Source organism: Pseudoduganella sp. LjRoot289 (genome assembly GCF_964252925.1).
GTDB lineage: Bacteria > Pseudomonadota > Gammaproteobacteria > Burkholderiales > Burkholderiaceae_D > Rugamonas.
Window position 1 is genome coordinate 3924583 of record NZ_CAXUPN020000001.1, and the last position, 57242, is coordinate 3981824.

44 protein-coding genes, 1 tRNA gene and 1 riboswitch (1 of these 46 running past the window's edge) are annotated in these 57242 nt (G+C 66.2%); of the genes, 12 read left to right on the forward strand and 33 right to left on the reverse strand.

The window, feature by feature from the left end:
• The 4 genes from ACSQ8Y_RS16745 to ACSQ8Y_RS16760 form a co-directional block, all read right to left on the reverse strand.
• On the reverse strand, window positions 1-776 hold the 5' portion of the coding sequence (locus tag ACSQ8Y_RS16745; protein WP_436267565.1) for an undecaprenyl-phosphate glucose phosphotransferase. Its footprint begins 607 nt before the window's first position; 776 of the gene's 1383 nt are visible here — the first part of the coding sequence; the start codon lies at window positions 774-776; its stop codon lies beyond the left edge, outside the window.
• An 8-nt stretch (window positions 777-784) separates the two neighbouring features.
• Window positions 785-1981, reverse strand: a complete 1197-nt coding sequence (gene epsL / locus ACSQ8Y_RS16750) for an XrtB/PEP-CTERM-associated polysaccharide biosynthesis outer membrane protein EpsL (RefSeq protein WP_436267566.1) — start codon at window positions 1979-1981, stop codon at window positions 785-787.
• 5 nt (window positions 1982-1986) lie between these two features.
• Window positions 1987-2682 (reverse strand): CAAX prenyl protease-related protein, encoded by a 696-nt coding sequence (locus tag ACSQ8Y_RS16755; RefSeq protein WP_436267567.1) that lies wholly within the window; start codon window positions 2680-2682, stop codon window positions 1987-1989.
• Between the two features lie 122 nt (window positions 2683-2804).
• Entirely contained in the window at window positions 2805-4709 is a 1905-nt protein-coding gene (locus tag ACSQ8Y_RS16760) for an ATP-binding cassette domain-containing protein (protein WP_436267568.1), read from the reverse strand.
• 142 nt (window positions 4710-4851) lie between these two features.
• On the opposite strand from ACSQ8Y_RS16760, the gene ACSQ8Y_RS16765 reads away from it, so the two are divergent.
• Window positions 4852-4926: transfer RNA gene (locus ACSQ8Y_RS16765), tRNA-Arg, on the forward strand.
• A gap of 357 nt (window positions 4927-5283) precedes the next feature.
• Window positions 5284-6753 (forward strand): aldehyde dehydrogenase family protein, encoded by a 1470-nt coding sequence (locus ACSQ8Y_RS16770; RefSeq protein WP_436267569.1) that lies wholly within the window; start codon window positions 5284-5286, stop codon window positions 6751-6753.
• 1 nt (window position 6754) lies between these two features.
• On the opposite strand, the gene ACSQ8Y_RS16775 is transcribed toward ACSQ8Y_RS16770, so the two are convergent.
• Window positions 6755-7162, reverse strand: a complete 408-nt coding sequence (locus ACSQ8Y_RS16775) for a hypothetical protein (RefSeq protein WP_436267570.1) — start codon at window positions 7160-7162, stop codon at window positions 6755-6757.
• 108 nt (window positions 7163-7270) lie between these two features.
• Window positions 7271-7972 (reverse strand): PEP_CTERM-anchored TLD domain-containing protein, encoded by a 702-nt coding sequence (locus ACSQ8Y_RS16780; protein WP_436267571.1) that lies wholly within the window; start codon window positions 7970-7972, stop codon window positions 7271-7273.
• Between the two features lie 106 nt (window positions 7973-8078).
• Between ACSQ8Y_RS16780 and ACSQ8Y_RS16785 the strand changes: the two genes are divergently transcribed.
• Window positions 8079-8954 (forward strand): heparin lyase I family protein, encoded by an 876-nt coding sequence (locus tag ACSQ8Y_RS16785; protein ID WP_436267572.1) that lies wholly within the window; start codon window positions 8079-8081, stop codon window positions 8952-8954.
• Between the two features lie 30 nt (window positions 8955-8984).
• Here ACSQ8Y_RS16785 and ACSQ8Y_RS16790 read toward each other — a convergent pair whose 3' ends face one another.
• The 15 genes from ACSQ8Y_RS16790 to ACSQ8Y_RS16860 all read right to left on the reverse strand — a co-directional run bounded on the left by ACSQ8Y_RS16790 (window position 8985) and on the right by ACSQ8Y_RS16860 (window position 28452).
• Complete coding sequence (locus ACSQ8Y_RS16790) at window positions 8985-9449, reverse strand: MarR family winged helix-turn-helix transcriptional regulator (protein WP_436267573.1); 465 nt, start codon at window positions 9447-9449, stop codon at window positions 8985-8987.
• Window positions 9450-9458: 9 nt separating this feature from the next.
• Window positions 9459-11117 (reverse strand): AMP-binding protein, encoded by a 1659-nt coding sequence (locus ACSQ8Y_RS16795; RefSeq protein WP_436267574.1) that lies wholly within the window; start codon window positions 11115-11117, stop codon window positions 9459-9461.
• Between the two features lie 92 nt (window positions 11118-11209).
• Window positions 11210-11929, reverse strand: a complete 720-nt coding sequence (locus tag ACSQ8Y_RS16800; RefSeq protein WP_436267575.1) for a response regulator — start codon at window positions 11927-11929, stop codon at window positions 11210-11212.
• 88 nt (window positions 11930-12017) lie between these two features.
• Complete coding sequence (locus tag ACSQ8Y_RS16805) at window positions 12018-17045, reverse strand: two-component regulator propeller domain-containing protein (protein ID WP_436267576.1); 5028 nt, start codon at window positions 17043-17045, stop codon at window positions 12018-12020.
• A gap of 84 nt (window positions 17046-17129) precedes the next feature.
• Complete coding sequence (locus tag ACSQ8Y_RS16810) at window positions 17130-18299, reverse strand: patatin-like phospholipase family protein (RefSeq protein WP_436267577.1); 1170 nt, start codon at window positions 18297-18299, stop codon at window positions 17130-17132.
• A 100-nt stretch (window positions 18300-18399) separates the two neighbouring features.
• Complete coding sequence (gene ggt, locus ACSQ8Y_RS16815) at window positions 18400-20187, reverse strand: gamma-glutamyltransferase (RefSeq protein WP_436267578.1); 1788 nt, start codon at window positions 20185-20187, stop codon at window positions 18400-18402.
• 80 nt (window positions 20188-20267) lie between these two features.
• Window positions 20268-21026, reverse strand: coding sequence for a 3-hydroxyacyl-CoA dehydrogenase (locus ACSQ8Y_RS16820; protein ID WP_436267579.1), 759 nt, complete (start codon window positions 21024-21026; stop codon window positions 20268-20270).
• Window positions 21027-21118: 92 nt separating this feature from the next.
• Window positions 21119-21598 (reverse strand): hypothetical protein, encoded by a 480-nt coding sequence (locus ACSQ8Y_RS16825; protein ID WP_436267580.1) that lies wholly within the window; start codon window positions 21596-21598, stop codon window positions 21119-21121.
• 266 nt (window positions 21599-21864) lie between these two features.
• Complete coding sequence (locus ACSQ8Y_RS16830) at window positions 21865-24054, reverse strand: sodium-translocating pyrophosphatase (RefSeq protein ID WP_436267581.1); 2190 nt, start codon at window positions 24052-24054, stop codon at window positions 21865-21867.
• A 302-nt stretch (window positions 24055-24356) separates the two neighbouring features.
• A complete protein-coding gene (gene adk, locus ACSQ8Y_RS16835; RefSeq protein ID WP_436267582.1) occupies window positions 24357-25013 on the reverse strand; it encodes an adenylate kinase in 657 nt (218 codons plus the stop codon).
• A 245-nt stretch (window positions 25014-25258) separates the two neighbouring features.
• Window positions 25259-26023 (reverse strand): 3-deoxy-manno-octulosonate cytidylyltransferase, encoded by a 765-nt coding sequence (kdsB, locus tag ACSQ8Y_RS16840; protein ID WP_436267583.1) that lies wholly within the window; start codon window positions 26021-26023, stop codon window positions 25259-25261.
• A gap of 10 nt (window positions 26024-26033) precedes the next feature.
• Window positions 26034-26210, reverse strand: coding sequence for a Trm112 family protein (locus tag ACSQ8Y_RS16845; RefSeq protein WP_436267584.1), 177 nt, complete (start codon window positions 26208-26210; stop codon window positions 26034-26036).
• Complete coding sequence (gene lpxK, locus ACSQ8Y_RS16850; RefSeq protein ID WP_436267585.1) at window positions 26191-27267, reverse strand: tetraacyldisaccharide 4'-kinase; 1077 nt, start codon at window positions 27265-27267, stop codon at window positions 26191-26193. The genes ACSQ8Y_RS16845 and lpxK overlap by 20 nt, the downstream gene beginning before the upstream one ends.
• Before the next feature lie 120 nt (window positions 27268-27387).
• Window positions 27388-27825, reverse strand: coding sequence for an ExbD/TolR family protein (locus tag ACSQ8Y_RS16855; RefSeq protein WP_436269849.1), 438 nt, complete (start codon window positions 27823-27825; stop codon window positions 27388-27390).
• 18 nt (window positions 27826-27843) lie between these two features.
• The gene (locus ACSQ8Y_RS16860) at window positions 27844-28452 is read right to left on the reverse strand and encodes a MotA/TolQ/ExbB proton channel family protein (protein ID WP_436267586.1); all 609 of its coding nucleotides are present in this window, start codon (window positions 28450-28452) and stop codon (window positions 27844-27846) included.
• Window positions 28453-29559: 1107 nt separating this feature from the next.
• On the opposite strand from ACSQ8Y_RS16860, the gene xseA reads away from it, so the two are divergent.
• Together xseA and ACSQ8Y_RS16870 are read left to right on the forward strand one after the other, a co-directional pair.
• Window positions 29560-30921, forward strand: a complete 1362-nt coding sequence (gene xseA / locus ACSQ8Y_RS16865; protein WP_436267587.1) for an exodeoxyribonuclease VII large subunit — start codon at window positions 29560-29562, stop codon at window positions 30919-30921.
• An 87-nt stretch (window positions 30922-31008) separates the two neighbouring features.
• A complete protein-coding gene (locus ACSQ8Y_RS16870; protein ID WP_436267588.1) occupies window positions 31009-32034 on the forward strand; it encodes an IS110 family transposase in 1026 nt (341 codons plus the stop codon).
• A 286-nt stretch (window positions 32035-32320) separates the two neighbouring features.
• Here the strand turns inward: ACSQ8Y_RS16870 and ACSQ8Y_RS16875 are convergent, their stop codons facing one another.
• The 3 genes from ACSQ8Y_RS16875 to ACSQ8Y_RS16885 form a co-directional block, all read right to left on the reverse strand.
• On the reverse strand, window positions 32321-33358 hold the full coding sequence (locus ACSQ8Y_RS16875) for a glucokinase (RefSeq protein ID WP_436267589.1): 1038 nt from the start codon (window positions 33356-33358) through the stop codon (window positions 32321-32323).
• A gap of 96 nt (window positions 33359-33454) precedes the next feature.
• Window positions 33455-35917: a TonB-dependent receptor gene (locus ACSQ8Y_RS16880; protein ID WP_436267590.1), complete on the reverse strand. Its 2463-nt coding sequence runs from the start codon at window positions 35915-35917 to the stop codon at window positions 33455-33457.
• Between the two features lie 171 nt (window positions 35918-36088).
• On the reverse strand, window positions 36089-37411 hold the full coding sequence (locus tag ACSQ8Y_RS16885) for a GH1 family beta-glucosidase (protein WP_436267591.1): 1323 nt from the start codon (window positions 37409-37411) through the stop codon (window positions 36089-36091).
• A 240-nt stretch (window positions 37412-37651) separates the two neighbouring features.
• Here ACSQ8Y_RS16885 and ACSQ8Y_RS16890 point away from each other — a divergent pair, with 240 nt between their 5' ends.
• Complete coding sequence (locus tag ACSQ8Y_RS16890) at window positions 37652-38665, forward strand: LacI family DNA-binding transcriptional regulator (protein ID WP_436267592.1); 1014 nt, start codon at window positions 37652-37654, stop codon at window positions 38663-38665.
• A gap of 114 nt (window positions 38666-38779) precedes the next feature.
• On the forward strand, window positions 38780-39358 hold the full coding sequence (gene sodB / locus ACSQ8Y_RS16895) for a superoxide dismutase [Fe] (protein WP_436267593.1): 579 nt from the start codon (window positions 38780-38782) through the stop codon (window positions 39356-39358).
• Between the two features lie 119 nt (window positions 39359-39477).
• Here the strand turns inward: sodB and ACSQ8Y_RS16900 are convergent, their stop codons facing one another.
• The 3 genes from ACSQ8Y_RS16900 to ACSQ8Y_RS16910 are packed head-to-tail and all read right to left on the reverse strand — an operon-like array spanning window position 39478 to window position 43497.
• Window positions 39478-40287 (reverse strand): hypothetical protein, encoded by an 810-nt coding sequence (locus tag ACSQ8Y_RS16900; protein ID WP_436267594.1) that lies wholly within the window; start codon window positions 40285-40287, stop codon window positions 39478-39480.
• Window positions 40278-40976, reverse strand: a complete 699-nt coding sequence (locus ACSQ8Y_RS16905) for an ABC transporter ATP-binding protein (protein ID WP_436267595.1) — start codon at window positions 40974-40976, stop codon at window positions 40278-40280. Before ACSQ8Y_RS16905 ends, ACSQ8Y_RS16900 begins: the two co-directional genes overlap by 10 nt.
• 40 nt (window positions 40977-41016) lie before the next feature.
• Complete coding sequence (locus ACSQ8Y_RS16910) at window positions 41017-43497, reverse strand: ABC transporter permease (RefSeq protein WP_436267596.1); 2481 nt, start codon at window positions 43495-43497, stop codon at window positions 41017-41019.
• Between the two features lie 158 nt (window positions 43498-43655).
• On the opposite strand from ACSQ8Y_RS16910, the gene mgrA reads away from it, so the two are divergent.
• On the forward strand, window positions 43656-44699 hold the full coding sequence (mgrA, locus tag ACSQ8Y_RS16915; RefSeq protein WP_436267597.1) for an L-glyceraldehyde 3-phosphate reductase: 1044 nt from the start codon (window positions 43656-43658) through the stop codon (window positions 44697-44699).
• Window positions 44700-44706: 7 nt separating this feature from the next.
• On the opposite strand, the gene ACSQ8Y_RS16920 is transcribed toward mgrA, so the two are convergent.
• Together ACSQ8Y_RS16920 and ACSQ8Y_RS16925 are read right to left on the reverse strand one after the other, a co-directional pair.
• Window positions 44707-47343, reverse strand: coding sequence for an ATP-binding protein (locus tag ACSQ8Y_RS16920; RefSeq protein ID WP_436267598.1), 2637 nt, complete (start codon window positions 47341-47343; stop codon window positions 44707-44709).
• 172 nt (window positions 47344-47515) lie between these two features.
• The gene (locus tag ACSQ8Y_RS16925; protein ID WP_436267599.1) at window positions 47516-47935 is read right to left on the reverse strand and encodes a hypothetical protein; all 420 of its coding nucleotides are present in this window, start codon (window positions 47933-47935) and stop codon (window positions 47516-47518) included.
• Between the two features lie 168 nt (window positions 47936-48103).
• Between ACSQ8Y_RS16925 and ACSQ8Y_RS16930 the strand changes: the two genes are divergently transcribed.
• Entirely contained in the window at window positions 48104-48601 is a 498-nt protein-coding gene (locus ACSQ8Y_RS16930; RefSeq protein ID WP_436267600.1) for a MarR family winged helix-turn-helix transcriptional regulator, read from the forward strand.
• Window positions 48602-48647: 46 nt separating this feature from the next.
• Here ACSQ8Y_RS16930 and ACSQ8Y_RS16935 read toward each other — a convergent pair whose 3' ends face one another.
• The 3 genes from ACSQ8Y_RS16935 to ACSQ8Y_RS16945 form a co-directional block, all read right to left on the reverse strand.
• Entirely contained in the window at window positions 48648-48953 is a 306-nt protein-coding gene (locus ACSQ8Y_RS16935; protein ID WP_436267601.1) for a hypothetical protein, read from the reverse strand.
• 9 nt (window positions 48954-48962) lie between these two features.
• Window positions 48963-49613 (reverse strand): thiol:disulfide interchange protein DsbA/DsbL, encoded by a 651-nt coding sequence (locus ACSQ8Y_RS16940; RefSeq protein WP_436267602.1) that lies wholly within the window; start codon window positions 49611-49613, stop codon window positions 48963-48965.
• Window positions 49614-49737: 124 nt separating this feature from the next.
• Entirely contained in the window at window positions 49738-51759 is a 2022-nt protein-coding gene (locus tag ACSQ8Y_RS16945; protein WP_436267603.1) for a TonB-dependent receptor, read from the reverse strand.
• Window positions 51760-51825: 66 nt separating this feature from the next.
• Window positions 51826-52092: riboswitch (cobalamin riboswitch) on the reverse strand.
• 52 nt (window positions 52093-52144) lie between these two features.
• On the opposite strand from ACSQ8Y_RS16945, the gene ACSQ8Y_RS16950 reads away from it, so the two are divergent.
• From ACSQ8Y_RS16950 to ACSQ8Y_RS16960, 3 genes are all read left to right on the forward strand, one after another.
• Entirely contained in the window at window positions 52145-54352 is a 2208-nt protein-coding gene (locus ACSQ8Y_RS16950; protein ID WP_436267604.1) for a M1 family metallopeptidase, read from the forward strand.
• Complete coding sequence (locus tag ACSQ8Y_RS16955; RefSeq protein ID WP_436267605.1) at window positions 54349-55221, forward strand: hypothetical protein; 873 nt, start codon at window positions 54349-54351, stop codon at window positions 55219-55221. Before ACSQ8Y_RS16950 ends, ACSQ8Y_RS16955 begins: the two co-directional genes overlap by 4 nt.
• Window positions 55222-55300: 79 nt before the next feature.
• The gene (locus tag ACSQ8Y_RS16960; RefSeq protein WP_436267606.1) at window positions 55301-56107 is read left to right on the forward strand and encodes a DODA-type extradiol aromatic ring-opening family dioxygenase; all 807 of its coding nucleotides are present in this window, start codon (window positions 55301-55303) and stop codon (window positions 56105-56107) included.
• Window positions 56108-56266: 159 nt separating this feature from the next.
• Here ACSQ8Y_RS16960 and ylqF read toward each other — a convergent pair whose 3' ends face one another.
• Complete coding sequence (ylqF, locus tag ACSQ8Y_RS16965; protein ID WP_436267607.1) at window positions 56267-57217, reverse strand: ribosome biogenesis GTPase YlqF; 951 nt, start codon at window positions 57215-57217, stop codon at window positions 56267-56269.
• Window positions 57218-57242 lie beyond the last annotated feature (25 nt).

The window sequence follows — 57242 nt, forward strand, 5'->3', positions numbered from 1 at the left end:
TCGCAGATGGCGATCACCGGCATGCCGCCGACGTTATCGAAGCGCGCCTGCATCAGGTCGAAGACGTAGATGTCGGGCAGGAAATACACGGACGCCGTGGTGTCCTGCAGCTCGTCGAGCAGGCGGCGGATGCGCGGCTGGGCCGAGATCGGCTGGCTGATGAAGATCATCTTGATCTGGTGCTGGCGCACATAGGCGGCGATGTCGTCCATCGTGCCCAGCACCGGGTGGCGCATGCCGCGCGGCTGGCGCTCGTCGGTGCGGTCGTCGAAGAAGCCGCACACCTTCATGTACAGGTTGGGGAAGCGGTCGATGGTGTTGGCGAACTTCACGCCCACGTCGTTGGCGCCGATGATGAGCACCGAGCGCACCTCGCTGTCCTTGGCCGGGTCCGAGCCCAGCTTGCGCGCCGCCAGGTGGCTCAGCAGCAGCACGAAGGGGGTGGCGGCGAACCACACCAGCACCACGTTCTCGTCGTAGTGGTAGGACAGGCCGCTGACCGAGCCCAGGAACACCAGGATCAGCGCGGTGACCACCCAGCCGAGCACGATGTCGCGCGCATAGGCCATCATGCGGCCGCTGCGCCAGGTGCGGTAGGGGTCGACGTACTGGTAGACCGAGGAGGAAATGAAGAACGCCAATATCATCAGCACCAGCGAATAGCCGGTGAACGGTTCGGCGAACAGCATCGAAAACAGGTACAGCGTACCCATGATGATGAGCGGGTCCAGCACGCGCTGGAAGAAGGAGATCAAGGGGATATCGTTTACCGTCATGGCCATTCTCAAAACTGTATGCTGGCACTGACGGCGGCGCCGTGAGTGCGGTAGTTGGTGGAAGCGTTGCCGCTGCGCGTTTCATGGAATACATTGGCGGACAGGCGCACCGACTGCAGCGGCGCGTAGTTCACGCCGAGCGAGGCATTGCGGCTCTTGTCGCGCAAGTCCGGGGCCGCGATCCTGCCCTCCAGCGTACTGAAATCGCGCTTGTCGCGCCGCACCGCAGCGTTGACGCTGACCTTGGCAGTGGCGTCCCAGGTGGTGGTGAAGCTGGCCCCCTTGTTCAGGCTGTTGCTCACGAGATTGCTTTCCACCGGCGCGAACTCGCGCCAGACCGAGGCCTGCATGCGCAGCTTGCGCAGCATGGACCAGTTCATCGAGGCGCGGCCGTTCAAGCCGCTGGTGTCGCGCTCGGCGAAGAAGCTGTGCTTGCGCTCGGCCCAGCCGGCCAGCATGGTGAATTGCGAGGTGGCGCTGAACAGCCAGTAGACATTGGCCTTCAGCTCGTTCTGGGTGTAGCCGTCGTCGATGAGGGCGCCGCCGACGAAACGGTGGTTGGGGTATTTGGCCTTGATCTGGCTCGCCTGCAGGCCGAAACGGCTGCCGCTGGACGGCAGGTAGTCGAAGCCCAGGTCGAGCTGGTCCTCGGTGCGGTTGTTGAAGCGCTGCGCCGGCAGGTCGTAGGTGAATTTCTGGCTGGCGGCGGCCGCGCGCACGCGGTAGCTGGGGTGGAAGCGCCAGGCGCCGTCCACGTACTCGCGGCGCTGCACGCGCAGGTTGCGCTGGGCGCTGTGGAAGTCGCTGAAGGAGGTCAGCGTCTGTGCGTACAGGCCGCCCAGATGGCCTTCCAGGTGGTTGCCGATGTGCCACTCGAGGTCGGCCAGGTAATCCTTGCCGCTGTAGTCGAGTTCCTTGAAATGCTCGAACTTCACGCGCGACTGCTTGATCTGGCCGGTCAGGCGCTGGCGGCTGACCGGCAGGTCGAACAGCACGCCGTACTGGGTTTGCGTCAGGTTGTCGTCGCGCTGGCCGACCAGGCCGGTGGCCGTGTCGTCCAGCCGGAACAGGTTGGCGTCGTGCGAGCGCGTCACCGACAGATAGGGGTGGATGGTGTCGCTGATGCCGGCCGCGGCCGGCAGCGGCAGCGCGGCGGCGGCGCCGAGCAGCAGCAGCAGATTTTTTTTATTGGGGAGAAGTCGCATGGTGTTTACCAGTAGTGCCAGTTGCCGGTGACCACGATCCACACGCCCAGCACACCATTGGTGGTGCCGTGCGCGACGATGGCGGTCCAGAGATTGCCGCTGCGCATATACAGCAGGCTGTAGGCCAGGCCGGCGACCATGCCGGCCAGCCACAAATTATGTTCAAAGCCGAACAGCAGCACGGTGATGGCGAGCGCCTTCACGCCCACGGCGGCCGCGCGCACTGGCAGGAAGTCGGGCGCGTGCAGCCAGCGCAGCAGGAAGGAGCGCCAGAACAGCTCTTCCATGACGGGCACCACCAGGGCGGCGCCGGCGATGCGCAGCGCCACCAGGCCCCAGTTGACGGCGCCGCTGGGGTAGCGCGGGTCGAAGCCGGCGGCGCTGCCGACCTGCATCCAGCCGGCGTCCAGGCTGACCCACAGGACGAAGACCGCCAGGCCGGCGGCGACCGAGGCGGCCATGGCGGACGCGCCCATGCCGCGCCACGCCAGTTCGGCATAGGCGCGGCGGTACAGCACCAGCGCCGCCAGCACGGCGGTGATCTTGACGGCGTACAGCCAGCGGGTTTGCTCGGCGCTGTAACCCAGGCGGGCCAGCACGTCGGCGACGAAAATAAAGAAGAGATAGACGGCGAACGGAATGATCCGTGCCTGGGCGGGGGCCGAACCGGCGGGTCCGGCGGTAGGGATATACGGTTTCACAGTCGTGCGCCTCGGCCTCATTGAAAGATCTGCATTGCCTGCCAGCCCGATCGGGCTGGCAGGCAACTTTGCAGATCTTACAATTTTCCGCTCAGCAGCAGCGCACGGCTGCGCGGAGTCTGCTAGCCTTTAGCGCGGGACTCGATTGCTTCCCATTTTTCCAGTGCTTCCAGCAGTTCGCCCTCGATTTGCTCAATACGTGTGTTGACGCGCTTCGCCTCGGCCGCATTTTTCTTGTAAAAATCGGGATCGGACAGCTGAACGTTGAGCGCGGTCTGCTCATCTTCCAGTGCGGCAATCAATTTCGGCAGCTCGTCCAGTTCGCGCTGTTCCTTGTAGGAAAGCTTTTTCTTGCCGGCGGCGGGCGCGGCGGCTGCCGGGGCGGCCTCGGCCTTCGGCGCGGCCTTGGCGGCGGCGGCCTTGGCGCTGGCGGTGGTGTCGCGCACGCGCTCCCAGTCGCTGTAGCCGCCGACGAATTCGCGCCAGTTGCCCTCGCCTTCGGCGACGATCACCTGCGTCACCACGTTGTCCAGGAACATGCGGTCGTGGCTGACCAGGAACACGGTGCCCGGATAGTCTTCCAGCAATTCCTCGAGCAGCTCCAGCGTATCGATGTCGAGGTCGTTGGTCGGTTCATCGAGCACCAGCACGTTGGCCGGCTTGGCGAACAGGCGCGCCAGCAGCAGGCGGTTGCGTTCGCCGCCCGACAAGGTCTTGACCGGCGAGCGGGCGCGCTCGGGCGCGAACAGGAAGTCGCTCAGATAGCTCATGGCGTGCTTGCGCTGGCCGTTTACTTCCACCCAGTCGCTGCCGGGGGCGATGGTCTCGAGCAGGCTGGCCTCCTCGTTGAGCTGGGTGCGCATCTGGTCGAAGTACGCGACCTGCAGCTTGGTGCCCTGCTTGACGGTGCCGCTGTCCGGCTTTTCCTCGCCCAGGATCATTTTCAGCAGCGTGGTCTTGCCGGCGCCGTTGGCGCCGATCAGGCCGACCTTGTCGCCGCGCAGGATGGTGGCGCTGAAATTGCTGACGATGGGACGGTTATAGGTCTTGGACACGTTCTCCAGCTCCGCCACGATCTTGCCCGAGCGGTCGCCGGCCGACACTTGCAGCGTGACCTGGCCCTGCTGGTCGCGGCGCACGGCGCGCTGCTCGCGCAGGCGTTCCAGGCGGCGCACGCGGCCCTCGTCGCGGGTGCGGCGCGCCTTCACGCCCTTGCGTATCCAGACCTCTTCCTGGGCCAGGAATTTGTCGAACTTGGCGTTCTCGATCTCCTCGACTTCCAGCTGCTCGGCCTTGCGCACCTGGTAGGTGGTGAAGTTGCCCGGATACGACAGCAGGCGGCCACGGTCCAGTTCAACGATGCGGGTCGCCACGTTGTCCAGGAAGGAGCGGTCGTGGGTGATGAACAGCACGCTGCCCTTGTAGTCCTTGAGCAAGCCTTCCAGCCACATGATGGAGGTGAAGTCCAGGTGGTTGGTCGGTTCGTCGAGCAGCAGCACGTCCGGCGCCGACACCAGCGCGCGCGCCAGCGCCACGCGCTTCTGCATACCGCCGGAGAGCGTCTTCATCAGCGATTCGGCCGCCAGGTTGAGGCGGTCCAGGGTCGCCTCGACCTTGTTCTTCAGGTTCCAGGCGTCGGCCGCGTCCAGCTTGACCTGGATGTCGTGCATGCGTTCCATCAGCGCGTCGTCGTCGCCCTGGCCGAACTGGCCGGTCAGCGCGTCGTATTCCTTCAGCAGGCCCTGCAGGTCGCCCATGCCGGAGGCCACGGCGTCGTACACGCTCATCTCCGGCTCGAACACCGGCTCCTGCTCCACGTAGGCGATCTTCAGGCCCTGCTGCATGACCAGCAGGCCGTCGTCCAGCTTGAAGCGGCCGGAAATGATTTTCAGCAGGGACGACTTGCCCGTGCCGTTGCGGCCGATCAGACCGACGCGTTCGCCCGTCTCCAGGGAAAATTCCGCGTGATCAAGGAGCGCGAAGTGGCCGAACGCCAGTTGCGCGGAAGAAAGAGAGATGACTGCCATAATGGATTTTGCCTGCGCGCGGCGCGCCGCCGGGATGGGGAAAGCCGCTGAAAAGATGAATGAAGCACGCATTGTACCGACATCGCGGAGGCAGGCCTATTTTTTGCCTTGTCATCGGCTATAATTGCGCTCGCAAAGCGTCCTCCCCGTAGCACAATGGATAGTGCACATGCCTCCTAAGCGTGGGATACTGGTTCGATTCCAGTCGGGGGGACCACCCAGCATGCATCCACCGACCCGCCCGCCCCACAGGCACGCCGGCTTGTCGCCGCCCCGCCCTGCCCCTCTGAGCATGCGATGCATGGATTCCCGCCTTCGCGGGAATGACACGCACAACCAGAACGACGCCGTCAATTCACCTACTGTTGCGCCTGGCCTCCCCCTTGACCGACCGCTCGGCTGGGCTGGCTGTTCAATGCCGCCGCCCGGCTGAACTCGTGAAACAAGCCCGGCCGGCGGCCTGGAGCAACAATTTTCAGTTGTATTTTCGCCGCAACCGATTAGAGCTTTCATGTAAAAAATGACATCGCAGCCGTGCTACGCTGGGTCCCTTCGTCACCCACCGTCCGCCGTCATGAGCCAAGCACAAGCAGCCACACCCTTCCCGCCTGCGGACGAAGCCGATCCCCTGGACATGCAGGCCGCGTTCGATGCGCAACTGGCCACCTCCCTGGCCTGGCGAACTTCCGGCGCGGCCGAGCGCCTGCGCCGCATCGTGCGCCTGCGCAAGGCGATGATGGCGCGCCGCGAGGCCTTCTACGCCGCCTTCGCGCAGGACTACCGCAAACCGCCGTCCGAGGTCGAGGCGTCCGAGTTCCTGCCGGTGATGGAGGAGATCCGCCACGCGCTGGGCCGCTTGAAACGCTGGATGAAGCCGCGCCGCGTGTGGCCGACCACCACGATGCTGGGCACCTACGCGTCGGTGCAGCCGCAGCCGCGCGGCCGGGTGCTGATCATGGCGCCGTGGAACTATCCGCTCAGCCTGTGCTTCGGCCCGCTGGTCTCGGCGCTGGCGGCCGGCAACACCGTCATCATCAAGCCGTCCGAGATGACGCCGGCGGTGTCGGCGCTGATGGGCAAGGTCATCGCCGAGGTCTTCCCGGCCAACCAGGTGGCGCTGTTCGAGGGTGGCCAGGCGACCTCGCAGGCGCTGCTCGATTTGCCCTTCGACCATATCTTCTTCACCGGCTCGCCCGCCGTCGGCAAGCTGGTGATGGCCGCCGCCGCCCGGCACCTGGCCAGCGTGACACTGGAACTGGGCGGCAAATCGCCCACCATCGTCGACGCGTCGGCCAACATCGGGCTGGCGGCGGAAACGCTGATGTGGGGGAAATTCCTGAACAACGGCCAGACTTGCGTCGCGCCCGACCACGTGTATGTGCACGCGTCCGTGAAGGACGCGTTTACCGAGGCCTGCCGCGCCGTGCTGCGCCAGCGCTACGGCGCCGACGCGGCGGCCCGCCAGGCCAGTGCCGACCTGGCGCGGGTGGTCAACCTGCGCCACACGCAGCGCCTGGCGCGGCTGCTGGCCGACGCGCAGCAGCGCGGCGCGCGCATGCTGGAGGGCGGCGAGGTGGACGAGGGGCAGTGCTACATCGCCCCCACCCTGCTGGACCGGATCCCGGCCGGGGCCGCCATCTTGCAGGAGGAGATTTTCGGACCGCTGCTGCCCATCATCGAATACAGCGACCTGGACCGGGTGATCGCCGCCATCAACGCGGCGCCCAAGCCGCTGGCGCTGTATCTGTGGAGTACGGACCGGCAAGCCATCGGCCAGGTGCTGGCGCGCACCAGCTCGGGCGGCGCCTGCGTCAACCACTGCGTCGCGCATTTCGCGCACGGCAACCTGCCTTTCGGAGGCGTCAACAATTCCGGGGTGGGCAGCGCGCACGGTGAGTACGGCTTCAAGGCTTTCTCGCACGAGCGCGCCGTGCTGCGCGCCTCGCCGCTGATGCTGATCAAACTGTTCTTCCCGCCTTACACCCGGCGGCGCAGCCACCTGATGCGCAAGATCGTCGACACGCTGCGCCTGCCGATGCTCTAGCTCAGCTCTGCGGGAAAGCCTGGGACAGGATCTGTTCCATGGCCGCCGCCAGATCGGCCGTGGCCAGCTTGCCGCGGAAGTAGCGCTGGCCATCCTCCGCGCTCTCGGCCACCACCGACGCCGCGCCGCCGGGCGCGATGCGCAGGCTGACGATCAGCCCGTTGTGGGACGCGCCGTGGACGCGCACGCCCAAAGTCAGGCCGGCATGGGTATCGAACAGCTTGCGGTTCACGTCGCATTCGAGCCGCCCGCCCAAGGTGCGCGTGAGCACGGCCATGCAGTGGTGCAGGGCCGCGTCCGCGGGTATGGCCATCGCGGCGCTTGCTGGGCTGAGCTCACCCTGTGCTGCCAGGTGGTTGGCGTGGGCGGCCATCAACTCGTCCTCCACGCTTCCCAGCATCCGCAGCATATGCACTCGGCTTATATTACCCATGGGTAACTTTTATTTCCAAATGACAATCAACGGCCCAGTATATCACCAACAGTCACACGCCTTCGGGAATATTTCGCTTGTCGGCTAGTCGGGCTTGCGGCAGGCATAGGCCAGCACGCTCAGCCCGGCCACCACCAGCGCCAGCGTGTCCGGCTCGGGCACCGGGCGCACCGCGTACACTTCCATGGCCGTGTAGGTGAACTGGCCGGTGCCGGCCAGGCTGCTGCCGAAGGGCTCGGCGCCGGGCTCGAAGCTGTAGTACGACGTCAGCAGGGAACTGCCGCCCGTGGTCAGGTCGTTCGTCACCAGCAAGTCCGCGCCGCTGCCGAAAGCCGGGCCGCATTGCAGGCAATTGTAGGTCTGGTGCGCGCCGTAGTCGGGGATGCCCTGGTCCGGCGGCGTCGGCACCTGGCGGTACACATGGCCGGCGGTGGCGTTGAAGATGAAGGCGGTGCGCTCCTCCTCGGGAACGGTGACGTGGTCGCCGTCGACCACGTTCCAGCTCTGCGGATTGTAGCCGCCGATCAGCCAGACATTGCCGTCGCTGTCGCGCGCGCGCAGCAGCGACACCGTGGCGCCCTTGCCATCCACGGCGGCGTGGAAATTGGCGGCGGTGTCGCCGTCCTTTTTGACGAACAAGGAGTCGAGCCGGACGTCGACCCGGCCCAGCCAGCCCAGCAGCTGGGTTTTCAATTCAGCGGTCAGGATGGGCGTGGCCTGCGCCGGCGCCGCTCCCAAACACCAGAGCAGGCCCGCCAGCGCGGCGGCCCTCGCAGCATTCAACATACCCACCTCCGTGACAATGCAAAAAATTTGACATTATCACAACGGTGCGCGCCTGTCGCCACGATTGGCGTACCATGCCGGGCCCAGCCACTTGGAGACACCACGCATGCGTTGCCTTGCCCTTGCGCTGCTGTTCAGCGCCACCCTGCCCGCTTCCGCCCAGATCGTCCCGGGCCTGGGCGGCCAGATCGACACCATGGAAGCGACGCCGCTTCCCTTGCCGCCCCAGGCCGGCGTGCTGGATGAAATCCAGCGCAATACGGAAGCCAGCCTGCGCCGTTTCGACCGCTTCTACACCTTGAATTCCGGCAGTCCGGCCAACGTGACGCTGGTGCCGGACCCGGCCAACGGCCGCCGCTCGGTGTTCCACATACAGTTGCACAGCACCGATCCGGACAGCGCCGGCGCCAAGCGCACCGAGGTGGCGCCGCGCTACGAATACACGCCCCAGGGGGTGCGCTGGTATGCCGCCAGCGTGTATTTCCCGACCGACTGGGTGACCGAGGCGGAGCCCGGGCGTCCGGTGGCGGTGTTCCAGCTGAGCAGCGCCAGGGGGGTGTTTGCGGGTCCGCCGCCGCTGGCGATCGAAGCGAGCGACGGCCTGCTGCGCCTGCACACCACCACCAACCACCTGCTGCCGACGGACGGCGTCGTGCCGACCAAGGCCAACGCCAGCGTCAAATCCATCCTGCTCGACAAGCTGCAGCTGGGGCAGTGGTATTGCTTCGTGGTGCGCGCCGACTGGCAATACAAGCTGGGCAGCGGTTCGCTGCAGGTGTGGATGAACGGCGAGCCGGTCTATTCCTCGACCAATCTGCACAGCCACTACGCCAGCACGCTGGGCAACTTCCCCAAGACCGGCATCTACCAGCCGGGCACCATGTACCTGGCGTCGCGCCACCTGTACACCGACTTCATCCATGTCGGCGCCGAGGCCAGCACCATGGAGGAGATGCTGGCCCGCACGCCTTGCGCGGGCTGAGCCGCGCCGCGCGCCGGTGGCGGCAAGGCGCTAGCCGAGGTGGCGCTTCATCTGCGACAGCAGTTCGATCAGCTGGCCCTTGTCGTCCGGCGACATCGGCTGCAGCAGTTCGGCCACCCAGCCTTCGTGCACGGCCGCCATGCTGGCGAAGGCGCGCCGCCCCCCCTCCGTCAGCTTGACGCTGGAGGCGCGGCCGTCGCTGGGGTCGGCCACCCGCTGCACCAGGTTTTCCCGTTCCAGCTGGTCGGTGATGCCGGTGATGTTGCCGCCGGTGACCATCATGCGCTTGGACAGTTCGCCCATGCGCAAACCGTCCGGATGCCGCTCCAGCTGCGCCATCAGGTCGAAACGCGGCAAGGTGATGCCGAAGGTGGCGCGCAGCCGGCCGCGGATTTCGTTCTCGATCTTCACCGTGCACGACAGCATGCGCAGCCATAGCTTGAGCGACTGGTGGTGCTCCTGCGTGAGCCGGCTGGCGAGGTCCAGATCCTGCATGCGGTTCCTCTATTCAGCAGTTTTAGCGGCGCCGTCGGCGGCGCGCAGCTTGAAGCGCTGCAGCTTGCCGGTCTCGGTGCGCGGCAGGGCCGCCAGGAAGCGGATGGCCCGCGGGTATTTGTAGGGCGCGATCTGGCCCTTGACGAATTCCTGCAGTTCGGCCGCCAGCTGCGGCGACGCCGCGTGGCCGGGTTTCAGCACCACGTGCGCCTCCACCACCTGGCCGCGTTCCTCGTCCGGCGTGCCGACCACGCCGCATTCGGCCACGGCAGGATGGCGCAGCAAGGCGTCCTCCACCTCGGGCCCGGCGATGTTGTAGCCGGCCGAAATGATCATGTCGTCGGTGCGCGAGCGGTAGAAAAAGTAGCCGTCGGCGTCCATCTCGTAGGCGTCCCCGGTCAGGTTCCAGCCGTTGAGGACGTAGTCGCGCTGGCGCTCGTCGGCCAGGTAGCGGCAGCCGGTCGGGCCCTTCACGGCCAGGCGGCCGGTCACGCCGGGCCCGACCGGCTTGCCGTCGCGGTCCAGGATGCAAGCCTGGTAGCCGGGCACAGGCTTGCCGGTGGCGCCGGGCCGGATGTCGCCGTCCGCCGCCGAGATGAAGATGTGCAGCATCTCCGTGGCGCCTATGCCGTCTATCATGTTCAGGCCGGTGGCCTGCAGCCAAGCCTCGCGCGTGGCCAGCGGCAGCGCCTCGCCGGCCGACACGGTTTTCTCCAGGCTGGCCAGCGCGTATCCGGCGGCCAGCGGCGCCATCTGCCGGTAAAAGGTGGGCGCCGTGAAGCACACGGTGGCGCCGTATTGCCCGATCGCCTGCAGCAGCGTTTCCGGCGTCAGCTTCTCCAGCAGCACCGTGGCCGCGCCCACCCGCAGCGGGAACAGCAGCAGGCCGCCCAGGCCGAAGGTGAAGGCCAGCGGCGGCGTGCCGATGAAGACGTCGTCGCGCCGCGCGCGCAGCACCGAGCGCGGGAAGCAGTCGCAAATGGCCAGCAGGTCGCGGTGGAAATGCATGGTGCCCTTGGGGACGCCGGTGGTGCCCGAGGTGAAGCTGATCAGGCAGACGTCGTCGGCGGCCGTGTCGGCCGGCGCGAAGCTGGCAGGCTGGCGTGCCATCAGCGCCTCCAGCGAATCCGGCGCGCCGCTGCCGAACCAGGCCGCGCTGGCAGGCATGCCGTCGGCCGCCTCCAGTTCAGCGCGCAGCGCGTCCGCGCACAGCACCGCGTTCACCTCGGCCTTGGCCATGATGGCGCCCAGTTCGCGCGCGCGCAGCAGCGGCATGGTGGGCACGGCCACCATGCCTGCCTTCAGCACGGCCAGCACGGCGGCCGCCATCACCGGATGGTTGGCGCCGCGCAGCAACACGCGGTTGCCGGTCTTTAATCCCATCGGGCCGCGCAGCACGTGGGCGATACGGTCGACCTGCTCCAGCAGCTGCGCATAGCTCCAGACACCGCCCGGGAAGCGGATGGCGTCGCGCCCGCCGTCCCCGGCCGCGACGGCGCGGTCCAGCAGTTCGGCCACGCAGTTCAGGCGGGCCGGATAGTCCAGCTCGGGCAGGCCGAACAGCATCTCCGGCCACAGTTCCCGCGCCGGCAGGTGCGCGCGCGCGAAGTGGTCCTCGTGCGCGCTGGCGCTGAACTCCGGCAAGGGCGTGGCGTATGGTCTGGTCATGGTCGGCCTGGGATGGTGGTCGGGTCGAGTCAGCCTGTCAGGCTTTTACTTTAAACCTAAACCATCCGCGCGACAAGCGCCGTCCGGCCGGCTCAGTTGCCGCCGATGGACTTGCGGACGAGGGAGGACTGGTGGATGACGGCGCGGATGACGTCCGACAGCACGGCTTGCACCGCGTCGCTGGACAGGAAGCCGGGGGCGAAGCTTTTCAGGGCGGCGGCGGCGCCGCTCAGGCCGAGCGTGACGCAGCCGGCGTGCAGGCGGTCGATCCGGGTCTGCGCCTCCTGCTGCTCGCCGCGCGCGAACAGCGCGTCCAGTTCGCCGCTGGCGACGGTGAGCTGGTTCTGGAAGCCGGTCAGGTAGACCAGCAGGCGGTCGGCGTTGATGCCCAGGCGCAACTGGGTGGCGCCCGGCGCCTCGGCCAGGTGCTCGTAGCCGCTGGCGGCCTGGTCGAGGAAAGCGGTCAGGTGGATGCGGACCTGGTCGGCCTGGAAAGGCTTGACGATGTAGCCGGCGGCGCCGGCCTTGGTGGCTTGCTGCACGGTTTCCTTGTCGGTGGCCGAGGACACCAGCACGAAGGGCATGGCGCTCAGGGCGTGGTCGGCCTTCACGCGCTGCAACAGTTCCATGCCGGACAGGCGCGGCATGCGCAGGTCGCTGAAGACGATGGCGGGCCGCAGGCCGTTCTCCAGTTGCTGCCACGCGTCGGCGCCGTCCTCGGCTTCGACGATATCGAATTTCCCGCAGCTGTCGATCAGGTGCATCAGCACCATGCGCGACACCACGTCGTCATCTACTACTAAAACTTTCATGTAACTCTCCAGTGCCCATATCGTCTGTGTGGCCGTTCTGTGGCACTGCGCCAATATACCCGATAACCCTGCCCCTGTCAGTCCGGCGTCAGTCCGGTTGCGCCAGCTGTGCCAGGCCTGCCAGCATGGCGCGCAGGCACGGCAGCTGCGGGCCGATTTCCTGCCAGGCGGCGCGGTCGGCGGCCTGCTCGAGCAAGCCGCACAGGTCGCGCAGTTCCGGTTCGTCCAGGTAGGCCGCGCTGCCCTTCATGCCGTGGAACATGCGTCCGGCGCCGTCGCCGTCGCCGGCGGCGATGGCCTCGTCCAGGTCCGCCAGGCGGGCCGGCAGGTCGGCCAGGAAGGCCGCGCGCAGGCGCGCCTTGAGCGGGTCGTCGTCCTGCCCGCGCGGCGGCGCGTGCAAGGCCGCCACCTGCACCGGCGAGGCCGGCGACGGCGACAGCATGTCCGGCAGCGCCGCCGGCGTTGCAGGCGGCGCTGCCGGCACGCCGAACATGGCGTCCAGTTCGTCCAGGCTGGGCGCGCGCGGCGCCATGCGCGGCAGCGCCACGCCGCGCTGCAGCTGGCGCTCGATGGCGCGGCTCAAATGGAAGTGCAGCGCCGCCTCGTCGATCGGCTTGGTCAGGAAATCGTCCATGCCGGAGGCCAGGTAGCGGCTGCGGTCCTCCTCGCTGGCGTTGGCCGTCAGCGCGATGATCATCAGTTCCTGGTCGCGCACCGGCGCGCCGTCCGGGCCGCCCTCGCGGATCAGGCGGGTGGCGGTGGGACCGTCCATCTCGGGCATGCGGCCGTCCATCAGTATCAGGTCGTAGCGGGTGCGCGCGCAGGCGGCCACCGCCAGCAGGCCGTTGGCGGCGATGTCCACCTTGTGCCCCAGTTCCTCGAGCATCATGCGGATGATGATCTGGTTGGTCGGGAAATCCTCCGCGCACAGCACCTTGAGCTGGTGGCTGTGCGGCTCGCGCGGCACGTGCTGCACCACGGGCGGCGCCACGCCGTCCGCCAGCGGCAGCTCGAAGGTGAACACGCTGCCCACGCCCGGCGTGCTGGCGACGCGGATTTCACCGCCCATCAGCTCCACCAGCTGGCGGCAGATCGCCAGCCCCAGGCCCGTGCCGCCGTAGCGGCGCGTGGTGGTGGTGTCGGCCTGCTCGAATTTCTGGAACAGGCGCGGCATGGCGTCGGCCGCGATGCCGATGCCGGTGTCCTCCACCGTGAAGCGGATCAGGTTGCAGCCGGCAGGGGCCGGCGCGGATCCCGGAGCCGGTGGCAAGTCGGCGTCCTGCGGCAGGCGCTCCACGCGCAGCCGCACTTCGCCGCGCTGGGTGAATTTGAAGGCGTTGCCGACCAGGTTGACCAGCACCTGGCGCAAGCGCGTCGGATCGCCCAGCACGTACAGCGGCAGGTCCGCGTCCAGCTCCACCGCGAAGCCCACGCTGTAGGCGGCGGCTTGCTCGTCGAACAGGCTGGCCACGTTCTGCACCATGCCGCCCAGCGCGAAGTCGATGTTCTCGATGGTGAGCTTGCCGGCCTCGATCTTGGAAAAATCCAGCAAGTCGTTGATGATGCCCAGCAGCGCCTGCGCGTTCACCTGGGCCCGTTCGATCTGCTCGCGGGTGGCGTCCTGCAAGGTGGCGTCGCGCAGCGCGAAGCCCTGCATGCCGATCACGCCGGCCAGCGGGGTGCGCATCTCGTGGCTCATATTGGCCAGGAATTCGGATTTCTGGCGCGTCGCATCCTCCGCCTTCTGCTTGGCGTAGCGCAGGCGCTCCTCGTTGTCCTGCAAGGCGCGGTTGGCCAGCGCCAGCTCCTCGGTGTGCAGGCGCACCTTGCCTTGCTGGAGCATCAGCTGGTCCTGCGTCTCGCGCAGCTGCTGCAAGGTCTCCTCCAGGCGCTGGTAGGCCATGGCGTTGTCCAGGCTGACGGCGGCGTGCGCGGCCAGGGTCTGCAGCATGTCCAGGTGCACCTGGCGGTAGGCGTGCTTCTCCTTGCTCTGCACCGACAGCACGCCCACCACGCGGTCGTTGACGATCAGCGGCGTGTACAGCAGGGACTGCGCGTACTCGGCTTCCGAACCGTCGGCCAGCAGCGCCGGCTTGAGCTTCTCCAGCCCGGCCGAACTCATATAGCGCGTGTACTCGGTGTAGAAGTCGTTGATGAAGATGTCGTGCCGGTGGTACCAGCACCACACCGCCAGCTGGTCCATATCGTCGACCCGGCGGCTGTAGGGCTGGCTGCGCATGCCGCGCTCCATCGAGAACGGGAACTCCAGCAAGCCCGATTCCTCGCGGTAGAAGCCGACGCCGAACATATGCGTGTCCATCAGGTGGCGCACATGGCGGTACAAGGTGCGCATGGCCTTTTCGATGTCCAGCGTGGCGCTCATCTCGCGCCCGATCTCGCTGAGCACCGAGATGTTGCGGTGCGCCTGCTCCACCGCCTCCTTCTGCAATTCCACTTCCTGCTTCTGGCGCTCGGCGTCCATGCGGCGCTGCTCGGCCTCGGCGCGCTGCGTCTCGGCCTCCACGCGGCGCCGTTCCAGTTCGGTCTTCTGCTGCTGCAGCAGCTGGTTCTTCAGTTCGACCTCGGTGGTGCGCAGGCCCACCTGCTGCTCCAGGCGCGACTTCTGGCCGCGCAGCTGGCGCATGCGCACGCGGTACACGGCGTAGGCGCTGCCCAGCAGGAGCGCCGCCGCGCCGCCGCGGAACCACCAGGTTTTCCACAGCGGCGGCAGGATGGTGATCTCCAGCATGGCCGCGTTGTCGTTCCAGATGCCGTCCTTGTTGGCCGCCTTGACGCGGAACACATAGTGGCCGGGATCGAGGTTGGTGTAGGTGGCGAAGCGCTTGGCCGCGTCCGTCACCACCCATTCCTGGTCGAAGCCCTGCAGCTGGTAGGCGTAGCGGTTGCGCTGCGGCGCCGCGTAGTGCAGCGCGGCGAATTCCAGCGAGAACACCGAGTCCTGCTCGCGCAAGGTCAATGCCGAGGTGTGCTCGATGGCGCTTTTGAGCACCGCCTGCTCGCCGCCCTGCCCGGCCTTGACCGACTTGTTGAAGATCTGGAAGTCGGTGATGGCCACGGTGGGCGCCACGCTGTTTTCGCGGATCTCGGCCGGCGCGAAGGCGGTCACGCCGTTAAAGCCGCCGAAGTACATGGTGCCGTCCGGCGCGCGCAGCGCGGCGCCGTCGAAGTAGGCGCCCTCGATGGTGCCGTCGGCGCCCGCGTAATTGCGCAGCTGGCCGGTTTGCACCGTCAGCCGCGTGATGCCGGTATTGGTGCTCAGCCACAGGTGGCCGCGCTCGTCGTCCAGGATGGCGGCGATGGCGTCGTCGGCCATGCCGTCCTTGCGCTGGTAGCGCCGGAAGCGCACCGTGCCGTCGCCGGCGACCTCCATCCGGTTCAGGCCCGCCGCCGTGCCGACCCAGATCACGCCACGCTTGTCCTGGTACAGATAGTGCACCTCATCGTGGCTGAGCGAAGCGGGGTCTTGCGGGTCGTGGTGGAAGTGGCGGAAGCGGCCGGTCCGGCGGTCCAGCAGGTCCAGGCCGTTGAAGGTGCCCACCCACAGCGCGCCGCTGCGGTCCTCCAGGATGGGGCGCACCACGTTGTCGGCCAGGCTGTTGCTGTCGGCCGGGTCGTGGCGGTAGGTGCTGGCGGCGCCGGTTTTCGGGTCGTAGCTATGCAGGCCGCCGCGCGTGGCGATCCACAGCACGCCTTTGCTGTCGCCGACGATGTTGCGCACATTGTCGCCGTCCGGATCGCCGCTCCAGGCGCGCACCCGCTCGTAGCGGCGGGTGGCCGGATCGAAGCGGCGCAGGCCGTTGCGCCCGCCCACCCACAGCGCGCCGCCGCCCTTGTCCTGCCACAGCGAGATCACCTGCGGATCGCGCACGTCGGCGAAGCCGGGCGCGGGGTCGCGGAACACCTGGCCTTCGGCGCTGACCGGATCGAACAGCGTCAGCCCGTCGTTGTTGCCCAGCCAGAGCTTGCCGCCGCCGGCGTCGATGATGGCGCGCACCTTGTTGTCGCTGAGCGAACGGGGACGCTCGGCGTCGTGCACCAGGCGCGCGAAACCGCCGCTGCCCAGGTCGACCCGGCTCACGCCGTTGTACCAGGTGCCCACCCACAGCGTGCCGAGGCGGTCGCGGAAAACCGAGGACACGTAGTTGTCGGCCAGGCTGTGCGGATCCGTCACCTGGTGCCGGTACTGCACGAAGCGGTGCTCGGCCGGGCGCCAGCGGAACAAGCCCTCGGTCTGGCTGCCGGCCCACAGCGTGCCCTCGATGTCCTGGTAGATCACCGTCACCACGCCCGGCTTCAGGCCGTCCTTCTCGCTCAAGCGCTTGCGCTGCGGCGCCTCCGCGCCGCGCGCCAGCTTCCACTGCTCGACGCCGGCCATGGTGCCCACCCACAGCGTGCGGTCCAGGTCCGCGCACAGCGACAGCACGGCTTCGAAGCGGGTGTCCGGCGCGGCGTCGACCTTGAAGTGGCGGAAGCTCTGCGCGCCCGGCTCCAGCAGGTCCAGGCCGGCCGCCGTGCCCACCCACAATCGGCCCTCGGCGTCGCGCGCCAGCGCGTTCACCTGGTCGCTGCCCAGGCTGCCGGGCAGGCTGGCGTCGTGGTGCCAATAGGTGTAGCGGCCGCTGGCCGGGTCGAAATGCTGCAGGCCGTCCGAGGTGCCCACCCACAGCCCGCCCTTGCCGTCGTCGACGATGGCGCGCACGTGGCGGTTGCCGTTGCCGCGCTTGGCCGGTTCGCTGGGCGGGAAATGGGTGAAGCTCTGGGTCAGCGGCTCGTAGCGGTCCAGGCCGCCGTCCGTGCCTATCCACATGCGCCCGGCGCGGTCCACGTGCAGCACGCGCACCCAGTTGTCGGCCAGGCTGCGCGGATCGGACACGGAATTGCGGTAAGTGACGATGCGCGCGCCGTCGTAGCGGCTCAAGCCGGCCTGGCTGCCGAACCACATGAAGCCCTGCTGGTCCTGCGCCACGCCCAGCACCGACTCCTGCGCCAGGCCGTCCTCCACCGCCAACTGCTCGAAGCGCAGCGTGCGCGGCGGCGCGGCGGCCGAGGCCGGCGGCAAGGCGCCGGCCAGCATGGCGGCAGCGGCGACGGGCATGAGCAGTTGGCGAAGGCGACGGCGGACGAACGGCACGGACTGGACCTGGTTAGACGAAAAAGACGGGCGGCACGCGCGCCTCGGTCATGAATTGAAGAAGGCCAGCACGTCGGCCTTGCGCGCATGGGTGTCGCGCTGGCCGAGCCGAATTAACTCGCAAGTATAAGTCGATTCGAACAAAAGGTAGGAAGCAAGTGACGATCCGCGCGTTTCGGTCGCGCCTATGCCCGACAACATGGTGCGTATCGGCGCCGGCAAGGAACCGATATGGCGGCTGGCGATGTCGTCGAGCCGCTCGGACGGGGCGATCACCAGCAGCTCCACCGGTTTGAGCGGCGTCTGCGCCAGGTACTCCGGCGGCAGCAGCGACAAGGTCTTGTTGATGCGCTCCAGGCGTTCGATGTCGACCGCCAGGCTGTCGAGGAAAATCGAGGACAGCGCGTGGCCGGCGATTTGCGCCAGGCTGGGGTAGCGCGCCATCTCGGTGCGCCGCTCGACCGGCTCGGTGAGGCGGCCGGCGCCGATCACCAGCACCTTGTCCGCGCCCAGGTGGATGGCCGGCGAAATCGGCGCCAGCTGGCGCATCGAACCGTCGCCGCAGTATTCGTGCTGGCCGCCCAGGTACAGTGGCGTGGCCGGGAAGATGAAGGGAATGGCCGACGACGCCAGCAGGTGCTCGACGCCGATCTGGTCCTGCATCGCCACGCGCTGGGTGCGTATCCACGGCGCGATCTCGGCGGCGGTCTGGAAGAAGGTCACGTGCTGGCCGCCGGTGTAGGACGAGGCGGTGACGGCCAGCGCGTGCAGCAGGCCCTCCTGCAGCACCATGTCCAGGCGCGGCAGGTCCAGCATGCGGTGCAGCAGGCTCACCAGCGGCGTGTTGTCGAGCAGGGAGCGCGGCGGCGCGGCGCGCCATTTGCGCAGCAGCCAGCCGAAGGAGAGCAGCGACAGCCAGCGCGCGCCGGAGCGGATCACGCCCAGCGAGTCGGCGCGGTAGACCTGCTCGACCGAAAAATTGAGCCAGACGTCGAGCAGCTTTTGCACGCCCTCGCTGAAATTGTCGGCGCGGCAGGCCAGCGCCGTGGCGTTGATGGCGCCGGCCGAGGTGCCGCAGATGATGTGGAAGGGATTGCGCGACGGCGGCCAGCCTTCTTCCCACAAGATTTCGTTGATGGCCTGCAGCACGCCGACCTGGTAGGCGGCGCGCGCGCCGCCGCCTGTGAGGATCAGGCCAGTTTTCTTTTTCATTCCCATCCGCAAAGATTAGCAGGGTCTGCCCGGTTTAGGCAAAGCGGCGGCGGGCTTTTCGCAGTATTACCACACTGACAAGTCCGTTGCCGCAGGGTTTGCAGCATCAGTCCCCACGCACGATGCCCTCGCGGCGCGGATCGGCGCCGCCGAACCAGATTTCCTTGCCGCCGCGCGTGACGCGCATGATGCCCTGCAGGCCGGAATTCTGCTCGTATTGGCGCACTTCGTGGCCGCGCGCCTTGAGCGCCTCGACCACCTCGGGCGCGATGCGCGCCGCCTCCAGCTCGGTCGGGCCGTTGCGGCTGCCGAAGTTGGGCAGGCTGATGGCCTGCTGCACGTCCAGCTTCCAGTCCAGCGTGCCCACCAGCACCTTGGCCACGTAGTTGATGATGGCCGAGCCGCCCGGCGAACCGGTGGCCAGCACCAGCTTCTTCGTGCCCTTGTCGAACACCAGCGTCGGCGACATGGCGCTGCGCGGGCGCTTGCCCGGCTGGACGCGGTTGGCCACCGGGCCGTTCTCGTCGACCGCGTCGAAGGAGAAATCGGTCAGCTGGTTGTTCAGGATGAAGCCGTCCACCATCTGGCGCGAGCCGAAGGCGTCCTCCACCGAAGTGGTCATCGATACGCCGTTGCCGTAGGCGTCCACCGCCACCAGGTGCGAGGTGGCCGGACTTTCGATGGCGGTGTCCGCGCCCCAGGCCACTGCCACCGTCTCCGGCACGCCGTACTTGGCGCGGCCCATCGAGCGCTCGCTGATCAGGGCGGCGCGCTGCTGCAGGTAGTGCTTGTCCAGCAGCGCGGCCACGCCCTTGCCGGGCAGCGGCACGAAGTCGGTGTCGGCCACGTAGCGCGCGCGGTCGGCATAGGCCAGGCGGCCGGCCTCGGTGAACAGGTGGATGGCTTCGGCGCCCGGCTTGCCGTCGACCGGCGGGTAGTTCTGGATGCCCTTCTGTTCCAGCACGCCCAGCATCTGCGCGATGGCGATGCCGCCGGACGACGGCGGCGGCATGCCGCACACGGTCCAGGCCTTGTAGTCGGCGCACACCGGGTCGCGCTGCTTGGCGCGGTAGCTGGCGATGTCGGCCGCCGTCAGCAAGCCGGGATTGGTCGGATGCGAGGCCACCTTGGCGGCGATGTCGGCGGCGATGCGGCCCTTGTAGAAGGCGTCCGCGCCGCCCTTGGCCACTTCGCGCAGGGTGCGCGCCAGCTCGGGGTTCTTCAGCAGGTGGCCGACCGGCCAGGGCTGCTTGTCCTTGTCGTAGAAATAGGCCGCCGCGACCGGGTCGCGCCCGATGTATTTGTCCCAGGTCAGCAGGCCGTTCAGGCGCGGGCTGACCGCGAAGCCGCCCTCGGCCAGCTTGATGGCGGGCCCGAACAGCGCGGCCCAGGGCAGCTTGCCGTGCTCCTTGTGCGCCAGCTCCAGCATGCGCAGCACGCCCGGCGCGCCGGTCGAGCGTCCGCCCACCACGCCCGCTTCGCGCGACAGCGGCTTGCCGCTCGCGTCCTGGAACAGTTTTTCGGTGGCGGCCGACGGCGCCGTTTCGCGGCCGTCGTAGGCTTGCACGCGTTTGCCGTCGAAATGCATGACGAAGGCGCCGCCGCCGATGCCGGACGACTGCGGCTCGACCAGCGTGAGCACCAGCTGGGTGGCGATGGCCGCGTCGATCGCGCTGCCGCCCTGTTTCAGCATCTCGTAGCCGGCGTTGGTGGCGTGCGGATTGGCCGCCGCGACCATGAACCTCTCGGCGGAGACGCCGGTTTTCTCGGTGTAGCCGGTGGCGATTTCGGGCGCGCGCTCCTGCACGGCGCGCGCGTCCTGCGCGTGGACAGGCGAGGCGGCGGCCGCAGCGAGCAGCGCGGCGGCCAGCGCCAGCGAGTGCAACTTGATCATATAGGCTCCAAAAATGAATCGGGCGCGCGACCTGGGCTGCGCGCCCGACGACTTGGCATCCTACCGCAAAACGCGGCAGCTTACTTCGGCTGCATGCGGATGGCGCCGTCCAGACGGATGGTTTCGCCGTTCAGCATGACGTTCTCAATGATGGACTTGGCCAGCATCGCGTATTCGGACGGCTTGCCCAGGCGCGGCGGGAACGGCACCATCTTGCCCAGCGCGTCCTGCACCTCGGCCGGCATGCCCAGCAGCATGGGCGTTTCGAAAATGCCGGGCGCGATGGTCATCACGCGCACGCCGCTGCGCGACAGGTCGCGCGCCATCGGCAGGGTCAGGCCGACCACGGCCGCTTTCGAGGCGCCGTAGGCGGCCTGGCCGATCTGGCCGTCGTAGGCCGCCACCGAGGCGGTGTTGATGATCACGCCGCGCTCGCCGTGCTCGGCCGCCTCGGTCTTGCCCATCGCATCGGCGGCCAGGCGGCACATATTGAAGGTGCCGACCAGGTTGATGTTCACGGTGCGCTGGAACACGTCCAGCGGGTGCGGACCGTCCTTGCCCACGGTCTTGACGGCCGGCGCCACGCCGGCGCAGTTGATCAGGCCGCGCAGCGTGCCCATCGCGGTGGCCGCCTCGACGACGGCCTTGCCGTCGGCTTCCGACGTCACGTCGCACTTGACGAAGACGCCCTTCAGTTCGGCCGCCAGCGCCTGGCCGGCTTCGGCCTGCACGTCCGCCAGCACGACCTTGCCGCCGGCTTCCACGATCATGCGCGCGGTCGACGCGCCCAAGCCCGATGCGCCGCCGGTGATGATGAATACGTTGTCCTTGATTTGCATGTCTTCCCCTATTCGTGATTGGATACGGCAGGATGTAACGTTTACGTAAACGTAAATCAGGATTGTAGCGAATTTTTGGGTGTTTTAGCGAATTAACACTGCACCCAGTTGCCGTCGGTGCGGCAAGGGCGGCCGGCAGGGTCGAGCACAACCGGGCCCGTGCCCTGGTAGCGCGTGCCGCCCGCGTCGCGGCAGCCGCCGGCGTCGCAGCCGCGCAGGGGCTGGATGGCATGGGGTAGCGGCGAGGACAGTGGCGATGGCAGCGGCGATGGCGCCGGCATGGCGGTCGGCGGCCGGTATTGCGGTGCACGGGCAGCCGAAGGCGGCATGGCGATGATGGCTTGCGGCACCGAACGGCGCTGCGCGAAGCTTTGCGTCGGGGCTGGCCGGCAAGGCTCGACCGCCAGGCGCATGCCGTCCGGCGCCAGGGTGCAGACCGGCAGCTTGCGGAAGGCCTCGGCGGCAGCCGCGCCGCCGGAAGCATCGGGCACGACTCGCGGCAACGCCGGCGCCGCACTTTGCGCGACGGCGCCCTGGCAAGCCAGCAGAGCTAACAACAACGGCAATCTCATGGCCCCCTCCCCGGCGCGGTGACAGCATCATGATAACCCCGCCGCGCCCGCCGAGGCGCACGAGGCAGCCACGAGATGATGGGCACGGCTGTGCGTTGGATGCGTTGGATGCGTTGGATGCCTTGGATGCGTTGAGTGCCTGGGTGCCTGGGCGCTTGGGTGCGATGGATGCGTTAGATGCGCAGGGCGGGTTAGCCGCTAGGCGTAACCCGCCACGTGTCGCGGCGACTCATGGCGGCTTACGTTGGCTAACGCCGCCTACCCCCCTACGGCCGGGCGGCCAACGCCGGCGCGGAAGCCGTCGCGGCGGGCGCGGCCATCACCGGTGGCACCGGCGCGTAAGCCGTCGGTGCGGGCGCCACCAGCGGCGCGGCGGCGTGCACCGGCCCTTGCGGCGTCACCGACAGCCAGCCGGACGCGGGCAGCAGCGGCACCAGCAGCAGCGCCACGATGTTGATGATCTTGATCAGCGGATTGACCGCCGGGCCGGCCGTGTCCTTGTACGGGTCGCCCACGGTGTCGCCGGTCACGGCCGCCTTGTGCGCGTCCGAACCCTTGCCGCCGAAGTTGCCGTCCTCGATGTATTTCTTGGCGTTGTCCCAGGCGCCGCCGCCGGTGGTCATGGAGATCGCCACGAACAGGCCGGTGACGATGGTGCCCATCAGCAGCCCGCCCAGCGCGGCCGCGCCCAGCAGCATGCCGACCAGTATCGGCACCAGCACCGGCAGCAGCGAGGGAATGATCATTTCCTTGATGGCCGACGCGGTCAGCATGTCGACCGCCTTGTCGTACTCGGGCTTGCCGGTGCCGTCCATGATGCCCTTGATGTCGCGGAACTGGCGCCGCACTTCCACCACCACGGCGCCCGCCGCGCGGCCCACCGCCTCCATCGCCATGGCGCCGAACAGGTAGGGGATCAGCCCGCCGATGATCAGGCCCACGATCACCATGGGATTCGACAAGTCGAAGGTGATGCTCTTGCCCACCGATTCCAGTGCGTGCGTGTAGTCGGCGAACAACACCAGCGCGGCCAGGCCGGCCGAACCGATCGCATAGCCCTTGGTGACGGCCTTGGTGGTGTTGCCCACCGCGTCCAGCGGGTCGGTGATGGCGCGCACGGATTCGGGCATGCCGGACATCTCGGCGATGCCGCCGGCGTTGTCGGTGATGGGACCGTAGGCGTCGAGCGCCACGATGATGCCGGCCATCGACAGCATGGACGTGGCGGCGATGGCGATGCCGTACAGGCCGCCCAGCTGGTAGGACACCAGGATGGCGGCGCACACGGCCAGCACCGGATACGCGGTCGATTTCATCGACACGCCCAGGCCGGCGATGATGTTGGTGCCGTGCCCGGTGGTCGACGCTTCGGCGATGTGGCGCACGGGGTGGAAGTCGGTGCCGGTGTAGTACTCGGTGATGTAGACCATCAGCCCGGTCAGCACGATGCCGACCACGGTGGCGCCCATCATCTTGTAGCGCATGGCGTCGTCCGGCCAGATCTGCCAGGTGACGGCGGCGAAGCCGATCAGCGACAGGCCGGCGGCCCACCACAGCCCGGTGTACAGCGCGGACATGATCTTCTTGCCCGGCTTGGCCTTGACCATGGAGCAGCCGACGATGGAGGCCAGGATGGACACCGCGCCCAGCAGCAGCGGATAGACGATGGCCTGGGTCGGCGCGTTGGCGATCATCAGCGCGCCCAGCAGCATGGTGGCGATCAGGGTCACCACATAGGTTTCGAACAGGTCGGCCGCCATGCCGGCGCAGTCGCCGACGTTGTCGCCCACGTTGTCGGCGATCACGGCCGGGTTGCGCGGGTCGTCCTCGGGGATGCCGGCTTCGACCTTGCCCACCAGGTCGGCGCCGACGTCCGCGCCCTTGGTGAAGATGCCGCCGCCCAGGCGGGCGAAGATGGAGATCAGCGAGGCGCCGAAGGCCAGGCCGATCAGCGGCTTGATCACGTCGTGCGGGCTCTGCGCCGGATTCGGGTAGCCGTTCGAGGCCAGGCCGGTCAGCAAGGCATAGAACAGCACCACGCCCAGCAGGCCCAGGCCGACCACCAGCATGCCGGTGATGGCGCCGCCCTTGAAGGCGACGTCGAGCGCTTCGTTCATGCCCTTGGTGGCCGCCTGCGCGGTGCGCACATTGGCCCGCACCGAGACATTCATGCCGATGAAGCCGCACGCGCCCGACAGCACGGCGCCGATCAAAAAGCCCAGCGCGGTTTTCATGTCGAGCAGGACGCCGATGGCGATCAGCAGCACCACGCCCACCAGCGCGATCGTCTTGTATTGCCTACCGAGGTAGGCTGCAGCTCCCTGTTGGATCGCCAGTGCGATTTCCTGCATGCGCGCATTGCCGGCGTCCTGCTTCAAGATCCAGCTGCGCGCCCATAAGCCATAGATCACGGCGATCACGCCGCATGCCACTGCGAACCAAAGGCTTGCTGTCATATTGTCCCCTTCGTTTGTTATCAAGCTCGACCACTACGACTCTCGAAAGCCGGTCTTGTGGACCGTCTACCAACTGCGTACTGCACAATGCCGATGCGCCCGCCATGGCGGCGAACTGGAAACAGAAGTTGGTATTGAGTCTACAGCAAACGTGGAAAATTAAGCAATTCACACTTGAATTGATTTTTGCCTAATGTGGGGAAAATGGTCAGTGCGCGCCGCAGGAGGACGCCGGGGAATGCGGGCGGGGATGCCGCGGGCGGACCGGACGGTCCGCCTGCGGATAAAGCTGTGCCGAAAGGCTAGTTCGACAGTGCCGCGAACGCGCTGTCGCGGATGGCTTCGACTGCGCCTACGCCTTCGATCTTGCGGTACTTCGGCGCCACCGGATCACCGGACTGCGCCCAGTTGTTGTAGTAGGCCAGCAGGACTTCGGTCTGGTTGTGATACACATCCAGGCGCTTCTTCACGGTCTCGGCCTTGTCGTCGTCGCGCTGCACCAGTTCTTCGCCGGTGACATCGTCCTTGTTGTCCACTTTGGGCGGATTGAATTTCACGTGGTAGACGCGGCCCGAGCCAGGGTGGCAGCGGCGGCCGTCCATACGCTCGATGATCGATTCGTCCGGCACCGAAATTTCCAGCACATAGTCCACTTTCACGCCGGCATCCTTCATGGCGTCGGCTTGCGCGATGGTGCGCGGGAAGCCGTCGAACAGATAGCCGTTGGCGCAATCGGCTTCTTTCAGGCGTTCTTTCACCAGGCCGATGATGATGTCATCCGACACCAGCTGGCCAGCGTCCATGACCTTTTTGGCGGCCAGGCCCATTTCCGTGCCGGCCTTGATGGCCGCGCGCAGCATGTCGCCGGTGGAAATCTGAGGAATGTTGTATTTTTCCTTGATGAAATTAGCCTGGGTGCCCTTGCCGGCGCCGGGTGCTCCTAACAGAATGAGACGCATGAAAAAGTCCTAAAACGATTATAAGAATCTGGTGGTATGGTTGGAAATGCTGCCGCTCTGTCTACCTTCGTCACGAAACTTACCACAAAAGGCATCCCTGGCGCCAGTTTGTGGACGATTTGGCATGAGGAAATGACGAAAGCAAGGGCGAAATCCTGAAATCGTGGACATTCCGCCTCACGCGGCCCGCATTCGGCCTGCTACAGCCACGATCATGCAGCGATACCGCTTACATACTGCTTACATCAGCTGGCAAAATGCAAGCGAACCCGTTCCAGGTCCTCCGGCGTATCGACTCCGGCGGCGGGCGCCGAGTCCGTCACATGGACGGCGATCGGGTAGCCGTGCCACAGCACGCGCAACTGCTCCAGCGCCTCGATCGATTCCAGCGGCGACACGGCCAGCTGCGGATAAGCCTGCAGGAAGTCGTTGCGGTAGGCGTACAGGCCGATATGGCGCAAGGGCACGTAGCCGGACGGCAGCGCGCTCCGCATCGAGCCGTCGCGCTGGGCGAAGGCGTCGCGGTGCCACGGGATTGTGGCGCGCGAGAAATACAGGGCGCGCCCGGCCTTGTCCAGCACCACCTTCACCACATTCGGGTTGAAAGCGTCCGCCGCGTCGTGCAGCGGGTGGGCGCAGGTCGACATCGGCACGTCGGTCCCGATGCGCGCGGCGGCGGCGGCCAGCAGCGCAGGATCGATCAGCGGCTCGTCGCCCTGCAGGTTGACGACCACCGCGTCCGGCGCCAGGTTCAGCGCGCGCGCCACTTCGGCGATGCGGTCGGTGCCGGACGGATGGTCGGCGCGCGTCATGCACACCTCCACGCCATGCGCTGCGCAGGCGGCGCGGATGTCCTCGTGGTCGGTGGCGACGATGATGCGTTGGGCGCCGGCCTCGGCCGCGCGTTCGGCCACGCGCACCACCATGGGCTTGCCGCCCAGGTCGGCCAGCGGCTTGTTCGGCAGGCGGGTGGAAGCCAGGCGCGCCGGGATGATGACGACAAAGCTCACGGCGTTCCCTTCATTCCACCGCATCTTGCAGCGTACGGGCCTCATCGGCCCACATGATGGGGATGCCATCGCGGATCGGGTAGGCCAGGCGGTCGCCGCGGCAAATCAATTCCTGGGCCTTTTTATCGTATTCCAGCGGGCCCTTGCAAACGGGGCAGACCAGGATATCAAGCAGACGAGCATCCACGACATTTCTCCACAATGTATTCGGCCAGCGCGGCATCGATGCGCGCTGTCACCGGAACCACCCACAAGCGCGGGTCGTCCCTCAGTTCTTCAATTTGCGCACATTTTACTGCATCCTTCTCGGTCATCAAGATGAGGTCCGCGTCCAGGCCGTCGAAGGGGCGGTCGAGGAAATCGTGATGGTCGGGCAAAGGCAGCTCGGCGATGTCCAGGCCGGCGCCGCGCAGCATGGCGAAGAAGCGCCCCGGATTGCCGATGCCGGCCGCCGCCGCGATGCGCAGCGGACGCTGCGCCAGTTCCGTGAGCGGCACGCGCTCGCTGCGGTCGGCCAGGCGCTCGGCCACGTCGCCCACCAGCTGCATTTGCACTGGCGCGCAGGCGGCCCCCGCTCCGCCGCGTGCCGATCCGGCTGGCGCCACGCTGGCGGCCAGCTCGGCGCTCAAATCAGGCGCGTTGACGACGGTGAAATCGCGCCGGCGCGACGGCAGCTCGCGCAGCGGGCCGGCCGGCAGCCGCCAGCCGTTGCCCACGCCACGGCTGTCGAACAGCACCACTTCCACGTCGCGCTGCAGCTTGTAATGCTGCAAGCCATCGTCGGCGACCAGGACATCGACGGCCGGGTCGGCGGCCAGCAGCGCCCTGCCCGCCGCCGCCCGGTCGCGCCCCACCATCACCGGGCAGCCGGTGCGCGTGGCGATCAGCAGCGGCTCGTCGCCGACCTGCTGCGGGGTCGAAGCGGCGGTGACGAGGCGCGGCGCGCTGTCCGCGCTGCCGAAGCCGCGCGAAATGACGCCCGGCGTAAAGCCCGCCTCGCGCAGCGCCTGCACCAGCCAGATGGTCAGCGGCGTCTTGCCTGTGCCGCCGATAAAGATATTGCCGACCACCACGACCGGCACCGGCAGCCGTTCCGACTTCAGCACGCCCGCCCTGAACAAGCCGGCGCGCAAGCCCGCCAAGCCGCCGAACAGCAGCGACACCGGCCACAGCGCGCAAGCGAGCGGCCCCCGCCGCAGCCAATTGCGCGTCAGCGTAGATTCAAGCGAAGAAGATGTAGACATAGAGACTGATTTGGCAGAACTTACCGCCGAGTTGAGCCGCGTTCGGGGACGCGGCGTCCCCGGATGCGGCTCAGCTCGGCTGGCGCAGGACGCCTGTATGGTGGCGTTGTATGGTGGCTTTTATTTGGCGCTGCCGGTCTGGGCGGCGAAGGTGAGCTTGTCGTAGCCGGCCAGGCGCGCTGCTTCCATCACGTTGATCACCATCTGGTGCATGGCGAACTGGTCGGCGTTGATGATGACCACCGGCGTCTTGTCCGCCGCGCCGCCCGCCTTGGCCGCCGCGCTTTTCAGCGATTCGGCCAGTCCGGCCACGTTCTGGAACGACACCGGCACGTTGTTCACCGTGTAGTTGCCTTTGGCGTCCACCGTCACGTTGATCTCGCCCGGCCGTTCGTGCGCCTTCTCGGCGTCGGCGGTCGGCAGCGTGATCTGCAGTTCGGTGAACTTGCTGTAGGTGGTGGTCACCATCAGGAAAATCAGGATCACCAGCAGCACGTCGATAAACGGGATCAGGTTGATCTCCGGGTCTTCGCGGTGCTGGCCGCGGCGGAAGTTCATGCCCATGGCGGACTCCGCTCAGGTCTTGCGCGAGCAGTGGACAACATCGACGAACTTGATCGCCTGCTGTTCCATCTCGTTGATAAAGCTGTCCACCAGCGCGCGGAAATGGCGGTAGAACACCAGCGTCGGCATGGCGATGGCCAGGCCGAATCCGGTGTTGTACAGCGCTACCGAAATGCCGTGCGCCAGCTGGGCCGGGTTGGTGCCGGTGGCGTTCTGCGCGCCGAAGATCTCGATCATGCCGACCACGGTGCCGAACAGGCCCATCAGCGGAGCCAGGGTGGCGATGGTGCCCAGCGTGGTCAGGAAACGGTCCAGCATGTGGGCCACGCCGCTGCCCGCCTCCTCGATGGTTTCCTTCATCACTTCGCGCGGCGAATCGATGTTGCGCAGCGCGGCCGACAGCACCACGCCCAGCGGCGAACTCTGCTCCAGCTTGTGGATCACGTCCGGCGTGATGTTGCCGCTGCGGTAGACGCCCACCACCTCGTCCAGCAGCTGGCGCGGGATGATCTTGGCGCGGCGCAGGAACAGCAGGCGTTCGATGACAAGGGCGGTGGCGACGATGGAGGCGATCAGCAGAGGCCAGATGGGCCAGCCGGCAGCTTGGATGATGGCGAGCAAAACGAACTCCTGTGTTAGGACTGCGCAGGCAGGAATGCCTAGACGCGCAATGTAGCTGGTTGTAGGCCAATCGGCAAGTATATCGCCGTGGCGGACTTATCCCCTATTCTGCACACATTCTGTGGACAAGATTGTTAGCAAGGCAGCCGACTACGCGATAAGCGCTTGATCCATAAGGATAAATCAACCATGCGCAAAAAACGCGCAGCACTTCCGCGACTGCGGCGAAATTGGCCGCCCATAGTTCTCCCCATAATCTGTTGATAAGATTGTTAGCAAGGACATTGATCGGCAGCAAAGCCCTTGATTCATAAGCGCTTTCTTTCCGTGCGCAAAAATTTCGCATTTACAGGAAAGACCCGCGTTTTGTATGGTTCTTGATACTAAAACCCATGTTTCAAAGGTCGATTGGGGACAACCGCCTCATTCTGCACAAAAACTGTGGACAAAATTGTTAGCAAGGCTGCACATTGCATGCTAAGCCATTGATTTTATTGAACTAACAGGCTTCGATTAAAAAACGGGCAGCAAGTTCAGTGCCAACTACCTCTGGTCACAGACGTACATTCATTCAGGCAACTGTGCACTTCTTCACACAATATGTGGATAAGATTGTGCGCAAGGCCCTCGGCTACACAGTATGTCATTGATTTGTAACAAATAACTTACAGTGCCCAAATTTTAATCAGCCGCAAATAACAAGGGATGGTTGTATGCATAGTGCTGGCGCGCGCATGGCATGCACCGAAGTTCTGCACATCTTCTGTGGATAATATTGTGAGCAAGCCGTCCGCCGGGCGGTCAAGTATTTGATTTATAAAGTAAACATTTCTATGAGTAAATTTTTAGCATGTGTCATGTCCATATCAAAAGTCGTTTGATACCAAAAAGTTCCGCACATTTTTTGTGGATAACTTTGTGCGTAACCCGCGCCGCCTTGGGCAAAGTACTTGATCCATAAGGATTTTCCTGAAATGCTCGCTAATGAAGCATTACAGTTTCTCTTTTAAAATCAAACGTTTACAAAAAATACTTGCGATAAAAAGTGATGTATGACATAAGCATGACCTGCGCGCCATTTTGTGGACAGTTTCCCTTTCCTGAACGATGAATACCAGCAATCAAAGCGACATCAGTAACCAGCAGCAAGCCGTCATCAGCGTCAGCGCGCTCAACCAGGCCGTCAGCCGCCTGCTGGAACGCAGTTTCCCGCTGACGTGGATATCCGGCGAAATTTCCAATTTCACGCGCGCCAGTTCGGGCCATTGGTATTTCACGCTGAAGGACGACGCGGCCCAGGTACGGGCCGTGATGTTCCGTGGCCGCGCGCAATACGCCGGCTTTATGCCGCGCGAGGGCGACAAGGTCGAAGTGCGCGCGCTGGTGACCCTGTACGGGCCGCGCGGCGACTACCAGATCAACGTCGAGGCAATACGCCGCGCAGGCGTGGGGGCGCTGTTCGAGGCCTTCCTGCGCATGAAGGAGCGGCTGGGCGCGGCCGGCCTGTTCGACCAGGACCGCAAGCGCGCCGTGCCGATGTTTGCGCGCACCATCGGCGTGGTCACCAGCCCCACCGGGGCGGCGCTGCGCGACGTGCTGACGGCGCTCAAGCGGCGCGCGCCGCACGTGCGCGTGGTGCTGTATCCGACGCTGGTGCAAGGGCAGCAGGCGCCCGAGCAGATCGCCGCCGCGATCAACACGGCCTCCGCGCGCGCCGAGTGCGAGGTTCTGATCGTCTGCCGGGGCGGCGGCAGCATCGAGGATTTGTGGGCGTTCAATGACGAAGCCGTGGCGTACGCCGTGGCCAACTGCAATGTGCCCGTGATATCGGGCGTGGGCCACGAGACCGACTTCACCATCGCCGACTTCGCGGCCGACCTGCGCGCCGCCACGCCGACGGCGGCGGCCGAACTGGCGGCCACGCCGCGCAGCGACTGGCTGGCCTCCTTGCGCGCCGACGCCACCGACCTGCGGCGCGCCATGCAGCGCGCGCTGGGCGACGCCGCGCAGACGCTGGACGGCTACACGCGGCGCCTGCTCAGCCCGTCGGCGCAGATCGGCCAGCAGCGCAGCAAGCTGCTGGCGCACGCCACCGCGCTGACGCACGCCAACCGCGCGCCGCTAGCCCAGGCGCGGGTCGGTTTCGACAAGCTGCAATCGCGCTGGGCCGCGTTGCGTCCGGACGTGCGGGGGCTGAGGATGGAACTGGAAAACCTGCAGCGCCGCGCTGCGCTGAGCCTGTCCAACCAGCAGGCGCAAAAGCGCGACGCCCTGCATGCGCTGGCAGCGCAATTGGAAATGCTCAACCCCCAACGCACGCTAGAACGCGGCTACGCCATCGTCACCGGCCAGGACGGCGTCATCCTGCGCGCACCCGAACAGATCAAGGCGCGCGACAGCGTCACCATGCGCCTGGCCGAAGGCAGCACACAAGTCGAAATTGCCTCGGCGAAAACATTGCCGACATAATTAACCCTGGCCCCTAATGAGATGGTCACCCTCCACCCTATAAGTTACTAAGCTTATAGGGTGTTTTCACTTCTGAAGGAGGCCATCATGGAGAACGTTACCCTCATCGGCATTGACCTTGGCAAGCACAGCTTTCATGTCCATGGTCAGGATCGGCATGGCAAAGCATTGCTGCGCAAGAAGTTCAGTCGCAGTCAGTTGATGGAATTTCTCGCCAAATTTCATCCGTGTACCATTGTCATGGAAGCTTGCGCGGGAGCGCATTTCATGGCCAGGCAGTTGGCGGCGTTCGGTCATGAGGCCAAGCTGATTTCGCCGCAGTTCGTCCGCCCCTTCGTCAAGAGCAACAAGAACGACTTCATCGATGCTGAAGCCATTTGCGAGGCGGCTTGCCGCCCCGCCATGCGCTTTGTCACGCCAAAGAATGAAGCCCAGCAGACATTGTCGGCACTGCACCGTGTGCGCGAATCGCTGGTGCGCGACCGAGTCAAGGCCAGCAACCAGATCCATGGTTTTCTACTCGAATTCGGGATCAGCCTGCCGGTGGGCTACGCAGCGATTCGGCGTTTGCCGGCCATCCTTTCCGAGCGTCCATTGCCGCCACGGCTGGTCGATGTGCTAACCCGGCTGCAAGCTCATTTCAAGTATCTCGACGAACAGATCGCTGACATGGAAAAGGAACTGACGCGTCAAGTGACCGATGACGACCTGGGCCAGCGGCTCATGACAGTGCCCGGAATCGGCCCGATCACGGCCAGCGTGCTCGCGGCCGAAGTGGGCGATGGCAAGCATTACCGTTGCGGCCGCGACTTCGCTGCCGCCGTCGGCTTGGTGCCGCGCCAGTACAGCACCGGCGGCAGAAATAAGCTGCTGGGCATCAGCAAGCGGGGCGACAAGAATCTGCGGCGCCTACTGGTCCAATGCGCCCGGGCGTACATGTTGCACCTGGAGCGCCAGCGAGGACGGCTGGCCGAGTGGGTGCGCGCCATGCTCACGCGGCGCCACTCCAACGTGGTGGCCTGTGCCTTGGCCAATAAATTGGCACGCACAGCCTGGGCCATCGCGGCTCACCATACTGAATTTAAAACGAAAGAGGCCCCCATGGCAACATGAGGGCCCTTTGAGACTCACCGCTTTACAGCACACCTACCGGTTTTGCGACTGCTGACATTGGATGACGTGAACGGCACACCGGCCTGACGGAAACCTGGTACGAAAATCGGCATCGCAGGCCGAGCCCCTTTTAGGACCGACAGGCGCGACTCTCATCGTGGCGCGGAGACCATCTCCAACCAGACGCCGGATAGATTTAAGCGAGCCTACTCACATCATACAAAATCAGCTTGCAAAAGCGAGGGTGACCATAGATTTTCATTGTCCTCCCTTCACCGCCCCCCCTTCAGGCGAGCTCGGCGAGGATGACGGACATGCCCATCAGGGCGGGGTAGTCGGCGGTGATGACGTAGGTGGGGATGTGCGACAGGTAGCCGCTGAAGCGGCCTTTGTGCTCGAAGCGGGCGCGGAAGCCGGAGCGCTGGAAGAAGTCGCCCAGGCGCGGCACGATGCCGCCGCCTATGTACATGCCGCCGCGCGCGCCCAGGGTGATGGCGACGTTGCCGGCTATCGTGCCGAGCATTTCGCAGAAGGTCTCCAGCGTCTCGACGCAGACCATGCATTCGCCGCGCAGGCCGCGCTCCAGGATCTGCGGCGAGTCTATGCCCTGCGGCACGGCGCCTGCGCGCTCGGCCAGTACTTCGTAGATCAACCGTATGCCGGGCCCGGACACCAGCCGCTCGGCCGACACGTGCCCATAGCGCTGCTGCGCATGGCGTACGATCTCGATCTCGCGCTCGCTGACGGCGGCGAAGGTGCTGTGCCCTCCTTCGCTGTCCAGCGCGACCCACTCTTTTCCAACAGGGACCAGCCCCGATACGCCCAGTCCCGTGCCGGCGCCGATCAGCCCGATCACGCCGCGCTCGCGCGCTTCGCCGCCGCCCACCTGCACACGGTGCTGCGCCGACAGGAAGGGCACGGAGCGCGCCAGCGCCGCGAAGTCGTTGACGACGTGCAGCGAATTCAAACTGAATTGGGAACAGATCGCTTCGACTGAAAACGACCAGTGGTGATTCGTCATGCGCACCGCGTCGCCGTCGATCGGGTTGGCGATGGCGATGCCCGCTTCGCGGGCCTGGTAGCCGCCCGCCGCCACCGTGGCCGGCTGCGACAAGTACTGCACGATGGCCGCACCCAGCGTTGGGTAGGCGGCGCATTCGGCAACCCAGATGGCGTCGATGCGCCCGGCCGCGGTCTGCAAGCCGAAGCGCGCATTGCTGCCGCCGATGTCGGCCAGCAGCCAGGGACGCTCGTAGCGCGCGCCGCCGCCTTCGTCGCCGTCGAATATGGCGAGGGAATGCTGGGGGATGTTTTCGATCTTCATGGCCGCTCCTGGGTATCTCCGACAATGCCGGCCAGGCGGACGGGCGGCGCAACCAGGCTTGCGCGCCCGGCTCCGCTCCGCCCGCCTGTGCGCGCTTTAGAACTTCATCGACACGCGTCCGCCGACCGTACGCGGCGCATTATAGAACGCACCGTAGATCTGCTGCGTCGGCTGGCATGGCATGCCGGTGTCCGTGCACAGTTCCGTCACGTCCAGCTTCACGTCGCGGTCGGTCGCGTTCTGCACGAACAGTTCCGCCGTGTAGGCCTTGTTCAGCGGCTGGAAGCGTACGCTCAGGTCCAGCGTGGCGTAGGCTTTCTGCTTCTTCACGCCGGCATGGCCGGGCACGTCGTTGCTGAAGGCGCCGGAACCGACGAAGGTCTCGCCTTCGTAGTGCGCCGAGATGCGCGGCGTGAACAGGCCTTTGCTGCTGGCGAAGTCATGCTCGTACTGCAGCGTGGTGGAGAACTTCGGCGCGTGCTTCATCACGCTGCCGCCTACGTCCACGGCCGGCGCGGTCGAGCCGCAGGCGAGGCCCTTGGCGCGGGCCGCGTCGACGTCGCACGACAGGAAGCTGTCATAGGTGGCGTCGAGCCAGGTGGCGGTGCCGGTCAGGCGGTCCACCTTGGTCGGACGCCAGGTCCATTCTGCTTCCACGCCGTTCACCGTGGCGCCGGCGGCGTTGAAGTTGGCCAGCACGCTGTTGACCACTTGCGACTCCAGCTTGTCCTTGTACTTCATGTGGAAGGCGGCCAGGTTCAGGGTCAGCATGCGGTCCAGCAGGTCGGACTTCATGCCCAGCTCGTAGCTGGTCAGCTTCTCGGGCTTGGTGGTGGCGCCGCCGTCGCCGATGGCGGGCGAGTGGAAGCCGGTGGTGACGGAGCCGTACAACAGGATCTCGGGACGCAGCTTGTATTCCAGGCGGCCCAGGTAGGTGGCCTGGCCGTATTCCAGGTCGGCCGTGTTGTCGCCCGCCGTGTTGCCGCAGCCGGCCGCCGTCACCGCGCCGCCGGGGCCGATGTTGTGGGTGTTGATCAGGCCCGTGCCGGGCGTGACCAGCTGCCGCAGCTGGTCCGGCGTCAGCACCGTGGTGCCCAGCGGGACGTTGGCCGGCCAGTTCGGGCAGGCCCAGTTCTGGCCGCCGATGTCGAACTTGTGGTCCTTGGTGTAGCGCGCGCCGGCCGTCAGTTTCAGTTCGCTGGTCAACTGCTGGCTCGCTTGCGCGAACACGGCTTTCGATTTCAGCTGGCGGTTGCCCTGGATGAAGGACATGGCCGACGCGTACTGGCCCACCGTCGGGCGCACGAAGATGACGGAGCCGTTGGCGACGTCCTGCGCGACCGTCGCTTGCGAAATCTGGCTGCGGTCGATGTCGAAGCGGACCTTGTTTTTCTCGCCGAAGAAGAACAGGCCGCCCACCCACTGGAACGGCGCGTCGTTGTCCGAGCGTGCCTGCAGTTCATGGGAGTAGCTGTCGAACTTCGCCCATTCGGTGCGGTTCTCGGACTTGAAGCCGGGGAACAGGCCGGCGTCGGCGTCGTTGACGTTGGCGCGCTTGTAGCGGCTCCAGCTGCCCAGGTAGGTCAGGTCCAGCTCGTCGCTCGGGTGGTAATTGAGCTTGCCCTTGAAGGTGGTGATGGACTGGTCCAGCGTGCCGGGGCTGTCGATCAGCGCCGAGCGCAGTTCGGTGCCGGCCGCAGGTTCGGCCGCCAGGTAGACGTTGCCCGCGCCCTGGTCCTTGTAGTAGTCGGCGATGACGGTGGCGCGCAGATCCGGCGTGAAGCGCCACAGCAGCGAGGCGCGCGCGCCCATCTTGTCTTCGGCGCCGTACTTCTTCGCGCCCGGCAGCACGTTCGAACCTTTGCGGAAGTCGACCGTGCCGTCGTGGCTGTCCTTGATGGCGGCGATGCGCAGCGCGATGTCGTCGGCCAGCGGGATGTTGATCATCGCTTGCGTTTGCAGGCGGTGGTAGTCGCCGATGGTGATGCCGGCCGAGCCGAACACCTTCTCGGTGCTGGGCGCGCCGGACACCAGGTTGACCGCGCCGGCGGTCGAGTTGCGGCCGTTCAGCGTGCCTTGCGGGCCGCGCGCCACCTCGACATGCGACAAGTCGTACATCAGCGCGGTGGCGCCCTGCGGACGCGGCGAGTAGATGCCGTCGATGTAGAAGGCCACGGCCGGGTCGCCCAGCTCCGTGTGGTTGGCCGAGCCGACGCCGCGCATGTAGACGTGCACGCCGCCCGAGTCGCCGTGCTGCTCGACCACCAGGCTGGGCACCATGCTGGTCAGCGAGGCAAGGTCTTTGACCTGGTTGTTGGACAGCGTGTCCTGGCTGTAAGCGGTGATCGCCAGCGGGGTTTCCTGCACAAAGGTGTTGCGGCGGGTGGCGGTGACGACGATTTTTTCAGGTTCGCCGTTGCGCGCGGCGACGGGCGCTTCGATCGGTGCGGCGGCGGCGGCCGGCATGGCGGCGGTGGCGCCTTCTTGGGCGTAGGCGCTGGCGGTCAGCAGGGCAAGCGGCGCGAGTTTCCACATCGCCTTGATTTGCGAATTTGTCATGTCTTTCCTCTATGTATCCGTTGATTAATTGGTGTTGCATAGCTCTTTGGCTACTACCACAATGCGTTCGTACTCAGCTCGAATTCATCTGGGCTCCTGGTTGGGGTGACGGGCCAGCGCGCGGCCGGCCCGGTCGAATAAGAAAAACTTGCTGCTTATAAAACTTGCTGCTTATGCCTGCTTGATGAAATTGCGGTACCAGTGCGCACTGTCCTTCAGCGTGCGCTGCTGGGTGTCATAGTCGACATGGACCAGGCCGAAACGCCGCAGGTAGCCGGAGTTCCATTCGAAGTTGTCCATCAGGCTCCAGTAGAAATAGCCCCGCACGTCGACGCCCGCGTCCATCGCGTCGTGCAGCGCTGCCAGGTGCATCTTCAAGTAGTCGATGCGCGCCTGGTCGTGCACCTGCCCTCCTTCGAGCTGGTCCGCGACGGCCATGCCGTTTTCGGTGATGTAGACCGGCGGCAGCGTGTACTCGGCGTGCAGCTTCAGCAGCAACTCGGTCAAGCCTTGCGGATAAATCTCCCAGCCCATGTCCGTCACGCCCAGCAGGCACGGCGGCGTGCGCGGCGGCGTCTCGGTGCTGACATAGGCGCGGAAGTAGTAATTCACGCCCAGGAAGTCGATCGGCTGCCGGATATCGTTGAAATCGTTTTCATGAATGGACAAAAGAGAACAGTCGTTATTTTCCAGGGCCAGCTCCGGATAGCTGCCTTTGAAAATCGGGTCCATGAACCAGGCCACGGAGCGCGCCCACTCCACTTCGGCAGCCTTGATGTCGGCGGCGGAGCCGGTGGCCGGGGTGGCGGTCCATTGATTCAGCACGATGCCCAGCTTGGCCGACACGTTCAGCGCACGCATCGATTGCATCGCCAGGCCGTGCGACAGCAGCAGGTGGTGCGAGGCCGAGACGGCGGCGGCGGGACGGGCGATGCCGGGCGCGAACTGGCCGGTGCCGTAGCCCAGGTTGGCGGTGCACCACGGCTCGTTGTGGGTGGCGATGCTGGCCACGCGGTTGCCGAAGCGGCGCGCCACTTCGGCGGCGTACACGGCGAAATGCTCGGCGGTCTCGCGGTTCAGCCATCCGCCCTCGTCTTCCAGCGCCTGCGGCAGGTCCCAGTGGTACAGCGTGACGTGGGCGGCGACATTTTTCTCGGCCAGCTTGTCCAGCAGGCGCGAATAGAAGTCGAAGCCGGCTTCGTTCCAGGCGCCGCTGCCGTCCGGCTGCACCCTCGGCCAGGCGATGGAGAAGCGGTAGGCGTCCACGTTGAGGCCGGCGATGAGGTCCACGTCCTCGGCGTAACGGTGGTAGTGGTCGCAAGCCACGTCGCCTGTGCTGGCGTCGGTGATCTTGCCTTCGGTATGGGTGAAGGTGTCCCAGATGGACGCGCCCCGGCCATCGGCGGTGGCGCCGCCTTCGATCTGGTAGGCGCTGGTCGCGACACCCCAGGTGAAGGTGGGCGGGAAGGCTGCAATTTTTTCAGGTATGGACATGTCTAGGAGGCTAGGTAAGTGGAGTGGCCCGTTGCTGTTCGTCGTTCCGTGCCGGGACTCGGCCTTGAAAACGTTTTCAAGCGATGGGCGTATTTAACACCGGGTGAAAATCGAAGTCAATCATAATATTTTCAACAACTACCCGTTTTTTATGGCCGGCATCGGCCCGCCCAGAGGGGAAACGGCGAAAAATCTGTGGTATTCTGACCATGAAAAGGATTTCACCGAACAGGCCCCCTCTTGAGCGACAACCACCAAACAGCCCCCTCGACTTTGCTCGATGTCGCCCGCGAAGCGGGAGTGTCGCCCAGCACCGTATCGCGTATCCTGAACGGCACCGCCAAGGTGTCGGACGACAAGCGTCTGGCCGTAATGGCCGCCATCGCGCGCACCAAGTTCGCGCCCAACCTGATGGCCCAGGGCCTGAAACGGGGCCGCTCGCAAACCATAGGCATCGTGGTGCAGGACATCTCCTCGCCCTACTTCGACGAAACCCTGCGCGGGGTCGACGACGGCCTGAAAGACACCGGCTACGCCTCGGTGATCGTCAGCGGCCACTGGAACGCGGAAGAAGAGGCGGACCGGATGCGCCTGCTGCTGGCGCGCAAGGTGGACGGCATCATCCTGCTGTCGGGCCGCATGTCGGACGAGACGGTGCTGCAGTTCTCCGGCCAGCGCCCCATCGTTTCCACCGGACGCGAGCTGAACACGCGCAGCGCCCTCGGCTTCAAGCTCGACAACGAGCACGGCGCCTGGATGGCCGCGCGCCACCTGCTCGAAATGGGCCACCGCCGCATCGCCTTCGTCTGCGGCCCGGCCGACAACAAGGACGCCGAGGAGCGCCTGGCCGGCTACAAGCGCGCGCTGCACGAAGCGGGCGTCGAGCTCGACCCCAAGCTCGTCGTCGAGGGCAACTTCCACGAAAACAGCGGCCTGCTGGCCATCAACCGCCTGTTCGACACCGGCCAGCAGTTCACCGCCGTGTTCGCCGCCAACGACCAGAGCGCCTATGGCGTGCGGCTGGCGCTGTACCGCAAGGGCATCCGCGTGCCGGACGACATCTCGCTGGTCGGCTTCGACGATTTGCCCGGCTCCTCCTATACCACCCCGCCGCTAACGACCATACGCCAGCCCCTATACGACATGGGTCTGGTGGCCACCCACGCGCTGCTGCGCCTGATCCACGGCGAGCCGGTACAGTCGCAGGTGCCGCCGCTGGAGCTGGTGGTGCGCGAAACCACGCGGCGGCGCTGAAACGCTTGCCCCCACGGTATCCGGGGGCAATTCAGCGCCATGCCGCGCTAAGGTTTACAATGATGGTCGTTTCAGCAAAAATGACTTTTCAGACTTAACCAAAAGGATAGACACATGGAACATACCCTGCCACCTCTGCCGTATGCAATGGACGCCCTGGCGCCGCACATCTCGCAAGAAACCCTGGAATACCACTACGGTAAGCACCATCAAGCGTATGTCACCAACCTGAACAACCTGATCAAGGGCACCGAATTCGAAGCCCTGTCGCTGGAAGAGATCATCAAGAAATCGTCCGGTGGCATCTTCAACAACTCGGCCCAGGTATGGAACCACACCTTCTACTGGAACGGCATGAAGCCAGCCGGCGGCGGCGCGCCTAGCGGCGCCCTGGCCGACGCGATCAACGCGAAGTGGGGTTCGTTCGACACCTTCAAGGCAGAATTCACCAAGTCCTGCATCGGCAACTTCGGTTCGAGCTGGACCTGGCTGGTGAAAAAGCCGGACGGCACCGTGGACATCGTCAACACCTCGAACGCGGCCACCCCGCTGACCACCGAGAACAAAGCGCTGCTGACTTGCGACCTGTGGGAGCACGCCTACTACATCGACACCCGCAATGCGCGTCCGAAGTATGTTGAGAACTTCTTCAACCTGGTGAACTGGGACTTCGCGGCCGCCAACTTCGCTTAATCGCGAGGCGTCCGCTTCCCCGAAAACCTGCGCTGCGGCGCAGGTTTTTTTTCGATTTCCATGGCAACCTCATTGGATGCAAGCTGGGCGGTTCCGGCGATGCCACGCTACCCATGTCTTCAACCCTGTTGCAGGATCTTGATGATGCGGTCTTCGGACCGCTCGCCTGCGCCGGCGTTGCTGGACTGCCTCTCCTTGCGCGCCACCAGCAGGCGGTCGCCGGAGCGCGCGTAGACGGACTGCTCGTCATGCTTGTACTCGAAGCTGACCACGATAAAGGCGCGGCCCGTGGCGTGCACATTCAGTCGGCTGGCCAGCGGCGTGCCTTCGGCGTCGATCCAGATATCGAGCTTGCCGTCGAACTCCTTGACGTATTTCCGGTCGCGGTCGCTCAGGCTGGTAACGGGAACGCTGAAGCTCAGCTGGCGCGCCGGCCTGCCATTGTAGCTGGCGGCCTTCTCGCTGTTGAAACTGGTGCGTTCAAGCTGGCGCGCCAGGCTTTCGGCGGCCGACACCATGGGACGCAGTTCATCCGGCCCCAGTTCGCGCATGGCGTACAGCGTGGGCGTCTTGGCGTTGGGATTCTTGGCCACAGCCTGCTGCTCCACGTCCATGCGCGACAATAGTTCGCGGCCATACTGCAGCCGCATGCCCTGGCTGCCGTCCTCCAGTGCGATGCTGGCGGCGCCCGCATATTCCTCCGCATCCTTGCCTTCGCCGCTGCGGCGCCAGGTCTTGGTTTCCAGCGTACCTTTCAGCGGTGTCTGCGCCTGCAAACGGGACAAGGCGCCCTTCAGGTCGGACAGGCCGTCGGCATGGGCGGCGCCGCTGGCGCTCGCGGCGGCGAAAGCGATGGCGATCGCAGCCATGGTTGCCTTCGCTACGGATGGCACGGCCACCACGGTGTCTGCGTTGGCGGTCAGGCGCATAATGCTTCCTTTTGCGAGTCTTCCTCGGTCAGGCGGCCGGCGGACATGGTGACGGTGCGGCCGCAGCGCGCGGCGATTGCCGGGTCGTGCGTGACGAGCACCAGCGTGGAGCCGCGCTCGCGGTTCAGGGCGAACATCAGCTGCATCACCGCCTCACCGGTGGCGGCATCCAGGCTGCCGGTCGGCTCGTCGGCGAACAGCAGCGGCGGTTCGGACACGAAGGCGCGCGCCAGCGCCACGCGCTGCTGCTCGCCGCCGGACAGGTACTTGGGATAGTGCTTCAGGCGGCTGGACAGGCCTACCCGCTCCAGCATCGCTTCGGCCTTGACGCGCGCGTGGGTCTCGCCGCGCAGTTCAAGCGGCAGCATCACGTTCTCCACTGCCGTCAGGTGCGCCAGCAGCTGGAAGGACTGGAACACGAAGCCCAGCTTGGCCTGCCGGAACACGGCGCGGCCGTCTTCATCGAGGGCGAAAATGTCGCCGCCGTCCAGCAGCACGGTGCCGGCGCTGGGCGTATCGAGACCGGCCAGGATGCCGAGCAGCGTGGACTTGCCGGAGCCGGAAGCGCCGACGATGGCCAGCGTCTCCCTTGCCCGCACGCTGAAATTGACGTCGTCGAGGATGGTCAGTTCGCCGGTGGCGTCGGCCACGCGCTTGCCCAGACTGCGGACCTGGATAATTGGGTGCATCTGCTTCTCCTTGTGATTGTGCTTATGCTTGTGCCTATACCTATGCTTGCCGCAGCGTAAGCAGCGGCGCTTGATTCAAAACGTTACGCAGGCCCAGCCAGCCGCCCGCGATGGCACACAGCGCGCCGGCGCACAGGCCTGCGCCCCACAACAGCGGCGACCAGCTCCATGCCAGTTCAAAGACGAAGTGTGCCAGCGCCCAGCTGCCGAGCGTGGCGCCCGCCGCCGCCAGCAGGCCGGCCAGCGCGCCGGTCAGCAAATGCTCCATCCACTGCGCGCGCGCCAGCTGGCTGCGCGTGGCGCCGAGAGCGCGCAGCAAAGCGGCCTGGCGCCTGCGCGTGTCCTGCGATCCGGCCAGCGCAGCGTACAGCACCAGCACGCCGGATGCCAGCGTGAACAGGAACAGGAACTCCACCGCCACGCTCACTTGCGCCAGCACGCTTTGCAATTGACTGACCAGGAAGCCGAAATCGAGCACGGTCAGGTTGGGAAAATCCTGCGCCAGCCGGTCGGCCGCCTTGCGGTCGTTTTCAGGCACGTGGAAGGCGGTGCTGTAAGTGCGCGGCAAATCGGTCGCGGCCACACTGTTGAGCAGGAATTCAAAGCTCGGCGTGTGTGCGCGCCAGTCGATCTTGCGCAGGCTGGTGACCTTGGCCTGCACCGGCAGACCGCCTGCATCGAAGTCCAGCGTGTCGCCCAGCTTGATGCCGAACTGCCGCGTCACGCTCTCGTCCGCCGACACTTCGGGCAGGTTCGAGGTCGGATCGAACCACCGCCCCGCCAACAGGGTGCTTGCCGCAGGCAGCTTGGCGGAAAAGGAGAGGTCGAAATCGGTGTCGTTCAGCGACGCCTTGTGGTCCTTGGCGCCGGCCGGCTTGCCGTTCACGGCCAGCAGGCGCGCGCGCGTGCTCGGCTGCAGCGCGGGGCTGCCGTAATGCGCCAGGCGGGCCGCGATATCCTCCCTCTGTTCGGGCTGGATATTGACGACGAAGTGGTTGGGCGCGTCGGCCGGGGTGTCGGCTTTCCATGCATTGAGCAGGTCGCCGCGCACCACGGTCAGTAGCAGCAGCGCGGCCAGGCCTATGGCCAGCGACACCGTTTGCGCCACGGTGGCGCCGGGATCGCGGTGCAGCGCGGTGACGGCGAAACGCCAGGCCGGCTGCTTGAACATGCCGCGCATGGCGCCCAGCGTTTTCAACGCCAGCCAGCAGACGGCGCCGAACAGCAGCGCGGCCAGCAGGAAGCCCGCCGCGCTCAGGGCGCCCAGCATGGCGTCGCCGGTGATCCACAGCAGCAAGGCGCAAAACATGGCGGTTCCCAGCGCGCACGCCGCCAGCGTGACGCCGCGCGGCGCCTGCTGCTCGCGCCGCAGCAGCCGGGCGTGCGGCACATCGCGCAGTTGCAGCAGCGGCGGCAGCGCGAAGCCGGCCAGCAGGATCAGGCCGGCGGCCATGCCCTGCAGCGCCGGCATCGAGCTGGCGGCCGGCAGCGCGGTGGGCAGCAGCCTTTCCAGCCATTGCAGCAGCATGAGGTGGCTGGCGTAGCCGGCCAGTATGCCGATGGCGCTGCCCGCCAGGCCGACCAGCAGGAATTCGACAAGGTAAAGCCGCAGCACTTGCGACTGGCGCAAGCCGAGGCAGCGCAGCATGGCGCAGGCGTCGACGTGGCGCAGCATGTAGCGGCGCGCAGCCATGGCAATGGCGACCGCCGCCAGCATGGCCGACATCAGGCTGACCAGGGACAAAAAACCGCCGGCGCGGTCCAGTGTCTGGCCCAGGGCCGCGCTACTCTCCCGGGCGGTCTGGATACGGACGTTGGCGGTGTTGGCGGCGCTCAGGCGTGCTTGCAGGGCGGCGCGGAACGCTTCCACCGCTGCGGCGTCGCCCGCCAGCAGCAGGGAATAACTGGCGCGCACGCCGGGTGCGATCAGTCCGGTGGCGGGCAGGCCGCTGGCGGCGATCATCACGCGCGGCGACATGTTGACGGGCGAGAAGCGGCGGTCCGGTTCGACCGCGATGAGGCGGGTGACCGTCAATTCCGCATCGCCGACGCGCAGCTTGCCGCCGGCTTGCAGGTCGAGCCGGCTGGCGAGGCCGGTGTCTATCCATGCCGTGCCGGGTTCCGGCGGCGCGGAAGGCACGGATGCGCCGCCTGGCGCGAAGCTCAGCGCGCCGCGCAATGGATAGCCGGCGCTGACGGCCTTCAGCGATATCAGCTGGGAGCGGGCGCCCTCGCCCGTCCCGGCGCGGGCCATGCTGATCATGGAGATGGTGGTGGCGGTTTGCAGGCCGCGCGCAGCGGCGTCGGCAAGCAAGGCCGGGGCCAGCGGCGCGTCCGAACCGACAAGCAGGTCGGCGGCCAGGGACTGCCTGGCGTCGCGCTGCATGCCGCCGCGGATGCGGTCCGTGAAGAAGCCGACCGCCGACAAGGCGGCCACCGAGACGACCAGCGCCGCCAGCAGCAGGTGCAACTCCCCCGCGCGCCAGTCGCGCGCGGTCATCTTCAACGATAGTCCCAGCATGGCATCCCTCAAGTTGACTGTGGACGCCAGCGTATCAGCAAGCCCCGCCGCGCCGGCCGGGTTTGCGACGAAACGGCGATAGATGCGACAAACGGCACTCAGCACCGGTGATTGCGCTATCATCGCCCTTCGGCACCGACACCAAGCAAGGAGACACCATGACTTACCAGGCATCGCGCCACCGCTACGAGGAAATGCAATACCGCCACTGCGGACGCAGCGGCTTGAAACTGCCCCTCATGTCGCTCGGGCTGTGGCACAACTTCGGCGACACCAATACCCTGGCCTCGCAGCGCGACATGCTGCGCACCGCCTTCGACCTTGGCATCACCCACTTCGACCTGGCCAACAACTACGGTCCGCCCTACGGCAGCGCGGAAACCAATTTCGGCCACCTCTACAAGGAAGACTTCCGTCCCTACCGCGATGAGCTGATCATCTCCACCAAGGCCGGCTGGGACATGTGGCCCGGCCCCTACGGCCAGGGCGGCGGTTCGCGCAAATACGTGCTGGCCAGCCTGGACCAAAGCCTGCAGCGCATGGGCCTGGACTACGTGGACATATTCTATTCGCACCGCTTCGATCCGGACACGCCGCTGGAGGAAACCATGGCTGCGCTGGCCCACGCGGTCCACCAGGGCAAGGCGCTGTACGTGGGCGTGTCTTCCTACTCGGCCGAGAAGACCGCCGAGGCGGCGCGCCTGCTGGCCGAATGGAAGGTGCCGTGCCTGATCCACCAGCCCTCCTACAATATGCTGAACCGCTGGATAGAAACCGAAGGCCTGCTCGACACGCTGGGCCGCGAAGGCATAGGCTGCATCACCTTCACCGCGCTGGCGCAGGGCATCCTGTCCGACAAATACCTGGGCGGCGTCCCCCAGGACGCGCGCGTGAACCGCCCGGGCGGCGGCTCGCTGCTGCAAAGCCATCTGAGCGAGGAGAACCTGGCGCGCGTGCACGGCCTGAACGAGATCGCCAAACTGCGCGGCCAGACGCTGGCGCAGATGGCCCTGGCCTGGGTGCTGCGCGACCCGCGCGTGACCTCCACCCTGATCGGCGCGAGCAACAGCGCGCAGATCCGCGAGAACGTGGCGGCGCTGAAGAACCTGGCGTTTACCAGCGACGAACTGGCCGCCATCGACCTGCAAGCGCAGGAGGGCCGGATCAATCTGTGGGCAGGCTCGTCCAGCCACCGCGGCTAGCGCGGAATCACGGCGCCTGTGGCGCGCAGACCGCCTCTATCATGCTGCACAGCTGCGGATACTGGTGCAGCTCCAGCATGGCTTCCACCGCCAGCACCGTGTCCGCATGGGTGGCGCGGAAACCTTCCAGCAGTTGCAGCGCGCGCGCCGGATACAGCAGATGCAGCAATTCACCCATCTCGACCAGCACCTCGTACGGCAGCAGCGCCAGGCACGCCCCGGTCAGTGGCGGCGGCGTCGCCGACGGCAGCCGCTGGCGGCGCCGGAAACGCACGCCCAGCTGCTGCTCCAGCACCTGGAACAGCCGGTCCTGCTCGATCGGCTTGCACAGGAATTCGTCGGCGCCGGCCGCCAGCGCCTCGCGCCGCTCCTCGTCGAAAGCGTGCGCCGTCATCATCACCACCCGCGGCTGGCGCAGCTCCGGTTCAGCGCGCAGCAGGCGGATCACCGCCAGCCCGTCCAGTCCCGGCATGCGCCAGTCCATCAGCACCAGCGCCGGCGGGGCACGGCGCAGCGCCGCCAGCGCGGCCACACCGTCGGCCTCCAGCTCCACTTTGAAACCCAGCGGCGACAGCAGGCTGTCTATCAGGTGGCGGCTATCCTCGTTGTCGTCCACCACGAGGATGCGGTGCCCGCGCTCCGAGGCGTCCAGCCGCTCGACCACGCTGAGCGGCTCGCGCGGCACGTAATCCGCGCCAGTGACCTCGATGGCGAAGCGGAACTCCGCGCCGCGCCCCGGTTCGGACTCCACCTCCAGCTGGCCGCCCATCATGCGCACGAACTCGCGCGAGATGGTCAGTCCCAGGCCCGTGCCCTCCTGCGTGCCGCTGCTGTCGGTCTGCACGAAAGGTTCGAAGATGCGCTGCTGGTCCGCCTTGGCGATGCCCATGCCGGTATCGCGCACCGAGAACGATAGCGCCTGGCGCCCGCCCTCGAGCGGCCGGGCGCGCGCGATCAGCATGACGCTGCCTTGCTGGGAGAACTTCACCGCGTTCGACACCAGATTGAGCAGCACCTGGCGCAGCCGCGCACCATCCATGTGCACGGCCGGCGGCAGGCCATGGCAGTCCAGTGTCATATGCAAGCCGGCCTGGCGCGCGCGCGCGCCCAGCATGTCCATCACCTCCCGCAGCAAGCTTTCCACCGCGACCACGGTCGACTGCAGCGTGATGCGCCCGGCTTCGATTTTCGACAGTTCCAGCAAGTCGTTGATCAGGGTGAGCAGGTGCTGGCCGGAGCGGTTGATCACGCCCAGGTTGCGTTTTTCCTCTTCCGTCATGGTTTGCGAATCGGCCAGCAGGCGCGAGAAGCCGATCACCGAATGCAGCGGCGTGCGCAACTCGTGGCTCATGGTCGCCAGGAACACGCTCTTGGCGCGGTTGGCCGCCTGCGCGTCCGCCACCGCCACCGACAGCGCCTCGGTACGCTCGGCCACCAGCTCCTCCAGATGGTTGCGGTGGCGCCGCAGTTCCTCCTCCGCCAGCTTGATATCGGTGATGTCGTAGTTCACGCCCACCAGGCGGCGAAAAGTGCCGCTGGCATCGCGAAAAGCCTTGCCGGCCGCCTTGATGTGGCGCAGCTGGCCGTCCGGCCAGCGGATGCGGAATTCGGTGACATAGGGGCGCTCGCCGCGCTGCACTTCCTCGATCAGCAGGTTTACGCGGGCCAGGTCCTCGGGCAGCACGCGCGCCTCCCATGCCGCCAGCGTACTGTTGAAAGCGCCCGGCGGCACACCATACTGGCGGTGCATTTCGCGGTCCCACACCACCTCGTTGCTGTCGACGTCCCAGTCCCAGATGCCGATTTGGGCGGCGTCCGTGGCGATCGTCAGGCGTTCCTCGCTGGCCCGCATGGCGCTGTAGCGCTGGTCCAGCAGCGCCACCATTTCCAGGATCGATTCCTTCAGCGTTTTCAGCTCGCCCAGGAATAAGGACTGGTCCGGTCCGGCGCCTGCGCCGCCCGCCTTCACGCTGGCCGCGTAATGCCCCACTGCCTTCAACGGTTTCAGCATCAGATACCACAGCAGCAGGTACACGCCCAGCACCAAGGTCACATCCAGCGCCACGATGGCGAAGCCAAGCGCGATGCGGCGTTCACGCAGCGTGTTCAACACGTACTCCGGCGTCACGTACATCTTCACCACGCCGATGTCGTTGCCGGCCACGCGGATGGTGCGCTCCGCCGTGCGCAGCGCAGGCAAGTCCGGCGCATGCGCCACCTGCACGACCACGCCGCGCGCATTGCGCAGGAAGGCGAACTGCATGCGCTTGCCGAGGGTGACGGTGCAGCCGTACAGGTCGCGGTTGTTCAGGCTGGCCTGCACTATGGCAATGATCTGGCGGTCGTCGAAGTTCCAGGCCGGCAGGGCGATGGCGGCGGTCAGCTGGTCCGCGTTCGCGTCGAGCCGGCGGTGCAGTTCGCGCCAGCGCTCGTCGCGCTCCTGATTGTAGGACAGGACGGCGAAACCGAGCAGCACCACGGTCACCAGCGCCGCCAGCGCCACGCTGACGATCAGCGCGATCGAGATGCGCCGCGCGGCGATGCGGCGCAGGACAGCGCGGGGCGTGAAAAAGCGCGCCAGCTGCGCAGCCAGGCGCCACGCCGCCGCCGTCCAGCGTTCTCCCCACGTCGATAACTTGCCCATCAGCCCGCCCGGAATGGTCCCTATGCGTGCGATCCTACTGCCACGAAAGCGAAATGTATCCTGTACCTTGGTACAGTAGGCATGCGCAAAAAATGAGCAGAGGGAAGCGGCCGGGGGCGCCAGCGTTCAAGCCGGGGGCGGGTTTGCAAGCCACACCGGCATGGCGCGAGCATCAAGGGCGGCGGCGGCCGCCCTTGCCTCGCTCGACATCTTCCGGTTCATCCAGTTCCTCCAGGATACCGGGAGGCAGGGTTTCAATGTGGTCGACATCGATGTCGGCGCCGTCCGGCGCCACCGTGTCGCGCCCGGCCGCCGCGCGTTCGCCGGTGCCGTAGGAATCGCTGTCGCTGTCCAGGTCGGAATCGCCCAGGTCGGGCCCCGCGGTGCCGCCCGCCCTGCCCGTTTCCATGTCATTCGGGCCCTGCCGCAGGCCGGTGTCGAACTGCTGCGACAGGCCGCTGCCGCCCTGCACGTCGCTGCCGGAATCGGAACTGTCGCTCGGCCCCAGCGCGCCGGTGCCGTGGCCGCGTCCCAGTGTACGGTCCGGCGCCTTGGGGAAGTTGTCCGGATCGAGTGTGCTGCTACCTGCCATGATTGCCTCCATCAGCCTTGTTAGCGGATCAAACGACTCTAACAAAGCCCCGCCATGGGCGGCGCACCGAACACCTGTGGCGCCGGCGGTACTGCGGGCATTAAACAAAGTTTCCAATCAAGCAAGGATAGTACAATCAAGTCTTTCGGAGAGGGAGAGGAGAGCGCAATGAGCAGTTTCGACGCCACAAACAAGCGCCTGAAAAACATCCACGCGCGCATGACGGCATTTCCTGAAGACCTGGTACGTCTGATGCGGATGACTTATCACGTGCAAAAGCGCATGAAGGACCTGTCCAACGCGGCGTTGAGGAAGTACGACCTGGTCGACGCCAGCTACATGGTGCTGGCGGTGCTGTACGGCTCGGACAACGAGACCTCGACCGCGTCCACACTGGGCGAAGCCTGCATGGAGAAGCCTGCCAACCTGACGCGCGTCTGCAACGACCTGGAGACGCAAGGCCACATCACGCGCGGCAACCGCCCCGGCGACCGCCGCTGCGTGATGATTTCGCTGACCGACAGCGGCCGCGCGCTGATCGAGCAGGTCATGCCCGAGGTATGGGCCCGCACCACCCGCGCCTACGACGGCTACAGCGCCGAGGACCGCAAGCTGCTGGAGCAGCTGTTCCAGCGCCAGCTCGACAACCTCGAGAACGTCAGTTGACAAGAAAAAACCCGCCGCAGCGGGTTTTTTCTTGCCGGGGCCGGCCTCAAGTGCTGGTGTGGCCCAGCGCGTACACCACGTGGTCCCACCAGTGGTCACGGGTGCGTACCGTCTTCATGCATTGCATGTCGGTTTCGCCCTTGAACATGCGGTCTTCGCATTTCTTGGTGGCGTAGGCATTGCGCTGGTTCTCGGCGTTGACGAGGGCAATGACGAGCCAGGCCGAAAAGGCGATGACGATCAACAGCAAACTCCAGGCGACATGGTTCACGTGGCTCTGCCAGAACAGCTTGCGCTCGTCCGGCGCGGACTCGCGGTAGATCGTCATCACTTCTTTTTCAACATCACTCATCTGCTCATCCTATTTCTTGGCGGCCTTGGCCACCAGATAATCCATGGTCTGCAGCGTCGCCTGCTGCGAAGCCATCTCCGACATGCCGGGACGGCCGGCCATGGACGGCGCGGTCACGAAGCGGCCATCGATGACGATGGTCGGCGCGCTGTCCACCTTGTACTGGCCCACCACCTGGGCGGCACGTTTCATTTTAGTCTGCACCGCGAAGGAATTGAAGTATTCCAGGTATTGGGCCTTGTCGACGCCGTTCTTGGCGATGAAGTCGGTCATAGCGTCATCCTTGTTCAGGCGGTTGCGCTCGACGTGGATGGCGCGGAAGATCTTGTTGTGCAACTCGTCGACCTTGCCCATCGCTTCCAGCGTCAGGTAGGCGTGCGCCTGCGCGTCGTTGGGGCCGCCGGCCGGGAAGTGGATGCGGCGGAACGCGATCTTGTCGCCCTGCTTCTTCACCCAGTCGGCCAGCGCAGGCTCGAAAGCATTGCAGTGCGGGCACGAGTACATGAAGAACTCGAGCACTTCCACCTTCTTGCCGGTGTCGGCGCGCACCGGGCTTTCCAGCGTCTTGAAATCGACGCCTTCCTTCGGTTCGGCTGCGGAGGCGCCGGCGGCGGCAAACGACAGGGCGGCGGCGGCAAGTATCAGGCGCAGGAATCGCATGGGTGGTCCTTCTTTGAATGAGAGTGGCGAACGCCGCGAGATTACCATTTTTTTCGGCCCGCCATCAGCCCAAACGGCAAAAATCCCCGGCCAGCGGGGATTTTAAGCCTGATTTAAGCCCGGCTTAGAAGTCGTAGCGCGCCGACAGCTTCAGCTGGCGGCCGTCGGACGGGTAGATCCCGCCCTGGCAGCTGAACGCCATGCCGTAGTACTGCTTGTCCGCCAGGTTCAGGCCGGACAGCGCCACTTCCCAGGCGCCGAACTTGCGCGCGTAGCGGGCGTCCAGCGTGGTGTAGGACGGGATGCGGGCGGCGCAGCTGTTGTCGAAATCGCTGCCGAAGCGCTGGCTGTCGACCCACTGGGCGCCGATGTCGGCGCTCTGGCCGTCGGCCGGGGTCCAGGACAGGCGCGCGCTCAGCACGTTCTTCGGCACCAGCACCAGTTCGCGGCCGGCGGCCGCGCCTTCGGTGAAAGTGGCTTTTACACGCTGGTAATGGCCGCTCAGCGACCAGTCGGCGGCCAGGCGCGCGCTCGCGTCCAGTTCGAAGCCCTGGCGCCGGGTCGGGGCCAGGTTGACGTTGGCGCCGAAGTGGAATTCGCCCGCGGTCGGATCGTAGTAGATTTCATTGCGCAGCTCGTGGCGGAACACGCGCGCGGCCAGCTTGTTGCCGTCTTCGGCGTAGCTCGTGCCCAGTTCCATGTCGTGCGAGGTCTGCGGCTGCAGCACGCGGTTGGCCAGCGGCGTGTAGGCATTGTCGTCCGCGTTCGGCAGGCGGTAGCTCTGGCCCATCTTGGCGTGCAGCGTGGCCTTGGCCGACAGCGCGTAGCTGCCCTGGATGTCCCAGGCGTTCACGCCCTGGGTCACGTCGTAGACGGCGCTGGCGAAAGGCGACGGGTCGCGGTTGTCCTTCTCGAACAGCTCGCGGCGCGCGCCGGCGGCCAGGCGGAACGCGTCCCACTTGATTTCGTCGCGCAGGTACAGCGCCTTCGACTTCTGCGTCGCCTTGCTAGGCGCGCTGCCCTTCTGCTCCCGGCTCCAGTCGATGAAATCGATGCCGGCCACCGCTTCGTTCAGGACGGCGCCGATCTGGCCCAGCTTGCGCACGCGCGGCGAGAACTGGGTCTGCTTGCTCTGGTAATCCAGTTCATACAAGCCGTAGGCGCTGAAATAGCTCGCTTCCAGCTCCTTGCGGCGGTGCGACAGTTCGGCTGCCAGGTCGTAGCCGGCCACCTTGGCTTCGACGAAGGCGGTGTAGCGGTCGCTGTCGAGCGAGCCGAAGTTCTTGGGCGAGGCGGTCTGGCGCGGATTGGCGTTGAACTGCGCCTCGGACAGCGAACCGGCGAAGCGGGAATCCTGGCGGGTGCCGGAGACGCGCACCCCGGCGCGGCCGCCGGTGAAGGCCCACTGCGCGCCCAGGTTCAGGTTGCGCGACTTAAAGCCGTTGTTGTCGCGGTAGTTGTCGGTGTCGAGCGCGCCGCCCGACAGGTCGAACGCCCAGTTGTCCGCGCTATGCGTGAGCGCGGCGCGGCCTTCGCGCAGGCCGAGCTGACCTGCTTCAGCGAACACCGTGCCCCGGGTGCCGGCATTGCGCGCGCCGGGGCGCTTGGTGATGATCTGGATCACGCCGCCGGTGGCGCCGTCGCCGTACAGCACGCTGCTGCCGCCGCGCGTGATCTCGATGCGCTCGACCGAGTCCACAGGAATGGTCGACAGGATGGCCGTGCTCTGCTCGTTTTCGGACAGGCGCACGCCATCCAGCAGGACCACCATGTTCTGGCTGCTGTTGGTGCCGAAGCCGCGCATGTCGAGCGCGAAGTCCGGGCTGCCGTCCAGGCTCTGGTGACCCAGCACGCCGCCGATTTTGCGGATGGCCTGGTTGACGTCGCTGGCGCCGGAACGGCGGATCTCGGCCGCGCTGATGACGGTGGCGCCGATCGGCAGTAGCGACGGGTCGCTGTCGAAACGGGCGCCGGTGACGATCACGGGCGCGGCGGTTTGGGCGAGAGCCTGGGCGGGCGCCTGGGCCAGCGCTGGCGCCGGTGCGGCTGCGGCTGCGGCGAAGCACAGGGCGATGGAAGTGGCCAGGGCCAGCGGCTGCAGGGACGGCAGCAAGGCCGGCGAGCGGCGGGTATGCGTGAAGGTCATCTTGTTCTTTATACGTAGTGAGCATCCGTCCGCGTCCCCGCAGATCGGATTCAACGGAAGGCAATCAGCGCTTCCACCTGTCTGGCCGGTATCCGGGCTGGCAAGACGGACTGGATCACCTTCCGGCGCGGCGCCGCGCAGCGGGACTGCCGCGCGGCCTGCACTGTGGTTGTCGATCCAGCCTGCCGCGTGCCTCGTTCAAGCAGCGCGGCGCTTGCGTACCGTTGCGGGGGCAGCACACCTTGGCCGCCGCGCGCAGCGCAGGCAGCCTTGTGTTTCCCGTTTAACTGCGTCCATGGACATGGGCGCGGGCACCAAAACGCGGCCATTATACTCCCGCCGATAAGGTTGGTAATTTACTACCTGCTTCGATATAGTGGCAGCCATGAACGCCTACCCCTACCGCAAACTCCTGGCCGCAGCAGCCGCCATGGCGGCCCTGGCCATCCAGGGCACGCTGCTGGCGCAAGTGCAGGTCATCGCCGTTCCGGAACCCTATACCGACACCGGCATCCCCTTCGCGCCGGCGCACGCGGCGGCGGTCGCCACGCCGAGCGCGCCCAACGCCTGGGGCGGCCCGCGCACCGGCGGCGAGCCTACCCTGTCGGACCGCGTGGCCGACTACAAGATCAAAGCGACGCTCGATCCGGTCAAGCACACGGTGGACGGCCAGCAGCAGCTCACCTGGCGCAACCGCAGCGCGCATCCGGTGCGCACGGTCTATCTGCACCTCTACCTGAACGCCTTCGAACACGGCGGCACCACCTTCTTCACCGAGCACCGCGCGATGGGTGGACGCGGCGTGTTCAGCACCGACCCCAAGGACGGCGACTGGGGCCACATTGAACTGCGCAGCGTGCTGCAGAACGGCGCCAAGGTCGACCAGTCCTTCGTGCACCCGGACGACGGCCCGGCAAACGACCGCACCGTGGTGCGCTTCGACCTGCCGCAGCCGGTGGCGCCCGGCGCCACCACCACGCTCGATATCGATTTCCACAGCCAGTTGCCGCGCCTGCTCGCGCGCAGCGGCTACTTCGGCAGCTTTCATCTGGTGGCGCAGTGGTTCCCGAAAATCGGCGTACTGGAACTGCCCGGCGAACGGGGCGCCGTCAAGGAGCGCTGGAACGTGCACGAGTACCATGCCGAGTCCGAGTTCTACGCGGACTTCGGCAGCTACGACGTGAAACTTACCGTACCGAAGGGCTACACGGTCGGCGCCACCGGCGAACTGCAAGGCGCGCCGGTGGAGAAGGACGGCATGCTGACGCACCACTACGTGCAGGGCGACGTGCACGATTTCGCCTGGACCGCCGACAAGCGCTACGCCGCGCCGCTGACGGGCAGCTGGACCGGCGCGGGCAGTCCGCCGGTCAGCATCAAGGTCCTGTACGCGCCGGAGTTCGCGGCCAGCGCGGCGCCGTCGCTGAAGGCCGCGCAGGATGCGCTGAGCTACTACTCGAAAACGCTGGGGCCGTATCCGTACCGGACGCTGACCGTGGTGCTGCCGCCGCATAACGCCGGTGCGGCGTCCGGCATGGAGTACCCGACCTTCTACACCGCCGACAGCTACACCAAGGTCGAACCCGACACGGCCGACGCATTCGAGCTGGACCTGGTCAACATCCACGAATTCGGCCACGGCTATTTCTACGGCATCCTCGCCTCCAACGAGTTCGAGGAACCGATGCTGGACGAAGGCCTGAACGAATACTGGAACATGCGCATGGCGCGTGAACGCGGGCAGAAGTTCCACCCGGCGCCATGGTGGCTGCGCGCACTGGGCGTCTCGCCCGGATTCGACGGCTTCCACTACGAACTTGGCGGCGCGGTGCGCGAGAACCCGGCCGATCCCGCCGGGCAGAACGCCTATGCGCGCCTGCAGGGCATCGGTCCGGTGTACAACCGCGGCGCCATCCTGTTCCACGACCTGGAGGCGCAACTGGGCAAGCAGGCCACCGAACAGGCATTCAAGGAGTACTACAAGCGCTGGCGCTTCCGCCACCCGAGCACCGCCGACCTGCGCGAAGCGCTGGCCGAGTCGAGCGGCCAGCGCGCGCTGGTCGAACGCGTGTTCGCGCAGCAAGTCTACCGCACCGGCAAAGTCGACGACCGCGTGCAGGAATTCGCCAGTACCGAAGTGCTGCCGCAGCCGGGCAGCACCATCGTCAAGGGCAAGCGCGTCATGTTGACGCAGGAGCAGGTGGACGAGCAGATCGAGGCGACGCGCGAGAAGTGGGAGAAAGCGCATCCCCACGCCGGCCCTGGCACCGGCCCCTTCCCCTTCCGCACCGAAGTCGTGCTGCGCAGGCGCGGCGAGGCCGTGCCGCAAACGCTGCTGGTGCGCTTCGCCGACGGCAGCACCATCAGCGTCAAATGGGATCCACAGAACGGCGAACGCTGGCAGCGCTACACCTGGGACAAGCCGGTGCAAGCCGTGTCGGCCGAACTCGATCCCGAGCGCACGCACCTGCTGGACACGAATAAGCTCGACGACAGCCGCACGCTGAAGGCCGACAAGAGCGCCGCGCGCCGCTGGACTTTCGACCTGGCCGCACTGGCCCAGGCCATGCTGACTTTGATCGCGACGATATGAGTGTCCCCAACTTGCCCTTGACCGGGGTCTGCCTGCGCGCCGCGCGCGCCGCGTTGCAATGGCGCTTGCTGCTGCTGTGGACCATCGCCCTGCTGTTGCCCACGCTGGTGCTCACGCTGCCGTACTGGAGCCACTTCAGCGCCTCGTTCGACTATTCTGTGCACGTTGCCGAACTGGCGCAGCGGCTGGACCTGTCCAACATCGCCGACCTGACGACAGACCCGGGCCGCAATCCGCTGGCCATGAAGCTGGGCGCCGGCGCCGCCGTGGCGGCGGCCCTGCTGCTGTCGCCGCTGCTGACCGGCGCCGTCGTCACCGCCGCGCGCTTTGATGGCAGGCCGGCGTTCCGCGACCTGCTCCTGGGCGCCATGGCCGAATACCCGCGCATGTTCCGCATGCTGCTGTGGGCGGCGGCGCCGCTGGGTGGCGCGCTGGCCCTCTCCAGCGGCATGCGTCACCTGGCAGCCAGCGGCGCCGACACCGCCATCACCCCGGCCGACGGGGAATACCTGCGCGCCGCCGCCGGCGTCGCGAGCGCGCTGCTGCTGGCGCTCGCCTTGGTGACGCTGGACGCCGGCCGCGCCGTGCTGGCCGCCGACCGCCGCCGCCGGTCCGCCGTGATCGCGTGGTGGCACGGGCTGCGCCTGCTGGCCCGCCGCCCAATGGCCATGCTGGGCAGCTACGTGGCGATCAGCGTCGCCGGCCTGGCGGCGGCCGCCGCGCTGGGGCTGGCGCGTATCCACGTGCCCCATATCGGCACTGCGGGTTTCCTGTTCGCCTTGCTGCTGACCCAAGTCATCGCCCTGCTGCTGGCCTGGATGCGCGGTGCACGGCTGTTCGCCATGATCGTCATCATTAACAAATCCTGAATGATCCATCCATAAAATCAGGATTGATGAATAGAGAATATGGCCCCATAGTAAGTGCATCGAATATCAGGAGCACTAAATGGCCGACACCGCACTCCCCACCTATTTCCTCTCGCACGGCGGCGGTCCCTGGCCGTGGATGCTGGAGCAGTACCAGGGAAAATACGACGCGCTGAAGGTATCGCTGGAAGACATCCCGCGCCAACTCGGCGAGCGGCGGCCCAAGGCTGTGCTGGTGGTCACGGCGCACTGGGAAGGCCGCGAGCCGCTGATCTCGTCCAGCGCTGCGCCGCCCATGATTTACGACTACGGCGGTTTTCCCGACTATACCTACGAGATCCAATATGGCGCCCCCGGTTCGCCGCAAGTGGCCGCGCGCGTGCAGCAGTTGTTGAACGGCGCCGGCATTGCCGCCCAGCTCGACCCGGAGCGCGGTTACGACCACGGCACATTCTCCGCCATGCAGCCCATCTACCCGGCGGCCGACGTGCCTGTCGTGCAACTGTCGCTGAAACAGGGTCTGGACCCAGCCGAGCACATGGCGATAGGCCGCGCGCTGGCGCCGTTGCGTAGCGAAGGCGTGCTGATCATCGGCAGCGGCCTGAGTTATCACAACCTGCGCCAGTTCGGCCCTGCCGGCGCGGCGGCATCCCACCAGTTCGACGCCTGGCTGCGGCAGACGATGGCGCTGCCGCCCGCGCAGCGCACGGCGCAGCTGGTGGAATGGGAACGCGCGCCAGCGGCCCGCACCGCGCATCCGCGCGAAGAGCACCTGCTGCCGCTGATGGTGGCCATGGGCGCAGCCGAAGGCGACGCCGCCGCTATCGTCTACCACGAAGACGCCTTCATGGGCAGCCTCGCCGTCTCCAGCTTCCGCTTCGGCTAAAACCGCAACCCGACAAGGGGCCAGAACCTGCAAAAGGGGCCAGGGTGATTTATACGAAACGCATACGCTACGTATAAATAACCCTGACCCCTTTTACGATTTGACCCTGGCCCCTTTTACGATTTGACCCTGGCCCTTTTTCCCTTTTTCGGGGGCCGCTCAGGTGCCGCGCTTGCCTTTGTTGCGCTCGGCTTCCTTGGCGGCGGCTTTGGCGGCGGCGGCTTCGGCTTTCACGCGCTGTTCTTCGGCGAACACTTCCAGCGCGGCGGCGCGGGTGGCCGGCGTCTCGAGCGAGATGCGGCCCAGCGCGCCGGTGCGGTAGTCTTGCAGGAAGATGTGCGACGCCTTTTCGTAGTCGTAGTCGCCGCCCTTCTGGCGGTAACCGCGCTTGGCGGCGATGCCTTCGACCACGGCGATCGCGTCCATCTCTTCTATGTTCTTGTAGCTGTAGCGCGCGGCCAGCAACTCGGGATAGCGGCGCAGCATTTCGCCAGCCAGGAATTCGGCCACTTCCTCTTCGATCAGCGCGTTGGAACCGATCGCGTGGCTGGCCGCCAGCATCAGGCCGTCGCTGGGCATGGCGATCTTCGGCCACAGCATGCCGGGCGTGTCGACCAGGATGGTGTTCTTGTCCAGGTAGAGCTTTTGTTGCACTTTCGTCACAGCCGGCTCGTCGCCGACCTTGGCCACGCGCTTTTTCAGCAGCGCATTCATCAGCGTCGATTTGCCCACGTTGGGGATGCCCATGATCATGATGCGCAGCGGCTTGGTCGGCACGCCGCGGTGCGGCGCCAGCGATTTGGCCAGGTCGGGAATGCGCGCCACGTCGCCCGGCTTCTTGGTCGTCATGGCGTACGCCGTCACGCCTTCCTGGCGGTTGTAGTATTCCACCCACGCGGCGGTGGCGGCCGGGTCGGCCAAATCCACCTTGTTCAGGATCTTCAGGCAAGGACGCTGGCGGAACAGGCGCAGCTCTTCCACCATGGGGTTGCAGCTGGCTTCGGGCAGGCGCGCGTCGACCACCTCGATCACCAGATCGGTGTTCTCCATCTGCTCGGCCGCTTTCTTCTTGGCGGCGTTCATGTGCCCCGGATACCATTGAATTGCCATCGCTTGCCCTTCTGCTGCTTGAGTG

What these genes read in the sequence shown, in the direction of transcription:
- ACSQ8Y_RS16775 (WP_436267570.1), bottom strand. Translation starts at nt 7,162, where the DNA reads ATGCTGCGGATGCTGGGAAGCGTGGAGGACGAGTTGATGGCCGCCCAC.
- lpxK (WP_436267585.1), bottom strand. Translation starts at nt 27,267, where the DNA reads ATGTCTACATCTTCTTCGCTTGAATCTACGCTGACGCGCAATTGGCTG.
- ACSQ8Y_RS16930 (WP_436267600.1), top strand. Translation starts at nt 48,104, where the DNA reads ATGAGCAGTTTCGACGCCACAAACAAGCGCCTGAAAAACATCCACGCG.
- ACSQ8Y_RS16855 (WP_436269849.1), bottom strand. Translation starts at nt 27,825, where the DNA reads ATGAACTTCCGCCGCGGCCAGCACCGCGAAGACCCGGAGATCAACCTG.
- ACSQ8Y_RS16885 (WP_436267591.1), bottom strand. Translation starts at nt 37,411, where the DNA reads ATGTCCATACCTGAAAAAATTGCAGCCTTCCCGCCCACCTTCACCTGG.
- ACSQ8Y_RS16910 (WP_436267596.1), bottom strand. Translation starts at nt 43,497, where the DNA reads ATGCTGGGACTATCGTTGAAGATGACCGCGCGCGACTGGCGCGCGGGG.
- ACSQ8Y_RS16870 (WP_436267588.1), top strand. Translation starts at nt 31,009, where the DNA reads ATGGAGAACGTTACCCTCATCGGCATTGACCTTGGCAAGCACAGCTTT.
- ACSQ8Y_RS16780 (WP_436267571.1), bottom strand. Translation starts at nt 7,972, where the DNA reads ATGTTGAATGCTGCGAGGGCCGCCGCGCTGGCGGGCCTGCTCTGGTGT.
- ACSQ8Y_RS16820 (WP_436267579.1), bottom strand. Translation starts at nt 21,026, where the DNA reads ATGCAAATCAAGGACAACGTATTCATCATCACCGGCGGCGCATCGGGC.
- ACSQ8Y_RS16960 (WP_436267606.1), top strand. Translation starts at nt 55,301, where the DNA reads ATGGCCGACACCGCACTCCCCACCTATTTCCTCTCGCACGGCGGCGGT.
- ACSQ8Y_RS16770 (WP_436267569.1), top strand. Translation starts at nt 5,284, where the DNA reads ATGAGCCAAGCACAAGCAGCCACACCCTTCCCGCCTGCGGACGAAGCC.
- ACSQ8Y_RS16760 (WP_436267568.1), bottom strand. Translation starts at nt 4,709, where the DNA reads ATGGCAGTCATCTCTCTTTCTTCCGCGCAACTGGCGTTCGGCCACTTC.
- ACSQ8Y_RS16900 (WP_436267594.1), bottom strand. Translation starts at nt 40,287, where the DNA reads ATGCGCCTGACCGCCAACGCAGACACCGTGGTGGCCGTGCCATCCGTA.
- ACSQ8Y_RS16945 (WP_436267603.1), bottom strand. Translation starts at nt 51,759, where the DNA reads ATGACCTTCACGCATACCCGCCGCTCGCCGGCCTTGCTGCCGTCCCTG.
- xseA (WP_436267587.1), top strand. Translation starts at nt 29,560, where the DNA reads ATGAATACCAGCAATCAAAGCGACATCAGTAACCAGCAGCAAGCCGTC.
- ACSQ8Y_RS16920 (WP_436267598.1), bottom strand. Translation starts at nt 47,343, where the DNA reads ATGGGCAAGTTATCGACGTGGGGAGAACGCTGGACGGCGGCGGCGTGG.
- ACSQ8Y_RS16935 (WP_436267601.1), bottom strand. Translation starts at nt 48,953, where the DNA reads ATGAGTGATGTTGAAAAAGAAGTGATGACGATCTACCGCGAGTCCGCG.
- ACSQ8Y_RS16800 (WP_436267575.1), bottom strand. Translation starts at nt 11,929, where the DNA reads ATGAAAGTTTTAGTAGTAGATGACGACGTGGTGTCGCGCATGGTGCTG.
- ylqF (WP_436267607.1), bottom strand. Translation starts at nt 57,217, where the DNA reads ATGGCAATTCAATGGTATCCGGGGCACATGAACGCCGCCAAGAAGAAA.
- ACSQ8Y_RS16830 (WP_436267581.1), bottom strand. Translation starts at nt 24,054, where the DNA reads ATGACAGCAAGCCTTTGGTTCGCAGTGGCATGCGGCGTGATCGCCGTG.
- epsL (WP_436267566.1), bottom strand. Translation starts at nt 1,981, where the DNA reads ATGCGACTTCTCCCCAATAAAAAAAATCTGCTGCTGCTGCTCGGCGCC.
- mgrA (WP_436267597.1), top strand. Translation starts at nt 43,656, where the DNA reads ATGACTTACCAGGCATCGCGCCACCGCTACGAGGAAATGCAATACCGC.
- ACSQ8Y_RS16880 (WP_436267590.1), bottom strand. Translation starts at nt 35,917, where the DNA reads ATGACAAATTCGCAAATCAAGGCGATGTGGAAACTCGCGCCGCTTGCC.
- ACSQ8Y_RS16940 (WP_436267602.1), bottom strand. Translation starts at nt 49,613, where the DNA reads ATGCGATTCCTGCGCCTGATACTTGCCGCCGCCGCCCTGTCGTTTGCC.
- ACSQ8Y_RS16790 (WP_436267573.1), bottom strand. Translation starts at nt 9,449, where the DNA reads ATGCAGGATCTGGACCTCGCCAGCCGGCTCACGCAGGAGCACCACCAG.
- ACSQ8Y_RS16795 (WP_436267574.1), bottom strand. Translation starts at nt 11,117, where the DNA reads ATGACCAGACCATACGCCACGCCCTTGCCGGAGTTCAGCGCCAGCGCG.
- adk (WP_436267582.1), bottom strand. Translation starts at nt 25,013, where the DNA reads ATGCGTCTCATTCTGTTAGGAGCACCCGGCGCCGGCAAGGGCACCCAG.
- ACSQ8Y_RS16785 (WP_436267572.1), top strand. Translation starts at nt 8,079, where the DNA reads ATGCGTTGCCTTGCCCTTGCGCTGCTGTTCAGCGCCACCCTGCCCGCT.
- ACSQ8Y_RS16925 (WP_436267599.1), bottom strand. Translation starts at nt 47,935, where the DNA reads ATGGCAGGTAGCAGCACACTCGATCCGGACAACTTCCCCAAGGCGCCG.
- ACSQ8Y_RS16905 (WP_436267595.1), bottom strand. Translation starts at nt 40,976, where the DNA reads ATGCACCCAATTATCCAGGTCCGCAGTCTGGGCAAGCGCGTGGCCGAC.
- ACSQ8Y_RS16875 (WP_436267589.1), bottom strand. Translation starts at nt 33,358, where the DNA reads ATGAAGATCGAAAACATCCCCCAGCATTCCCTCGCCATATTCGACGGC.
- ACSQ8Y_RS16805 (WP_436267576.1), bottom strand. Translation starts at nt 17,045, where the DNA reads ATGCCCGTCGCCGCTGCCGCCATGCTGGCCGGCGCCTTGCCGCCGGCC.
- ACSQ8Y_RS16825 (WP_436267580.1), bottom strand. Translation starts at nt 21,598, where the DNA reads ATGAGATTGCCGTTGTTGTTAGCTCTGCTGGCTTGCCAGGGCGCCGTC.
- ACSQ8Y_RS16955 (WP_436267605.1), top strand. Translation starts at nt 54,349, where the DNA reads ATGAGTGTCCCCAACTTGCCCTTGACCGGGGTCTGCCTGCGCGCCGCG.
- ggt (WP_436267578.1), bottom strand. Translation starts at nt 20,187, where the DNA reads ATGATCAAGTTGCACTCGCTGGCGCTGGCCGCCGCGCTGCTCGCTGCG.
- sodB (WP_436267593.1), top strand. Translation starts at nt 38,780, where the DNA reads ATGGAACATACCCTGCCACCTCTGCCGTATGCAATGGACGCCCTGGCG.
- ACSQ8Y_RS16810 (WP_436267577.1), bottom strand. Translation starts at nt 18,299, where the DNA reads ATGGGAATGAAAAAGAAAACTGGCCTGATCCTCACAGGCGGCGGCGCG.
- ACSQ8Y_RS16950 (WP_436267604.1), top strand. Translation starts at nt 52,145, where the DNA reads ATGAACGCCTACCCCTACCGCAAACTCCTGGCCGCAGCAGCCGCCATG.